Source organism: Butyrivibrio sp. M55 (genome assembly GCF_900116865.1).
Taxonomy (GTDB): Bacteria; Bacillota; Clostridia; order Lachnospirales; family Lachnospiraceae; genus Butyrivibrio.
Map to the genome: position 1 here is coordinate 1 of NZ_FPCD01000014.1, position 57671 is coordinate 57671.

Consider the following 57671-nt stretch of genomic DNA (forward strand, 5'->3'; position numbering starts at 1 on the left):
CGAATTATCTAATGCTTCGCATGGTACTTCAGCAAATGTAACTTCATTTTTCTGCAAAGATAACGCTGGCAAATTTACAGCTTTATCAAAAAGTTCTTTGCGGACTCGGCGCTGCCAGTAGTAGTAAGTTTTAACATTGATGCCATTTTCAATAAGCCACTTATTAGCAGATTGTCCTTGAGGACGGGCTTGGCATCTTTTGATAATCTCTGCCCAGTTTGCAAGTCTTACCTCGTGTGTAATGTTATCCATGTGGATCCTCCTTTAAAAAACTAGCTAGTTTTTTTAGTTTTTTAAAGTAAACCACGAAAAAGGAGTTTCAGGCTAGGCGGGTGATTTGACGTTTACTTTGATAGGAAATTCCTATCAAATAAAAAAGGACGACTCGATTATCTCGAGCCGTCCCTATTTATTTACATGTTATATTACGTACGATCTAAGATCAAAGTGCCTCGTGGCATGTACGTGCGATAACGTCGAGCTGCTGCTCCTTAGTAAGGTTGATGAACTTAACAGCATATCCTGATACACGGATAGTGAAGTTAGCATACTCAGGCTTCTCAGGATGCTCCATAGCATCGATGAGCTTCTCCTTACCAAATACGTTAACGTTAAGGTGGTGTGCACCCTGGTCAAAGTATCCGTCAAGAACGCTAACAAGCTTGTTTGATCTCTCCTCATCGTCGTGACCAAGAGCGTTAGGGTTCATTGTCTGTGTGTTAGAAATTCCGTCAAGAGCGTACTCATAAGGAATCTTAGCAACAGAGTTAAGTGAAGCAAGAAGTCCTGTCTTCTCAGCACCGTATGAAGGTGATGCTCCGGGTGCGAATGAAGCGAATGCAGGTCTTCCGTCAGGTGTAGCACCTGTAGCCTTACCATAAACAACGTTAGATGTGATTGTAAGGATAGATGTTGTAGGCTCAGAATCACGATATGTGTGGTGCTTCTCGATCTTCTTCATGAATGTCTTAAGGAGCCATACAGCGATCTCGTCTGCTCTCTCATCATCGTTACCGTATCTAGGGAAGTCTCCCTCTACCTTGTAATCAACAACAAGGCCTGACTCATCACGAACAGTTGTAACTTTAGCATACTTGATAGCTGAAAGTGAATCTACAACGTGTGAGAATCCAGCGATACCTGTAGCGAATGTACGTCTTACATCTGTATCGATAAGAGCCATCTCAGCTGCTTCGTAGTAGTACTTATCATGCATGTACTGGATAAGGTTGAGGATGTTTACATAGAGTCCTGCAAGCCAATCCATCATGATGTCATATTTGTGCATAACTTCATCATAATCAAGTACGTCAGCTGTGATAGGAGCCATCTCAGGACCTACCTGCATGTGCTTGCCGTCTTTTGTAAGGAACTTCTCATCCTTACCACCGTTGATAGCGTAAAGAAGGCACTTAGCAAGGTTAGCTCTTGCTCCGAAGAACTGCATCTCTTTACCTGTCTGTGTAGCAGATACGCAGCAGCAGATGCTGTAGTCATCGCCCCAGATAGGACGCATAACATCATCGTTCTCGTACTGGATTGAAGATGTTGTAACTGAAATCTTTGCAGCATACTTCTTGAATGTCTCAGGGAGCTTAGATGTGTAGAGCACTGTAAGGTTAGGCTCAGGTGAAGGTCCCATGTTCTCAAGAGTATGAAGGAAACGGAAGTCGTTCTTTGTAACCATGTGACGACCGTCCATTCCAAGTCCACCAACCTCAAGAGTAGCCCATACAGGGTCACCTGAGAAGAGGTTGTTGTATGAAGGAATACGAGCGAACTTAACCATTCTGAACTTCATTGTCATGTGGTCGATAAGTTCCTGTGCCTCTTTCTCTGTAAGAGTTCCTTCTTTAATATCTCTTTCAATATAAATATCAAGGAATGTTGAAACACGTCCAACTGACATTGCAGCACCGTTCTGAGTCTTGATAGCTGCAAGGTATCCGAAGTAAAGCCACTGAACAGCTTCCTTAGCGTTCTTAGCAGGAGCAGAAATGTCAAATCCGTAAACAGCTGCCATTTCCTTCATTCCCTTAAGAGCTCTAACCTGCTCAGAGATTTCTTCTCTCTGACGGATGATGTGGTCGAGCATTGTTCCGTCACCACAGTTGTTGTAATCATCCATCTTCTTCTTAATGAGGTAGTCGATACCGTAAAGAGCTACTCTTCTGTAGTCGCCTACGATACGTCCACGGCCGTATGTATCAGGAAGACCTGTTACGATGTGGCTGTGTCTTGCTGCTCTCATCTCAGGTGTGTAAGCATCAAATACTGCCTGGTTGTGAGTCTTGTGGTACTCTGTGAAGATCTTGTGGAACTTCTCATTTACCTTGTATCCGTATGTCTCAGCAGCTTCTTCAGCCATCTTGATTCCACCAAAAGGCATGAATGCTCTCTTAAGAGGCTTATCTGTCTGAAGACCAACAACCTGCTCGAGATCCTTCATAGACTCATCAATATATCCGGGGCCATATGCTGTAAGACTAGAAACAACTTCTGTCTCACACTCAAGAACGCCGCCCTTTTCACGTTCCTGTTTCTGGAGCTCCTGAAGCTTGCCCCAAAGCTTATCTGTAGCTTCTGTAGGGTCTGCCAAAAAGCTCTCATCTCCATCATAAGGTGTGTAGTTGTTCTGGATGAAATCTCTTACGTTAACGTCATCCAACCAGTGGGTTCCCTTAAACCCGCGCCATGCTTCGTTCATTTTACGTACTCCTCGTTAAAATATTATCATATGTATTGTCCGAGTTTGATGATATCACCTGTTACATATCCAAACATTGATTGTAATCAAGTTTTGAGATTTTCTTAAAATATTATTTAACTCCATCAAAAAAGACAGCTCCGTTGCGCAGCTGCCTTCTCATGATATTATTTCCCATTTAATATTTTCATTGCGTTTTCAACTCTCTCTTTTGAAGGAGATTTAACGCCGTCGAGCTTGTAAGGAATACCGAGTGTCTCGAACTTGTGCTGTCCCATTGAATGATAGGGAAGAACTTCAATCTTTTGCACATTGGAAAGAGTCTCTATAAACTCTCTTGTCCTCTTAAGGTACTCGTCATCATCGGTTATTCCGGGCACGAGCACGTGACGAATCCATATGGGCTTTGAAATCTCCGACAGATACTTGAATCCGTCGAATATATTGTCATTCGGAAGCCCTGTGAGCTCTATATGCTCATCCCTGTCGATGTGCTTAATATCAACAAGCAACAGATCCGTATACTTCATAAGTTCCTCAAACTTGGAAAAGAAAGGCTCCTCACGCGTAAAAGGCTGAAGTGCCGTATCTATGCATGTATTGATACCGCGCTCTTTTGCCTTCTTAAAGAGCTCGATCAAAAAGTCTATCTGAAGAAGTGGTTCTCCACCACTTACAGTAATTCCGCCTTCTGTTCCCCAATAGCTTCTGTATCTTTCCGCAAAGTCCAGAAGTTCATCGGGAGTCCGCATATCTTCCGAATTGGGATCCCAAGTATCAGCATTGTGGCAATACTTGCATCTTAATTTGCATCCCTTTAAAAACACGATAAATCTGATTCCGGGTCCGTCAACCGAACCGAATGTCTCTATTGAATGAATTGCACCTTTAACCATTGTTACTCCGTTTCATAAAGAATCTGTATAGATTACTGATAAATATATATTTCTCTTAATGCATCTCTGTCGAGCACCCTGATCTTGGCATGTCCGACTCTCTCAATAAGCCCGCTCTTTTCCATCTCCCTGAGTTTCCTACTTACTGTCTCCGTTCGAAGGTTTACACTCGCGGCGATGTCATCGAGTTTTAATACTATGTCATCGCCCACACTCCTGTCAACTCTGTACATCAAAAAGCCCGCCAGTCTTGCCATCGGGTCTTTTGTGGAAAGAAGCATGTTTCTCTCATTCGCATCGTGGAGTTTTTTGCTCAAAAGAATGATGATATTCATCGCAGCCGAAGGATCGTCCACAACTTTAATGAAATCATCCCTGTGTATCTGGCAAATAGAAGCATTTGTAAGGCAAACCGCAGAATAAGGATAAATACTGCCGTCCAAAAACATGCCTTCCCAAATGATATCATGATCTGCAAGAATCGTTATGATCTGCTCTCTTCCGAGAGAATCGTATCTGCAAAGCTTAACTCTTCCTTTTCGTATGATGCATATAGAATCAACGGGCTCGCCTTCTCTGAAAAGATAACTGTTCTTCTTGAGAGTTTCGTGAACAGAGTGCTCCATCAGGCTTACCTGCGCGTTTACGGGAAGTCCCTCGATAATGGGAACGCTCGCCGTGCAAAGTCCTCCGCACTCCTCGCAGATATTAAGTCCGATGATTCCCCTTTTTAACTCTTCTGCCTGGCTCTGCCCCTGATATATTCCTTTTTGTATCTCTTTCTTATCATTCATAAACAAATACCGGCTCTCATCACTCTTTTGACCATAAGTAGCAATACGCCTGCGTTCTTGCGGCAAAAGGCTGAGTCTTCAGTAGTTCTCTTACTTCTTTTTTGGTGTACCAGCCGGGTACTATCTCTTCCAATGTCGAACTGCTTTTTGAAAAAGTTCCCGCCGCCTTTCCGACGCAGCAAAGGTTCTTTTCATTTGAGAAACCGACTGCGCTGTAGCTCTCGCCGATCCACTCATCAATACTGACTATATCAAGTCCTGTTTCTTCCTTGAGTTCTCTTCTTGCGCTCTCCTCCGGCACTTCACCGGGATCGATAAGGCCTGCCGGGAAGTTGTATACCCATGCGCCCGGCGCAAGTCTGAATTCCTTGTTTATAAGTATCTTTTCCCCAGTCTCATCGTGCATGATAAGCACAACTGCGTCGATCTTGTTGTTGTGAATATCGTCATATCCCTTGAGATCGGGGTTTCTGCTGATTATCTCGTATGTCTTATCCTTATTATCAATAGTTTTGTAATGAAGGTCGTATCGGGTAATGAACTCGCCCTGCTCCTTTTTCTCTAAATACTGAAATTCCATAAATTATCACTCCTGCATTAAAACTTAACAGAAGGAAGCTGATACTTTCTCTCGTAGAAATCAACTGCCTGCTCAAAGCCTTCTCTTTTGTCCGCTTTGAGTGTTTCCAAATACTCGTGTGCATCGTACGCATCATCATGCACCTCGATAACGCCGACGGCGATGTTGCTGCAATGATCTGCGATACGCTCGTAATCTGTTCCGATATCGCTAAGATCAAAGCCCTGTTCAATGGTACACTTGCCCTTGCGAAGTCTTCTGACGTGACGTCTCTTTACCTCTTTCTGAATGCCGTCGATGGCTTCCTCAAGCGGCTCGATAGACTTTGCTATATCAACATCACGTGTTTCAAACGCTTTTATCGACATATCCACGATCTCTTTTACCGCGGATGCGAATATATCCATCTCGATCTGTCCCTTAGGTGTAAACTCTCTCTTATTCTCCGCCATGCCCTTTGCTTTCTGCATGATATTAAGGGCGTGATCGCTTATTCTCTCATAGTCCGTGATACAGTGAAGAAGCATAGTAAGCGTATGGCTGTCTTCAGGTGCCAGATGATGGTTATTTATCTTCATAAGATAAGTTCCGAGCTGATCCTCGTACTGGTCAACCTTGCGCTCAAGGTAATCAACCTCCTGCGCCTCTTCCTCTTTGTAGTCCGTGATAAGTGCAATTGCCTTATCAAGAGCATCCTTTGAAAAGTTCGCCATCTCAACCGCAGCGAGTCTTGCCTGCTCAAGCGCAAACGGCGGGTTCGCAAGGAAAAGAGGATCCAGAGTCCTGATACCCTCCTGCTCTTCCTGCTCTTTTTTCTCCTTCTCATCGATAGGAATAGAGCTGAGTGCAAGACTTACAAGTGCTCCCGAGAAAGGAAGCATAAGAGGAGTTGCAACAAGGTTAATAAGTGTATGTACACCGGGGATTCCCGCCCAGCCTACAGTTTTGTCCATAAATGAGAAATGCACCAGCATGTTCAATGTATAGAAAATTATCATGAACAGACCTGCTTTTATGAAGTTAAAATACAGGTGCATGAGTGCGGTTCTCTTACCGTTCTTGTTAGCACCAAACGAAGACAGGATCGCTGTGATACAGGTTCCCACTTCCGCACCGACTACAACGGGAATAGCGATACTGTAAGTTACAGAAATAGAATGAGCCAACGCCTGAAGCACACCGATGGTTCCGGCAGAGCTCTGGATAAGCATGGTAAAAAAGATTCCGACCATGAATCCGATAAAAGGATTACTGAAAGTCATCAAGAGTTTCTTGAATCCTTCGTTGTCCTTCAGCGGAGCAACCGCATCCGACATGCTGCTCATTCCAAACATCAAAACAGAAAATCCGAGAAGGATTGTTCCGATATTTTTCTTTTTCTCACTTTTTGAAAACATATATAGCCCGATACCTACAATGGCCAAAAAAGGAGTGAATGACCTGGGCTTAAGAAGTTCCAGCCACAAATAATCTGAACTTTCGATACTGTTGAGTGTAAGGATCCAAGCCGTAAATGTTGTACCAAGGTTAGCACCGAGAATAACGTTTACTGCCTGTTTAAGAGTTACAATTCCTGAATTAACAAGACCAACTACCATTACGGTAGATGCAGACGATGATTGAACGAGTGCGGTTACACCGACACCGAATAAATACGCGATTATAGGATGTTTGGTGACTTTGGCAAGTACGCTTTCAAGTCTTCCGCCGGCAGCCTTGGTAAGGCCTCCGCTCATAACGTTCATCCCATACAAAAACATTGCAAGGCCACCGATAAGCCCTGCTACCAAATTAAAACTTTCCAAAAATTCTTTCATTTCACCTCCATAGGCACTCTTCGTTAAGGGCTCTCTACCCTTCGTACCTATCCATTTTTTATCTCTATTGTTACAAATATATTGTATAGGATGCCGTCAAAAAAAGCCACAAATTAATTTAAGCTGTATCCCAGCCCGTTCAAGCAAACTTATACAAATCTCAGCATCAGGCGCACATATTCTCCATAAGTGGGTCCGCCGATCGGCTCGATCTTCTCGCCTACATACTCTCTTCCGTATATATCTTCCTCGACAGACACCGTATCAAAAACCTTAAATCCCAATTTCTTGCACAAATTAATGGAAATCTCATTCTCGGCTTTTACAAGTGTCTGAACCTTATCAAACAAAAGAATATCCCTGCCGTAGTCAAGAACCGCCTTGCACGCTTCATACGCATAGCCCTGTCTCTGGAACTCTTTTCCCACAAGAAATCCAAGTTCAATATCTTCAAACCCGTTTCTTACGGAATATCCGACTCTTCCTATAACCCTGTTATCCTTACGCCTTACAAGTGTCCATACGCCAAAGCCCATGAGGCCGTACACTTTATCTATATAGTCCTTCTGATATCTCTTTTCATCTTCGGGATTCTCAAAAAGACCTTCCATATATCTGGTCATCTCGGGATCTTTGTACAGTTTATAGAACTCGTCCACGTCATCAAGCGTCGTTTCCCTCACAAGGAGCCTTGAAGTCGTGAGCACTTCCCAGGGTTCCCCCGCATATCTCTGATAAGCCTTCACGAATGAATCCAAGTCGACTTCGTCAATGTCGGAAAAAATATATTTTACTCCCGGAAATTCTTCGTTCTTATTTAATGAATGCTCCACTCCGACCACGTAGAATCCAAGCTCCGTCGCTTTTACGGTATTCTCTTTCCTGTCGGCAACGACAAGCATTTCTTTATCAGTCTTATTATCTTTGAAAAAATCCTGTGCCCCGAGCACCTCAGCTTCGATACCGCATTGATTTATATATTCCTTTGCGGATTCTATGCTTTCAGTCACCTCGTTGTTTTTCAGATTTTCTTCATCTATTACAAACGCAACCTTCTTCAGCACAAACTTCTTCCTCCGAAAATAATTATAATACATATATGAATAAAACGCCCACATTACGATAAATGCGAGCGTTCATAATTTGTTTACAATTCATTAAAAGAATGGTTACTTCAAATCATCTTTTGGACATACCTGCTTGTTATTATAATATTGTCAGATGAGTTGAGACAGACAATACCAATTAAACTTTTTCATAATGTGCCGGGTAAGAGATACTTACCCGGCATCCTCCCTTTAAAAAAGGGCTTTTTTTAATTAATGAATTTTATTTCTTCTTGTTTCCGTGAAGAAACATCTCCATGTCAGCAACTGCCGACTCTTCATCGCTGCCTTCTGCGATAACGGTTACTTCTTCTCCTGTGTTCAGACTAAGTGTCATCATTCCCATAATGCTCTTTGCATTAACTTTCTTGGACTGAGCCTCAATATGAACGGTACTCTCGTACTTACTTGCGAGCTGAACAAGCTCAGCAACAGGTCTTGCCTCCAGTCCTCTGGGCAACTTAATCTCGATAGATTTTGTCAACATAATAATTCCCTCCTCATCTCAGCTTATCCGCAAGCTCGCTCAGTTTCCTAAGCCGATGATTAACTCCTGACTTACCTACAGGCGGATCAAGATACTTGCCCAATTCAAGAAGCGTCGCATCAGGGTGTTCAAGCCTGACCTCTGCCATCTCCCGCAAGCTCTCCTGCAAGCGATTAAAACCATAAAAGTCTCTGATATATGTAATGTCCTCTATTTGCTTAGTCGCGGCATTAACAGTCTTTGTTATATTGGCGACTTCACAATTGACTCTCCTGTTAATAGAATTTCTCATCTCTTTTACAATCCTGAGATTCTCCAGATTCATAAGACTGATCGGAGCTTCCATTATATTCAGAAGATCAACAATACCGGAGCCTTCCTTCACATATAAAACAAAATATTTCTTTCGTCTGACTATCCTTGCCTCAATATCAAAGCTCTCTATTATCTCCTGCAACCTAATTGCCTGATTCTCGTAGTCACAGACAAATTCCAAATGATATCCCTTGTTGGGGTCGCTTATGGAACCGATGCACAAGAAAGAATCGCGAATGAAGGCTCTCTTACAACATGATTTTCCTGTGATAAGCGGGCTCACTCCTTCCTCGAAAGGTCTGAGGTTCCCATCACCGTCAATCACTCTGATTGCCTTAAGACACGATTCAAGAAGTTCCCCTTCTCCCAGTACAGGCCTGTAAACACGCCCATTTACCTTGATATCGGGGGATTCTTCCAAAAAGCTAGTTCCTATATTAAATGCTTTTTTTATTAATGTAAAGAACTTTCTAATTACAGCCTCATTATCCGGCTGCAAATAAAGCATTATCGGCTTACCGTTTTTCAGCTCAACATAGCCCGTGCTGTTAACAATGGCTGCTATCTCCGCAAGCCTGCAATGCCTCGACGCACCAATGCGTTTTGCAAGTTCTTCTTTTACGTCGGATGAAAAAGACATATCTCACCTTGCCTGCTTTACATCTCTGTGTAAGAGCTTGATTCCAAACTTACCGTCTCCGGCTTTCAACCTGTTATACAGTTCATTGGCGATTGTTACACTTCTGTGCTGGCCACCGGTACATCCGATAGCAACAACAAGCTGATACTTACCTTCTTTAATATATCCGGGAATCAGAAATTCCAGCATATCCGTCAGCTTATCCAGGAACTGTCCGCATTCCGGAAAACTTTTTACATAGTCCTGAACCGGCTTGTCATTTCCCGTCTGATGTTTGAGATCATCTATATAAAAAGGGTTCGGCAGGAACCTAACATCAAACACAAGGTCTGCATCCGACGGAATTCCATACTTAAAGCCAAATGAAAGCACCGTCACCATAAGAGAATTGTACTCTTCGTTTCTTACAAATATGCGGTCAAGTTCTTCGCGGAGTTCTCTTGTAAGGAGCTTGGAAGAATCGATAACATAATCCGCTCTCTTTTTTACCTCAGTAAGAACCTCTCTCTCCTTGGCAATTCCATCCTCTATACGATTTCCGATATCATTGACATTCATCGGATGAACGCGTCTTGTCTCTTTGTATCTCTTTATAAGAACTTCGTCGCTTGCGTCCATATAAAGAACTTCGATGGGGAGGCCTCTTTCTTTCAGAGTGTCGATGATTCCGGCAACCTCTTCGAACTTCTGGCCGGCTCTTGCGTCAATTCCAAGTACGACTTTGCTGATCCCGTTATCCGGCACTGCGACAAGTTCAGCAAACTTCTCTATAAGAAATACAGGAAGATTGTCTACGCAATAAAAACCTGCATCCTCAAGCATATGTATAGCGGTCGATTTACCACCGCCGCTCATTCCCGTAACAACTACGAATCTCATGGTTTAATCCTTTCAAACTTTCCAAGCATAATAACTTCGGGCTCCAGCATCACTCCATAGGACTCGTATACCTTCTTCCTTACGTCATCAATTACTCTGTATATATCGGCCGAAGTTGCAGAATCTTTATTTATCACGAATCCGCAGTGCTTCTCCGATACACATGCACCGCCCACGGTGTAGCCCCTAAGTCCGGCATCCTGGATAAGTTTACCCGCAAAATTTCCTTCGGGTCTCTTAAATGTCGATCCGGCACTCGGATACTCAAGCGGCTGTTTGTCACGTCTTCTCTGCGCAAGATCGGACATCTTTTCTATAATTGCCTCCTTCTGTCCCTCAGCAAGTTCAATAAGCACGGACAGAACGATGTATTTTTTTCCTTTAATAAAGCTGGTCCTGTAACCAAATTCCATGTCATCGCCGGAAAGCGTCACAAGCTCACCCTCAGGTGATATGGCCTTGACTTCCTTTACAACCTGCTTCATCTCGCCGTCATAGGCGCCCGCATTCATGACCATTGCGCCGCCGATAGTTCCGGGAATTCCCGCAGCGAACTCAAAGCCCGTAAGCTCTCTGTCTCTTGCAAAAGAAGCTATTGCTGAATTGAGTGCTCCGGCCTCTGCCCTGATACTCGTGTCACTTTCTGCGGATACATCCGTAAAGTTCTTGAGCGAAACGACAGCTCCGTCATATCCTTCATCAGACACGAGAAGATTACTTCCGTTTCCAAGAATAAAATACTCTTCATCAGATTTTCTGAGCTGCTCCACAACCTTCAATAGCTGCTCAGTGTCTTTTGGGCTTATAAATAAGCTCGCAGGCCCACCTGTTCTAAACGTAGTGTGCCTGCTCATGTTTTCATTTAATATAATATTTTCTTCTGAGACAATTTCTCTCAGTACATTTACAAAATCGTTATTCAAAAAAATCTCCTTTTAATACAGAAGCATTCTTGCTGCGCCGAAGACTCCCGCATCATTTCCAAGCTTTGCAAGTGCAAACTGTGCTGTACTGCAACCGGAAAATACATATTTTTTAAATGAAGGCATCAAGAGGTCAAAGAGCATTTCTCCTGCTTTTGAAACTCCGCCGCCGATAACTATTATCTCAGGATTTACAACTGTAGCAACACTTGCGATTCCTTTTCCGAGGTAATATCCGTACTTCTCAGCACATTTAACGGCAACCTTGTCACCTTTCTTTGCTGCGTCGAATACGTCCTTGCACTCGAAATCTTTGCCGCGAAGAACGCTGTCTTCTGCCACCTCTGCAAGGATTCTTTTTGCAACTCTTACGGCTCCCGTAGCACTTCCGTACTGCTCAAAGCATCCGTGATTGCCGCATCCGCAGGCATCTGGCTCATCGTCAACAAGGTGAATGTGTCCGATCTCTCCGCCTGAGCCTGTAGCTCCGGTAAGAATCTTGCCTTCGTTTATGATTCCGCCGCCTACGCCTGTTCCGAGGGTAACAAGGAGCATGTTCTGATGTCCCTGTCCGCCGCCTCTCCACTGCTCTCCGAGAGCTGCAACGTTAGCGTCGTTTCCTGCTTTTACCTTAAATCCTGTGAGAGCTTCGAGCTCTTTTACCACATTGAGCTTGGACCATCCAAGGTTTACAGCCTGAAGACACATGCCATCTGCATCTACAGCACCGGGAACACCAAGTCCGATTCCGATAACATCCTCGGATGCAAGATTTTTCTCAGCGATCTTAGCCTTAACAGACTCTGCAACATCACTTAAAATGCTGCTGCCGTTGTTCTCTTTTCTGGTAGGGATCTCCCAAAGCTCGACTTTCTCGCCTTCCTCTGTAAGAAGTCCGATCTTAGCAGTTGTTCCTCCGATATCTACGCCAAATACATATTTTCCCATTACCTCTATTATTCTCCTTCTATATTATTCCTCTTCAATTATTCTTCGTCGTCATCATCGTCGTCCGAACGCCTTCTTGCAAGTGAGTTCTGAACCCTGTTGTAAAGCTCCTGCGCAGCGTTGTAACCCATCTGTTTCTGTCTGTGGTTAACTGCTGCCGACTCACAGATTACCGCAAGATTTCGGCCGGGTCTGATAGGAATCCTGTGACACACTATCTTATTTCCAAGGTACTCAGTGTACTCTTCCTCAAGTCCGAATCTGTCGTACTCTCTGTCCTTGTCCCACTCTTCAAGCTTGATAACAAGGTCGATAGTCTGTGTTTCTCTTACGCTGGATACACCGTAAAGTGTCTTAACGTCTATGATTCCGACACCTCTCATCTCGATGAAATGTCTTGTAATATCAGGCGACGTTCCGATAAGAGTCTCCTCACTTACACGCCTAAGTTCAACCGCATCATCCGACACAAGACGATGTCCTCTTTTGATAAGCTCGATCGCCGTCTCAGATTTACCGATTCCGCTCTCACCCGTTATCAAAACGCCTACGCCGTAAACATCAACAAGTACGCCGTGGATCGAAATGCAAGGAGCAAGTTTAACATTAAGCCACCTGATGATCTCTGCCATGAAAACAGAGGTGGACTTCTTGGTCATAAGGACCGGTACTTTCTCCTCAACCGCAATTTTCAAAAAGATAGGATCGGGAGCCAAGTCCCTGCAGAAAACAACTCCCGGTATATCAAAGGAAAGCAGTTCCCTGTACATCTTCTCTTTTTCCTTATCAGAAAAAGATTCCATGTATGTATATTCTACGAAACCTATAACCTGAAGTCTGGTTGCCTCGAAGTGTTCATAATACCCTGCAAGCTGCAACGCCGGCCTGTTAATATCAGGCTGAATAATGCGGATTTTCTTGATATCAAGCTCCGGTGTCAGGTTTGTGAGCTTCATTTTATCAATAATAGTTTTAAGACTTACGCTTGCCATCAATGCCTCCCCAACATAAGTATTTTCAGTTAATTACTAGGAAAAATGATACCATAGATGGGGGAAATTTTAAAGCGGTTGAAACAGTAGTCTGCATTAAGCAAAAAACTGCAACAACCGCCCTTTTAACACCTGATATCAAGTAGTTCCATAACACCGTTAAGCACAAGTTCCTCGGAATTGGCAGGTACGAAAATACAATCACCTTTGTAGATATTTATGTATTCTTTTCTACCATCTCCCGCGCAATAACTGATATTTCCGCAGCCGTCATAGCACAAAAGAACTCTAAAGGACAGCTCATCGGAACTGTATGTAACCTTCTGTCTTCTCTCAGTATTTATCAGCATCCTGTACACTTCAAAATACTTACATCTGCTGAGGAGCTCATTCGCAACTCCGGGTCTGTACTTAAGAACCCTCATTAACTGCCTCGGTTCATTTGAACTCGATAAATCCGCAACCTCAAGCCCCTTATCCACATGGAGCTCACGTTTATGACCGTCCTTATCCACCCGATCGTAATCATACAACCTGTATGTAAGATTGCTGTTTTCCTGTATCTCAGCAACAAGCGCACCTGCGCCTATAGCGTGTATCGTTCCCGCTTCGATAAAGAAAACATCATTCTTTTTAACAGGAACATATCGAAGATACTTCTCGAGCTTTCCCTTCTCTATAGCCCCTCTGATAACACCTTTGCTGCACTTGTGTTTTAAACCGTAGACCAGTTTGGATCCTTTATTGGCATCAAGAACATACCACATCTCCGACTTTCCGAGCTGGCCGTTCTCATACTCCCTTGCGTAATCATCGCTTGGATGAACCTGCACAGACAGATCCGCCTTCGCATCAATGAACTTTATGAGTATGGGAAGTTCTCCGAGTCCCTCGCAATGCTTTCCAAGAAATTCGGAATGCTCTTTTAAAACGTCGATAAGGAGTTTTCCGTCAAACTCACCGCCCGACACAACACTCGGTCCATCCGGATGCGTACTGCATTCCCATGTTTCCGCCAAGGGATCCATATCTATTTTTTTACCAAAATCATCGTTAAGCCTCTGACCGCCCCAGAGATAATCCTTTGCGGCAGGCTTCAACATAAAAGGAATATTCTTCATAATGTTATTATTCAAGAGCAAATTTCTGTTTGTCCTCTACAGTAATATCCTTACCGAGCTGTACCTCGATAAGCTTAAGTTCTGTATCCGCAAAAACCGTATGTCTGCATCCGGCGCTCATAGTAACAACGTCTCCGGCCTTAATATTCTGTTCCATACCGTCAACCACGCATCTACCCTCGCCCGACAGAACTACCCATACTTCATCTCTGTTCTTGTGACTGTGATAGTTCATGGAATGCCCCGGATTAAGCACTACCTTTATTGTCATCGCTTCAGATTCAACATCCATTACCTGATACTTTCCCCATGACTTCTCGGCAAACATAATCTGCTGATCAAACTTATCTACATAAGGCTTGATATAGCTGGACTGTTCCTTATCAGAAACAAGAATTCCTTCGGGAGACGCCGATACCACAACATCCTTAAGTCCCATGCAAAGTACCGGAACATCAAGGTCGTTCAATACATGAACATTCTCACACTTTTCGTTAAGAACGCCTTTTCCTATCACATTCTCATTCATAGCTTCTGTAAGAGTATTCCAGGTACCAAGATCCTTCCAGATTCCCGAATACTTCATAACTCCTATGCTGCTTTCCTTCTCAACAACAGCATAGTCGAAGCTTATCTTATTACTATCCTCATATCTGTCAAAAAAGTCCTGATAATCCTTAAATTCAATAAGCTCATGTGCCTTGTTAAGCACATATCCAAGCTTAAATGCAAAAACACCACCGTTCCAAAGAGCGCCCTTTTCAATATAGCTCGTAGCTGTAGCAACATCGGGTTTTTCCTTAAACTCAAGAACCTCGCTGACGTCAGCGGCTTCCTTAGGAATAATGTATCCGTATTTTTCACTTGGATAAGTAGGCTCTATTCCCATGAGATTAAGGTTATAATCTCCCTTTTCCGCCATATCTGACAGGTCGGAAAGAGCCCTGAAATAATCATCATCGACATAAGGATCGACAGGGCACACAACAACAGGCTCATCATCTCCCACGCCCTTAACATCATGAAGGAAACTGCACGCAAGCGCAATTGCAGGAAAAGTGTCTCTTCTGCAAGGCTCAATAGAAAGATCTACCGCCTCATCCAGCTGATTGTTGATAGCAGACGCCTGGCTCTTAGATGTAGCAATAGTAACCTTGGCATCTCCATCCACCTTCCTGATTCCTCTATACATACGCTGAAGCATGGATTCGTATCCACCATCCTCAGTCTTGAATATTCTAATAAACTGCTTACTTCTTACATCATTTGACAAAGGCCAAAGACGTTTTCCGGATCCACCGGATAATAAAATTATGTTCATAATTTAACCCTCTAACTTGCTTTCTTATCTCCAAACAAACTCTACTGTTTGAGGAATTTCATAATAACTCTTCATCCAAGATTCTATATAATTCATTGTATATGGCATAACACCCGAATAATCATCGTTCTTCAGCTTTTTTAGCTCAACCGACTGTATGTTCTTGCCCTCCTTTATTGCCCGCGAAGTCGCCTTCAAAGCGTTCCTGTCATATGTGCACTCGGAATAATTACTATAATAGCCCATTGTTACAGAACATACATTTACAACAGAGATAACTCCAAATACAGCAAGAGCAATTTTAACTATACTTCCATCATCAAAAGAATCCATAAGAATTGAAGTTGCAACATATCCCATAAGTATATAAAACGGTATACATGTTCTTGGTGCAACCACAGGCGATACTATTAGCATAGCTTGTGTCGCAAGCGCTCCAAGAAAAATATACAGGCATTCATATTTTTTGGTTTTAATCAAATAGAAAACTGTTTCCGCAACCAAGCAGATAACAAATATCCCTTCTAAAAACAGATTATCTATATGAACTCCGTAAAGAAACACAAATCCCAAAATACAATTTGCCAAAACAATCTTCTTATTTTTGAAAAGAACTTTTCCCAGAACACACAAAAGAATCACATACATAACTAAACGTGCTCCCGCATCATGAGTAAAGTTCCTCCAAAAAATCTTTGGAACATTGGTCAGTATTTTTTGGATAATAGAAAGATTATAGAAATCTAAATTATCTTCTGCTCTATTCCAATTTCCAGGCGCCGCTAAAAGAATCGTACTCCCAAGTAAACCGCAGAAATAAATCTTCATATTTTTCTTGTCTTTAATAAATGATTCTACGATTTTGCACATAGAATACAACATGACAAAAAATGCCACTTGTTCCTGAGAAAAACCTGCACAAAAAAGCAATATGCCTGCTACTATCCTATATCTTTTTTTATTTTCGTTCCTCAAAAAAAATACTGAGTAAAAGAAAGCCAAAAAAGGCCATATGTAAATAGCAGATGCCGTATACCAAAATACTCCGTCAGTAATTACCGAAGTACTTATGCTAAACCATGCAAAAATAACCACAAGCAATGCCGATAAATCATAATCTTGTCTTTTACAATTTTTATAAATAGCAATATTGATCAAAAAGAATACCGTTGCTTGAAAAATCTGAATAAAATTTTCTCCTATCCTTAATGCTATAATGTAGAAGAAAAAATAAAATACCCTTCCGCCCCAATTGAAATAATGCCATTTCAAAAAACAAAACAAATCTATGATATTCCAATGCATACCATGAGTATTATACTCATATCCGTATGTCAAACTTGCATATCCATAGTCATCATGATACAGAAAAACTGCCTGGTGCTGAGATATCAAAAAAACAAAAAACAAGATGGTTACTAAAAAAAATAATTTCTTATCTTTTAACTTCATTGTGCTTCCTTAATGCTAATTAAACGCCCAATACTTTTGAATAAAATAATTTAATGGAACTGTGATTAAAAGATTTATAATTGGAGCAATATAATCATCTAGCCCAATAAGATTACACCACAAATATAATAGTATTTCAGAAAGAATCAAACTGGTAAAAGCATAAGAAATATATGTTTTTACCAATGCTAATAAAATATTCCTCTGTTCTCCATCTTCCCTTTTAAATACCATTTTATTATTCCAATAAAAAGACCACGCCACACTCAATATAAACATAATAAACTGCGCAATATATAAGTCTATATTAGGAAATAAGCCTAAAGATCTCAATGTCTTTAGACTTACCACATAAATCAGGTACCCAATTACTGTATTCGTCCCTCCCACAATACCAAACTTTATAAATTGAAGAAAACCTTCCTTTTTCATTTTTATAGCCTCTATACACTCAAAAATTCAAATATACACTACACGCGTATAACACAAATACAATTATCCCACATTACATATTGTTATATATATCCCAAAAATCATCTATCAAATTTGTCATTTCCAAATAGTCATCATCCCACTTAGAATAATCAGTAACCCCTCGCTTATCTTCAAGAGAATAGTGCTTTACTAGATAGTCTCCAATATAAATTGATAATTTTTGCTGTCCCTCCCAATTCATATGCATACCATCTGAAAAATCTGTAGCAAAACTTATACCCATATCATCTACATATTTATTCAAATTAATAAATGAAAACCCTTTGTCTACACAATAATCTTCAAAAGCATTAAAATATGAAAACCAACTATCTTCATAAAATGAATAAGGCGCTTTTATAAATAAGCATTTACATTCATGTTCATTACATAATTCTTGTATCGCTTCAATCCAATATTTAGTTTTTTCCGGAAGCTCTGAAACAGGTATTTCTGTGGGAATTTGAGGTCGCTCACATTCATTCGCCGTCATATATATAAATGCCCCCTTCAAAATATTGTATTGATTTGGTATATATTGATAGTCATTTTGCGTTAGTTCTTTCCATCTATCATGATATGCAATAAGTGGGAACATCATTTCTAACCGTGCTGATTTAGTTCTATTCCAAATAGCTTTATATTTGTAAATATCATTTTTCATATGATCAAACGCAAAATGTGCGCGAGTATTGTCAATTTCATCCTGTTCCCCATTGCCCATTATATCAACAACAACCACTTTGGGTTTCTGCGTTTCAAACACTTGCTGCAAATAATAATATGAAGTGCCTAACTCTTGCTGATCACACGAAAAATCATAACTAGTAATTCCAAAACTGTTCCAAATGACATTGGGATTAATATTACAATGAATATTACTAGAACCTATAAACACTACATCAAGACTATTCTTTTCAAGTCCATAAAATCCATCCTGCTTTTCACATAGTTCATTTGGAGTAATTAGATAATTAACATTCGGTCCTACTGGTTGCTCCTTAATAGTAAATATCATTGTCAATCTCGAAATAACAATAACCAATCCAGTTAAAAAAACAAATATTTTGAAAAATAGTCTTCTACTCATAATTCTACATCCTAATACTTATAATATATGAAATTAGTAGCATCATATATCGCCCCATATTTGCCCATAATCATTAGTAAAACAATAACCAAATAATAAAACAGCCATCTTACAATAATGTTTTTTGACATAACATATCTATATATGCTAAATCCATGGTTTTTCTTATATTCTATTAAAAAAGCTAAGGAGACCGATACTATTATTACTCCCCAGTCTAAAATATCCATTCCAAAACTAACTAATGTACCATCTGTAAGAATCCACGGATTCCATCTAAACATTTGAAAAATGAATCTAATTGCATCACTAATAGAATCTGCCCTAAAAAAAATCCACGCAAAACTTACACATATAAAAGTGATTGCAGTACTAATACTTGCTGATAATTTTCTTCTAATATTCAAACTCTTTTCAATAACCTGATACACTCCATGAAGCGCCCCCCACATTATGTAAGTCAATCCCGCTCCATGCCATGCTCCACTAATCAAAAATGTAATTATAATATTGAAATACTGTCTAAACTTACCCTTTCGATTCCCCCCAAGTGGAATGTATATATAGTCCCTTAACCACGATGATAAAGAGATATGCCATTTTTTCCAAAATTCACTTACACTTGAAGAAAAGTAAGGTTGTTCAAAATTTCTGGATATTCTTATTCCCATTGCATAAGATGCACCATAAGCAATAAATGAATAGCCTGCAAAATCAAAATAAATCTGTAAAGAATACAACACCATAGTAATAAACAGTGTTAACCCATACTGCGAATCAATATTGCCATATACCGCATCAACAAACAAACCGATTCTGTCAGCTATAATCATTTTATAAAAATATCCGTATGCACAAATAAGTAAACCTTTTTTTACAGTTTCAAACTCAAAAGTTAGATTATTTATATTCTTAAATTGTTTTGCTAGTGCAGCATGCCTTTCTATGGGGCCTGCTATTATTTTAGTAAAAAAAGATAACCATAATGCAACATTTAAAAAATTATAATCCGAACAATCTCTATTTATATATATATCAACTAAATATGATATAGAAGAGAAAACATAATATGAAACTCCAATCATGGTAATTACATATAACGTTGTACCCGAAGTTTTTTCAAAAATCCCATTCACTAATCCAACATATTTACTATATATAAGAAGTGCGACTAGTGCTGCTACTGACATAAGCAGACACTGCTTTTTCTTTGTCGTTTTCTCCAATATAATTCCCGCAAAATATGTAAAACTTGTAACAAGCAACAAAGCTACTAAAGTCCCAAATCCTCCCAAGGAATAAGAAAAATAATAATCAACAATTAAAAGAAAAATCTTCTTGCTATAACTTGGTATCACATACCAAATGACAATCAAAGATAACAACATAATAACAAATTGAGGTGTGTTAAATAACATATCTATCCATTTCCTTTAATATGAAATCCAGAATCTCAAAGCAAACTAATAATTATTTATTGCGTCTATTACAAAATCCTGCTCTTCTTTTAACATTCCATTATAAAGTGGTAATGAAAGAACAGTTTTTGCATACTTTTCAGTAATTGGAAGTGCGCCTGCTTTTAATCCTAAATACTTATACGCTTCAGAAAGATGAGGTGGAATCGGATAATGAATAATCGTTCCAATATCTTTTTCATCCAAATATTTCATTAAATCATCTCTATGATCTGATCTAATTACAAATTGATGCCAGATGTGTGTTGCCCCTTCTCTCGTCTTTGGAAGCTCGATTTTATCATTATGAAGTTCGTTCAGATACCGCTCACAAATATTTTTTTTCTCTTCCGCAAGTTCATCTAAATACTTAAGTCTTATTCTCAAAAATCCAGCTTGAATTTCATCGAGTCTCGAATTGGTTCCAACAACCCTGTTATAATATCTCTTTTCGGATCCATAATTTCTAAATACTCTTACGTCATCCGCAATATTAGCATCATTTGTTGTAATTGCTCCTGCATCACCAAATGCACCTAAATTCTTAGACGGATAAAAAGAAAAACAACCAATATCTCCAAATGTACCAATTTGCTTTCCTTTAAATTTTGCCCCATGAGCTTGAGCGCAGTCCTCTACAAGACGTAAATTATGCTTTTTACATATCTCAACTATCTTATCCATATTGGAAGCTTGTCCATATAAATGAACAACCAACACAGCTTTTGTCTTATCTGTTATCTTTTCTTCTATCTTTGATGCATCTATATTAAAATACTGATCCGGCTCAACAAATACCGGAGTTGCACCATTTATTGTTATTCCCATAACACTTGCAATATATGTATTACCTTGAACGATTACTTCATCCCCTACTCCAATTCCAAGTACACGAAAAGCAATCCACAATGCATCCAAACCACTTGCAAGTCCAACACAATGCTCAGATCCAACATACTCAGCAAATTCTTTTTCAAAACTTTTTACTTCATTTCCTAAAATATACCAGCCTGAGCGAAGCACCTCTAATGCTTTATCTTCAAATTCTTTTTGATAAAGAAAAAAACCTCGATCTAATCTATTTGGTTGTATCCTGTCCACCTAACTTGTTCTCCTTATGTTATTTTCCATATTCTTAGCGTAATGTCAGTTTACTTACACTTTACATCTCGAATCACTTTTGCAGGACATCCCATAACCACTTTATTTGCTGGAATATCTTTAGTAACTACTGCGCCTGCACCTACAATAGCATTTTTCCCTACCGTCACATGAGGAAGTATATTGGCGGCTGCTCCAATAGTAACATCATCTTCTATTACTGCTCCATATACATGATCTGCGTTATATTCTTCCCTTCCCATTGTATTATCATTTGTTGTTGCAACAAGAACACTTATAAAAACATGATTCCCTATCTTCATATTTCCTGTAATGTGAGTATTATCCATAATCTTTGTATCATTGCCTATCTCAGTATTATAATTCACGCTAACATTCCTACTTATAATACAATTATTACCTACTTTACATTCTTCTCTAATCGAACAAAAATCACCGAGCAAATTGTTATGTCCAATTGTTGTTCCAGCATATAGAACTACCCCTGGGCACAATACACAATTCTCCCCCACAACCAATGTATCATATTCATTTTTTAATTGCCTTGATGTAATTCCTGGTGATGTAGGAAGTTTTCCTAATACGCAATGATCATAAATTTCTGTTCCTGCCTTTATAACTGTATTGGGATAAATAATTACATAATCATGTATAATAACCCCCTTTTCAATCACAACATTCTCATGAATTATTGCCGTGCTTGCAATTATTGCCTCTTTACTAATCGTACTCATTGTTCTTCTCCTTTAGGTGCTTTTACTACTGCATATCCATCAATTACAATATCATTATTTTGGTTTAATACTGTAGTTGCAAGTTTAAGCACATTTTTTTTTTCATTTATTATCTCTGACACTTTAACACATGCTGTAACTGTATCACCAATATAAACAGGTTTTAAAAACTTCATATCCTGTTCCATATATATAGTTCCATCACCAGGTAATTTCATTCCAATACAATTAGATATTAAACTCCCAACTAAAAAACCATGTGCTATCTGTCTTCCAAAAACACTTTTGCTTGCTTCAACACTATTAACATGTACAGGATTAAAATCCCCTGATATACCTGCAAACGAATATATATCTGATTCAGATATTGTTTTACTTACCTTTGCCATATCTCCAATGCTATATTTTATCATTTTCTCTCCTTTTCACTATAATCCATACAATTTCCTTCTTCTATTATGTACGGAGGTCTTTTCCGAGAAGCATCGAATGTTCTCCAAAGGTATTCTCCGAGAATTCCTAAAGTCATCATTATTACCCCAAAGCTAAACAAATTAAAAATAAATAATGTTGTCCACCCAGAAACTCCAATCATACCTACCAGCTTAGCAATTAGTACTACAAACGCCCATACCAAAGCTATACACAAAGATCCCCCCCCTATATATATAACAACTGTAATCGGCAAAGAAGTGAAACTAAAAAGAGTATCCATTACTAATCGTATTTTTTTCTTTAATGTCCACTTACTTGTACCTATTTCTCTTGCAAGCCTTCTATAGTACACTTTTCCAGTATTAAAACCACTCCATAGAATCTGTCCGGTTAACGCGCTGTTCTTTTCATCCAGATTTTCCAAAACAGTAATAACTTTTCTATCAATCAAATATACATCAAACCCTTGATCAGGCATTTCCGGAAGCGCTGTTTTCTGTACCATTTTATAATAAAAGTTTGCAAAAAAAGTTTGCCTCTGCGACTCATCTCTACCATCACGAACAGCTAAAACAACGTTTTTTCCATTTTTCCATTCTGCAACCATCTCAAGTATTAACTCTGTAGGCTCCTGCAAATCTGCAGCTTTTATTATCGCACAATCACCGGTGCAATTTGATATACCACATAATATTGCTGCGTGAGATCCGAAATTTCTGGATAAACTTATAATTTTAATATTTCCATCCATTTCAGCCAGTTCTTTCATAACTTCATAACTCTTATCTTTAGAGCCATCATTGACCATTACGATTTCATATTCATAGTCAATTTTATCTATAAATTTTTCTTTTATATCATCATAAAGCGGCCTAAGATTGTCCTCATTATAATATACCGGTATAACCAAAGACACTTTCATACTTTATTTGCTCCTTGCATCACCACAATTTATTATTTTTACAAATTCATCATAATCTCTGATATATTCTTCGGCATTATATTCTGTACTAGCCAAAACAAGCAAAACAGAATCTTCGCTAAAATCGTACATATCCTTCCATACCATTTGTGGAAGGTAAATTCCGGTATGAGGTCTATTTAATGAATATACAGCCTCATTTCCTTTTCCATCTTTTACTCTTACTTTACTTGTTCCTGCCACATTAATCAGTACAAACTGGCTTTCACGATTAGCATGCTGCCCTCTAATTACATCTTTATCAGAACCATAGATGTAAAAAATTCTTTTTATTTCGAAAGGTATATCTTTCATCCCTTCAACAACTACCATGTGACCTCTTTCGTCACCTTTTTGAGAAAATTCAAGCATCGAAGCCATCTGAATTAGATTCATTCCTGATTCCTCCTTTTTTGTGTGATATATATAGCGATAAATCCAAAACACCCGATGCATGATACTAATCCTCCAACTTTTAGTGAATCTGGAGAATATCTAAATTCTATAACATGATCACCCTTTGGGACAACAATTCCCTGTATCAAATTATCTACACAATATATATTTGTTCTTTTTCCATCAATATATGCTTTCCAGCCAGGATAATAACTTTCGGAAAGCGCAATCATTGCCTTTTCTGTTTCAATTTCAATTTGAGCAACTACATTATTATTCGTTTCTAAAATATTACTAACCTTTCCCTTCGCATTTCGAATTTCACCAATTCCACTATCGCTTTCAACATACGCATCCTTATCAAATCTAATGGACTCTTTATTATTTATTACATAATCTTTTGGATTATCAATCAAATAAGCATTATCAAATACAAAAACATGTCCTACTGCACCATCATTTTTGTATATTGAATAGTCACCATCATCATATACTTTTTTGTAATCAGTATTTTCTTTATCTAAAATTATGTTTTTCTCTACTCTCAAACCATTAATTATTACATTATTACCATCCTCAAAAACTAATTCAACATTAGATACACTGCGAGAACAAAATGTAAAATTATAATATCTTTCATCCGGCGTAATCTTCCCAAGAACAGTTTCTCTTCCATCGTCTGTGACAACTTTTATAATGCAGCCATCATTCTCGCCAACTGCATCTATAGAAATAGAAAAATATGAGCCAGAAATACTTTCTCCCAGAGAAATAGTCTCGCCATCACTTGGCCTACGTCCCATATATTCTTCATAAACGACACCTTTATTTTCATATCGCCCCAGTGGTTTTTGATTATCCTTTTTTACTAAATACTCAATATTCAAGAGTCTAATCAAACTCGGATTTGATGAAGCCATTAAAAGATCTGAATTCATCATCATACCATAATCTGTGTTAGCTATTTTTAACAACATTGGATTATTAAAAGTTATATATGATTGAACCATTGCTAAGCTTGATAAAACATTACCATTAGGCCTTAATGCCCAAGATGTTTTTGCCAACTCATCCCATGTATAAAAATCAACCAAATATCTAGTCCCACTATTTGCACTTTTTTTCAACATTTCATTAACATCTGATTCAAAAGTCTCTTCATATGTTCTTGCTTTTAACAGATATGGCACTCTCCACATGCACGTAGACTCATCTATATTAATTACATATACATCAATCACCTGAAATGCCACCACTAATATAGCAAGCAAAATGCCAATTTGCCTATTCTTTCCAAATTTTGTTTTTATAAACAATCCTATTGCCAAAATTAGTAGCAAGAACATTGATTTTATCCAAACATTATTATCAGAATAATAATCAATGATTTTGGAATCTGTAAAAGAACTCCATACTTTTGAAATAACATGCAAAACTATTGTTACAAAGAGAAGCCTAATCACTATCTGAAGTAATTTTTCCCATGAATCATTTAAAAAAATATCTTTTAAAGCTAAAATTGCAATTATCATCAATGGCACAACAAAAAATATCAACATTCTTGTTGTAGTCCTAAATGATCCAATTAACGGCAAATGATATATTATCTTACCTATAATTGTAAAATTACTGCAAGCACATGCAAATATAAGAGCAAAAGCTGAATATATCAATAAAAATATAATATCTCTATTTTTTCTCATATACGCAAGAGCATACATAATCAAACTTAACGGAATTATCCCCAAATATGTATCCGTAGGGAACTCATGACCACCACTTATCAAGCTCCCAAAATCCCCCGTTGCTTTAGGTGCCAACATATCCAATATCAGCAATAGATTTGCTGCTCCATCAGAAAAATACTCATATGTAATAGAATCCCTTCCTGAATATTTCATAATTTCATAAAGCGGCAAAATCTGAACCAAGCAAATAATAATATACATAAGTCCTAATTTTATTGCTGAACTACAGTAATATCGCATCGTTTTTTTATACTTAATATTCAAGTACAACATAAAAACAAAAATGAACATATCACTATAAAACGAAATTTGTGGAAATCCAGCCATAAACTGTAATCCCATAGCAAACGCCATAGAAATAAGATAATACAGCTTATCTTTTCTATAGAACTCTAATAAAAAGTGAAGAATCAATGGAATCCAAATAATGCAACACAAAATATTTATATGTTCGTATCTAATAACGACTAGATTACTAAAAGAAAACAAAAATGCCCCAAAGACACTCACAATCGCATTACACATTAAATCTTTGCATAAACAATACATAAAGCAATTAGCTAAAGAAATATGTAGAACATAAAAAAACTTAAATGAAAACCGCTGTGGTAACAACGCACATATCCAAGTGAGCGGATAAAAACATTTCTGCTGAATATCTCCTATATGAGATGTTCCCAATGCTATATACTTATTCCATAAAGGCAACTCCTTACCAAAGATTACTTGTCTAAAAAAAGCATGTGATATTTCATAGCCAATACCATCTCCGATATTTATATTTATATCTAAGAAAATGATAGGTGCAAATACAATAAATGGTATTATAAACAAAACAACTGTATAAATAATATCATTCTTATTCCTTGATATCATTTTCCTCAAATTGGTTGTATAAATTTTATTATCCAGCATTTTTTAATTCCTCGTTTAATATCCTAATGCTATCTATATGTTCTTGTTCTATGTCATCAGAATCATAAAGATGCCCTTCCTGAATAAAAGAGTACAAACACATATTATCAATTATCGTTGCTCCCTTTATAACACTTATCTCAAAATCAAATGAATCATTTGCAGGCAAACTCACACTATAAGTTCCTTTATCTGAAACACTTATGCTTTTGGATTCATTTCCCATTTTAATATTTATTTCTGCTTCACATTTCTCTAAAACATCAAATTCAAATATATAATCTTCTTTTGGAAAATGATTTCTAACAGGTGGAATCTCTTGCGCTATCCCGTCATTTTCCTGCAAATAGCACGCCCAAGTCCCAAATGCATCTTCTTTTTTCATACTTGGAGCCCCAATCAATTTCCAGCCCGCGTCTCCCCTTGCAAACTGTGAATTATAAAACATATTGTTCTTATAATCTCTATATGTCCAAATTCCATAACCTTTAGTATATTCTAATAATACGTCCGAAACATCTTCTAAATATTTTCCCACCTCATTTTCTTTTATCTGCGCATTATAAGAAAACTGCGGAGTATTATCCATAAATAGAAATTGCTCAACATATACAGGTTTTTCACTATTCTTATTCAATAGATTATTCAAAATATATTCAGTATGATTAAGCGCTTCATCAGAAGTTACCTTCTCACCTTTATTCTCAAAGCCCATAGGAATGCCATACATTGTTGCAGTATAATCGGACGTTTCGCATGTATATGTATCCGAATGATCATATAATTTGTTCTCTCCATCCTTATCTGTAATCAAATCAGCATCCATTCTTACTTCGAGAGAAATATTTGGAAAAACGCTTTGCGTTTCAAGTAGTAATTCATTGATATAACTATCATAAAAATTGTAAAACGCTTCCATCGCAGGTTCCGTTCTATTAGGCACTGGTACAGCCTCTACTGTCTCGTACCCACAAGCAAAACTATCATTATATTTATCTAATCCATAATTTTGCTCTATCCATTTTTGATAACCTATTTCATATGCATATTTAACACGCTTTTTTTCATCCTCAGCATCACAAATGGCTAAGCATCCCCAAAAATCTTCCCAAGTTAAAAATCCATCTTTGAAATTTGTATATTTTGACAATTCTTCATATACACTCTTACAATAATCCAACCATTTATCTTTTGTATCTGCTTTTCTCAAAATATCTAAATATCGCTCAGTTATATATTCATTTGAATCATTATAATAATCCCATGTATATCCAATTCTTGTATATACATCTAAATTGTTCTTATTTGCAGCCTCCATTATCTTATTCAAATTAGCAAACGCATAATCATTGTATTCAATGGAATCCATATTTGGTTGGAATTCTTTCCATGGAATGCAGATAATTATACTATTAAATCCATCATCAACTATCTGTTTAAAATCCTGATCAAGATTTTCCATTTCACTATTCCAGAAATTAATTGGCCACACATTACCATAATATGTTACTGATCTCACATATCCGTTTGTGCCAAAATCACTTGGGAACGAAGTATCCGGTTTAACAATCAACCAATCGCATACATCATCATTATTTTTGCCATTATTACATAAAATCTTAATTTGAGAAGCACTGTCATATTTTCCTAATTGATACTTTATATTATGCCATTTTGCTGAATTATCAATATCAAGCGTATCTTTCCCTAATACTTCTCCTGTTTCATTCATAAACCATACATCAATTCCAATTCCATCTGATTTATCTGAAACCCACGGATGAATCTTGACCTTTAGTGCAATCTCATCTTCTTTAATATTTTTTATGGTAAAACTTGTATTAGGCGTTAACAGTATACTTTCTCCACAAACCTCGTCATCTATTTTCCCTACGGTATATCCCCATGGATTGTCTTTAGTTTTATTTCTTTTATCAAAAACAATTTCATACTTATCCCAAACATTACCTGCTGATTCTACGCTACCTATCTTTACTTTTTTTATTACTGCAAAGTAAGCTGCCATTGCTACCAATGTGGTTATAACTATTATCGCGATATAAACCTTCTTTTTCATCTATTCCTCTTCACATATCATGAATACTATTTATCCAAAATAGTTTTCTTCAAGCATCATGCACAAGCTGTGATAAACAGGTAAATGAAGCTCCTGTATCATATAAGTCTCGCTTTCGGGAACTCTTATCGTTACATCCGCAAACTCTCTAAGCTTTCCGCCGTTATCTCCCGTTAATCCGATTACATTTATGTCCATGGCCTTTGCCACGACAACCGCATTCAGAATATTCTCACTGTTTCCGGAAGTTGAAATAGCCAGGAACGTATCACCTTTCCTTCCAAATCCCATGAGCTGCTGAGCAAATACGCCGTATCCGTCAACATCATTGATATACGCAGTTGATAACGCCTCATGTGCAACAAGCGGAATAGCCATAAGTGACTTCTCAAGATTCTTGGCAAGACCTTCTCCGCGAACAGGATCAATCTCAAGTATCCTCTTTGCCAAAGTATCCTCAATGGGACGTGCAATCTTAAAACGCTTCATCAGTTCTCCCGCAATATGCTCTGAATCCGCCGCAGATCCGCCGTTTCCTGCGATCATAAGTTTACCGTCGTTATCATAAGTACCTTCAAGGATATTGTATGCCTTTACGATATCTTCCCTGCAAACCTCCAACTTGGGATATCTCATCATCAAAGAATCCAAATGTCTTTCTACTCTTTGTTCCATTACTTCATTTATCTCCTTCAATCAAATATCTTTCCACAAATTCAAGAAGATTATTAACACATACATCGGCATTACAATCATTATTATCTGATATAATTGCTGTCTTGCAGCCGGCATTCTTACCGGCAAGTACATCATTGGCACCATCGCCAATCATCCATGAATTTTCAAGGTCTATATTAAAATCTTCTGTCGCTTTTAAAAGCATTCCCGGCTTGGGTTTTCTGCATTCACATTCAAACTTTAACTCAGGAATTTCTCCGTCAAATCCCTTATCAGGATGATGCGGGCAATAATACAACGCATCAATATACGCTCCCTTCTCACCAAGGAGCGTTTCCATCTTGTTATGGATTTCTTCAAGCTCGGAGTAGGTAACTTCTCCCCTTGCTATCACAGGCTGATTGGTAGCAACAATAGCAAGGTAGCCCGAATCGTTAATCTTATGTATAGCTTCTATTACACCCGGAAGAAGCTCAAACTCATCAATACTTCTCAAGAAACCGACATATTTGTTTATAGTTCCATCTCTATCAAGGAAAACTGCCTTTTGCTTATTCATCAGATTTCTGGCAGATACCTTTCCCGATATAAGATCATTTGTAACCTGCTCAAATCTCTCAGGCGTTCCCATATCTTTGACATACTCGGGACTGTCATATGCAGCTACTTTACCTGTATTTACAAGAGGCTTAATTACTTGCCTGTCCAGGTCGACTTTATATGTTTTACCATCAACTTCAGTTCCGATACTGTCTATATCAATATCTGTCATTCCAAAAATCTGAGAATTAACAATATGAAGTCCTGCATTAACCCTATTCTTGTACCACTTCGGCCTAGCATCTTCTTTAGTCAGCCAATTACGCACAATGCCATCTTCCGAGATAATAAGCCCACTGTCATAAGGGTGTGAGTTAGGATGCGTAAAAAGAGACACAAGTGCATGTTTTGACTTATGAAAATCAAGGAACCTGTGAAAATCAACATCAAACATCGAATCAGCATTTAGGAGCAAAAAGTCTTCATCCTCAGAGAACATTTCCTCTTGATACAACTTAAATAAAGCCCCTGCATTTCCCAATGGGCTGTCTTCGACAAAATATCTGATATTCACACCAAATTTACTGCCATCGCCAAAGTATTCCATTATCTTATCCGCCATATGAGACACAGTCAGAATAAGATCAGTAAATCCCTGATTCTTCAGGCATTCAATCTCATGCAATAATATAGGTTTACCCGCGATCATTATAAGCGGCTTGGGAATATCACTTGCCACAGATGCTATTCTGGTTCCTCTGCCACCTGCCATTATTATTGTCTTCATGCAGTAACGCTCCTGTCATTGGGAACAAATGCTTCAGGTGTATAATGAATAATCCTTGTTCCACCGTCTTCAAACTCAAAAGGAATATGCATAAGATTTCCAAGAGCTTCATTAACCTTATCCTGTTTATCCTTTTCAACGTAAAAGACAAAGAATCCACCGCCGCCTGCTCCAAGAAGTTTTCCTCCCAAAGCTCCGGCCTCTATTCCCTTTGTATAGATCTCATCAATATGATCCGTTGTAACGGCTGCTCCCGTGTTTCTCTTAAGCTTCCATGTATAATCAAGCAGTCTTCCAAACTCATTAAGGCTTACATCCTTATCTGTAAGAATCTTCTCCGCCTCATCAACAAGTCCAAGCATTTCCAACAATCTGCGCTCTTTTTCTTCCTTGTTTCCGCCTGAATTTGCCTTCTGAACCTCGGATGAGAATCTTGTGAATCCCGTAAAGAACATCATCAGATTTCCATTAAGTTCCTTTTTTCTTTCAGGAGAAATGATAATCGGATCAACCTCATATCCGTTACTTCCAAAGCTTATCTTATTAAGTCCGCCATATGCTGCAGCTATCTGATCCTGCCATCCTCCTGCTTCCTTACAGAGTACTCTCTCAAGATATATTGCATCGTTAGCAAGCTTCTTCTTATCAACATACTTTCCCTTAAGCGCATAGAAAGCATTAAGCATTCCGACAGCAAAAGAACTGCTTGTTCCAAGTCCCGATCTTGCAGGTAGATCAGCTTCATAAGTAAGCCTTATCTCCTGCATATCAAGCATATCCATAGCGTTTCGGATTGCAGGGTGTTCTATCTTATCAACAGAATCAACCCTTTCCATCCTGGAATAAGCAAGCTCTGTAGAATAGTCAAAAAAAGGTGGCAAATGTCTTACATTTACATAGCAATACTTATCAAAGGTAGTTGATATTATTGCGCCTCCATGCTCCTTAAAAAAATCCTCCATATCTGTGCCGCCACCGAAAAACGACATTCTAAACGGTGTTTTTGATATAACCATGTAGTATTTCCTTCCTTGATAGTTTGCAATATTTCTCTGAACAAACTCTTATACATTTAAATAGCTTGCTATCATTAGATATACTGATGCTCACCTTACACATCCATATCCAATCTCAAAATATCTTCTGCACTTTTAGGGGTTAAGTACTTTTCAATAAAAATTTTACCGGCATCTGACATTTCTCTAAGCACATCATAATTCTCATACAAATCACATATATAATCTGCCATTTCCTTGGCATCATCAACGACATGCATATTACCTACGCTGTCATCAAGCCCTTCTGCTCCGATAGATGTTGTTACAAGCGGGATCTGATAATATGCCGCTTCAACAACTTTGCCCTTTACACCTGCACCAAACCTAAGAGGCGCAATGTCTATACGACATGAATTATACATTTCTGCAAGTTCTTCATCAGAAAGAAAACCATCAACAATTATATTTTTACTTGCAAGAGCTTTAACTTCATCGGTGGCTTTACTTCCAACAATATGCCACTTGATATCGGGATATTTTTCTACAATTAGCGGCATAACCTCTTTACTAAACCATAACACACAGTCTACGTTGGGCGGATGACCAAAACCGCCTACATACATAAGATCCTGCCTTTGTGAAAAATCTTTTCTGACATTCTGAGGAATCGTATCATATATGAAAATGGGAATGCTCCTAATAGGCTTATTAGGAAATGCCTTCTGCATTATTTCCTGTTCATATTTTCCCACTACCTGACCAACATCAGCTTTAGTAAACAAATCGTACTCTATCTTCTTCCACTTCTCAGAAGACTCTAATTTATTACGGTCACCTGTCAGTTCATATTCTCTTTTTTCTCTCACATGATGAAGGTCGTGAGCATAGTATATTATTTTTGCATTGCTATATTCCTTAACAATATCAATATATTTTGATGCTATATGCGGCCTCTGAAGATATACGTAATCAAAATACTTAAGATTTTCTTTTAGAAATGCCTTCCAGGTCTTGCCATAATAGTTACCGTAAAGTACCTCTATTCCAAGCTTATTGAGCTCCGTTGTATATGGTTCATGCTTAAAAAAATTATCTCCGATAAACGTCACTTGGAATCCCATTTTCAGAAACATCTTGAGATACATATATGAGGTTTTGCATCCTGCGTCCTTATCATACATAGGAACATATTGATCAACCACTAGAATGTGCTTCTTAAATCTGCTTCGATCCTTTGCAATAAAAACATTCTCCGCATTATCAAAATTCTCTTTTTCAAGAACGTATTTCCATTTCTCATAGAATTTCTTACTATTGGCTACCTGATATGCCTTCTGCCCACAACTAAGATCTGTTCCGTTTGAAACACCTTCAAAGTGAACTACAACAGACAATGGCTGATATACTACTTTATAACCATGTTTTCTTACTTCAAAAGCAAGGTCTGAATCTTCACAGTATGCCGGAGCAAATTGCTCATCGAATCCGCCTATTTCTTCCCATAGACTTTTTCTGATCATAATTGCAGCACCTGAAATATAATCCACTTCTTTAACATAATTATACTCAGGATCCTCAGGATTCTTTTTATTCCCATAGTTCCATGCAGAACCATCTTTCCACAGAATTCCACCAGCCTCTTGAAGCCTTCCGTCAGCATATACAAGTTTAGAACCTACCATGCCTATTGTACTGTCACTCATAAGATCAACTAGCGGTCTAAGCCAATTCTTCTGCACCTGCGTATCATTATTTAAGAATAAAATATATTTTCCCTTTGCATACTTAGCAGCATTATTACAGTTCAACAGGAATCTCAAATTTTCTTTATTCCTCACAACTGTAATTCCGGATACAGCATCTTTAATATGCTCAGTCGCATCGGTAGAGCAATCATCAGCAATAATTATCTCATAAGCCACATCGCCACTATGCTTCTGAATAGCTTTCAAACAGTTATATGTATAACCAAATTGGTTATATACAGGAATCACTATCGACACTTCCGGAACATCATGCACTGCAAAATCCAACTTAGAGTATTTATCAATGGTTTTCCCTTTTCCATTTTTATCTACAGGAAATAAATCCAAAAAACTATTATCAATATTGCTTGATTGATGATCCGCATCCTGTTCAACACATTTATAGCGAAGATTAACCCCTTCCATGCCTTCGTTTTTAACCGAATTATAAAATGTTCTGATTCTTTTTGGATTAAGAGCAACAAAAATAAAACTTGGATGTCTTAAGCATCGGGCGATTACTTTTGCAAAAAATCTTCTCTTGCTATTTTCCGGCAAAAAAAAGTGACTGATTTTCCTTATTCCAAGCGCAATCTTATAAGAACGTGATGCCTTCTCTCTCTCATATGCTCTTTCAACTTCTAAAAGCTGCTCTATGTGTCCTTCTTTATTCTTAATTGTTTGCTTTAAAGCTGAGATCTCATCTAATCTATCCTCTAGCTCATTTGCGAGATCATCTTTATTGCTAATCAATTCAACAATCTGCTTCTTCATGCTAATAGAATGATTTGAAAGCCTATGATTATCATCTAATAATTCTTTTTCGGTTAAATCTGTCTTTTGATTCAGCCATTTTTCTAATTCAGCTATTCTATTTCGGTAAACTTCAATCTCTCCATCAAGTTTTACAATATGCTTATTCCTTGTGTCCTCTTCTTCCTGAAGTGTAAGTATTCTTTTCTGCTTCTGATCATATTCTTTATACTCGTTAAGGAAAACACTTCCATACTTTTCAGTTGGCAATTCGCCCTTTGAAGCAATCGCAATATAATATTTTCCATCTATCTCGTAGCTATCATTTTTCTTGTATTGTATACTGTCAGCTGTTGACTCACCAGAATCAATAACAGACATAACCTCAAAGAATTGATGATAAATCCTATAATTGGTAAAAAATTCGCTTATAAATGTTTCAAATTCTTCTTTGTAGAATTCATGAACATGATATTTATTATGATAATTTCTGTCATCAGAATAAACTTTTTTATTTGGCGTAGAAATAACAAGAATACCATTTGGTTTAAGCACTCTTTGAACTTGTTTCATAAACTGCCTTTGTAGTTCCTCAGGAATATGCTCCAGCGTTTCAAATGAAACAAATACATCCACACTTCCATCTTTCAAGCTTAATTCCGCAATGCTCTCCTGTAAAAATGAAATATTGGATTTAGCTCCATACTTTTTTCTTGCATGTGCTACTGCTTCTTCGCTTATATCAATACCGGTAACTTCTTTAGCATACTCTGATATGATATTTGTACCATATCCCTCACCGCATGCTGCATCTACAACCACTTTTCCTTTTACTAACGGTAATACAGAATAATATCTCTGATAATGCTCTATTTCCAACTCAGCATCATCTATACCCGGAATAAATCTTTCTCCTGTAAATTCCAAATCTTTATCTCCCTCGTGATTATTTCGAACAGTTTCGTTCTTTATTACCTTCGATACAATTACATTAGAATTATACTTGAAATATTTTTCTAAACAGTTTCTTTTATTCAAATACTCTTCGTATGAAGAATCACTATCAGTAATCTCATTCGGATTATAAAAATTATGCAAATATTCTATAGAACTGGAAAAACCTTTCCGATCAATGATATCGCATATATCATCTCCCCAATCCGTATATACAAGCACTCCATTATCTTTATTCTCCGGATTGGGATCTCCGTGATACACCTCTTTTTTTCCAATCCTTGTAACCGTCTTTTTACCTTCATGTAATGGGACCGTAAAAATATGTGCTCCACCTACATTAAGCACTCTGTTTATTTCTTCCAGAGCGCATTCATAATTCTCAACATGTTCGAATACATCTTCCGATATGATCAAATCAATTGAGTTTTCATCAAACGGCATATTTGTCAGATCAACTGACATGATGCCATCACAATACTCTCCACTAGGAACATCTTTAAAATACTCGCTGCAAATATAATTATCACTTTTTTTCAATGCATCATGTATTACTCCGGATGAACAAGTATTCAGAATTTTATACTTTGCTAGCTCTTCTTTCGACAATGACAACAGATTAGAATCACTATTTCCAAAATAATCAAGAATGCACTTTGCAACATCTGAATTTCTTAAAGACGCACCACAATGCGGACATCGAGCTTCTCTCAAAAGCACAGCGTCATCAGAAATTGAAAACTCACTATCACATCCACAAATGTAACATTTACTTCTAATAATTTTCATAATATTATTTGTTTTCCTCAATTTGATAAGCTTTTATTTTTCCCTTTTCCACATAAAAGAATCCCGGTATATCATATTCACGAGGTGGCACCTTAAAGCTAAGCGCATCATCAATCCAACACATCTGAACATGTGGTTCCTGATACCCACTTGCTATAGCCGGAGAAATTGTATACTCACCTTGATTTAACTCCGGAACTACTATAGAAAGATCATATCTAACAATCCCTTTTCCTTGAGGAAGTCTAACATTTAATGTTTCTGAATTTATGGAAAAAATAATATTACCTAATCTATCAAATACTTCCAGTCCAAGTATTGGTCTCTCTATAGGCTTCTTATACTCTATAACAAATACACACCTGATTTTTTGATTGGGCTCAATAATATCTACAACATTATCATCTTCATCTAATATTGCAGCCTTTATTATCATAGCGTTTCCATTGCCTTTATATCCGGAACTAGCAATTACATTTGGAATATTGCCTATCTGCACTTCACCAGAAGTTATTCCTATACTCTCTTTATCATCATCAAAACAAACGATTTCTTCTTTTTCATCCATCGCTAAATTAATAAGATATTCCTGATATTTCTGAAGTCCCTCAACCGTATCTCCGTCAAACATCTTTTCGCCGTGATTAAGCCATATTACTCTTTTACAGAAACGTGTAACGGCCGCAGTATCATGTGTAACAAGAATAACGGTCTTATCTTTCATAAGCTGATCCATAGCTCTATAGCACTTCTGTTGGAATCTTATATCTCCGACAGAGAGAGCTTCATCAACAATCAGAATATCCGGATTAGAAAAAATCTGTGTTGCAAACGCAAGTCGCACAAACATACCGCTAGAATAGCTCTTAACCGGCTGATTGATAAAGTCACCAATGTCCGCAAAATCTACTATCTTTTTAATATTCTCTTCTACTTGGCTCTGAGAAATCCCCATCAAAGTAGCATTAAGCTTGATATTCTCCATTCCTGTGTAATCGGGATTGAATCCTGCCCCCAACTCCAGCAATGCAGCTACCGTTCCCTTTGTTTCAAGCGTTCCGGAAGTCTGATTGAGAACATCCGTAAGAATCTTAAGAAGTGTAGATTTTCCGGCTCCGTTAGAACCGATTATTCCTATTTTTTCTCCCCTCTTTATCTCAAATGATACATTATTAAGTGCATAGAACTTCTTATGATAGCACTTTCTCAAGGGGTGAAATGCTTCCTTAAGTCTATCCATTTCAGAATTATACAGTTTGTATTCCTTTGTAATATTCTCTGCTCTTACAACAATATCTTCCATCTGTATTGCTCCATATAATTATAATAAATCCGAAAAATGCGCTCTTAAATTCTTGTATACCCTTGTTCCCATGGCAAGCATAACAAATGAAAAGAGCCAAAAATACGCCGTTTCTTTTATCGAGCGGTTCCAAAATCCCGCTCCCTCAATAAGGGCCGCTCTGTTTCCTTCCATAACATAGTACAGCGGATTAAACCTGAGTACCTTCATTACTTTTTCATTCATCGTAGTAGGGCTCCAGAATACAGGGGTCATCCAGAAACCAAGTTGCAAAAGGATGTTTACAAGCTGTGCCGCGTCCTTAAAGAAAACCGATACAGCTCCGACAAAGTATGCAAGTCCGATAAGTAATGCAAAAACACATACCGAATAATATAAAACACTTACCCATGCCACAGTCGGGATATATCCATATAAGATATACAGAAAGAACACGAATAAAAGCAGGAACAAATGAATACAAAATGATGAAAGCAGTTTAATAATAGGAAGAAGCCATATCTTAAACTTCATCTTCTTAACCAAATATGAGTATTCATAAAAAACATTGGTGGTCGACAGTAAGCCATCATTAAAGAAGGTCCACGGTATATAAGCCGCAACAAACCACAATATAAATGGTACATCATCAACCGGAGGATTTCTCATTCCCGTGAAGACAAACCAGAACACCACTACTGTAACCAGCGGCTGAACGAATGCCCACACAAGACCAAGCGCAGATCCCGAATATCTTGATTTCAAATCATTTTTGACAAGGCTAAGGAGTAGCCTTATATCTTCCATTGAAAACTTCATCTTACTGTATAAACACTCCTTTTTGATTTTAAATAAATACATAGCGCACATCTTTTATTACAAAATTACAAGTTATCTTGCCAATTCAATCAGCCACTTCGCAAATTCTTCACCGGTTTTTTGGTAATTGAATTTTTCATCCATAAGTTTGCAAGCATTATCGGCAATATCTCCGGCCAACCGCTCATCCTCAAAAAGTCTCTTTATAGCGCTTGCATACTCTTCTTTATCCTTGCAATGCAGGTAATGTTTGCCATCTTCTGCCGGAATTCCTTCTATTCCAACATCATTGGTACATACCGGTATTCCTGCTGCCATACAGGTCAGTACTTTAATCTTGATTCCCGCTCCGAGGACAAGTGGTGCAACCAAGCACAAGCTTGATGACAGATAAGGTTCTATGTCTTTAACAAATCCGGTCACATGAATTGTATCAGTGGCCTTACTCTTGAGTTCCTCAGACGGATTGCCTCCAAGTATAACAAGTTCAATCCCTAGATTCCTTACAAGAGGATACACCTCATCAATAAGCCATTTCGCGGGTTCACTGTTTTCAGGACGTGACATATCTCCAAAGAAGAGAATGTTCTTTTTGGGATTTGAAGTTCTCTGAACTTCTATCCTGTCATAATATGATGCCCACATTTTTATATTCGGACGAATATTCAGCTTTCTAAGTATTGCCCTGTCTTTTTCATTATTGAGAATCACAAGATCACACGCGTTTAGTGCCCCACATTCGGTTTTAGTAATGTTATTATATCGCATTTTTGTGACAGCCTTGTGTATCCTACCCTTTGCATTTTCATATTTACGAAGGAACGCCTGAATACTGACATCTTCTTCTATTCCAACAACCTTTGAATTGCTGTATACCTTTTTTATATCATTTACAAAAACTATTACCTGGGTCCACTCAAGTATGATGATATCAGGTACATAACCACCTTTTTTTAGCTTCTTTAATTGTCTTAAAATGCATAATTTCAGGTAACTTGTGGTAATATTGCCATTTTTGTCAAGCGGACATTTTAACGAATACAGATCATAACAGTTTCTGGCTATCTTTTTAATTCCATGGTCGTGATAAAAGCCTATGTAGCATTGAATCTTTTTGTCCAGAGTAAAATGCTTATATTCCGCGGGCTTGGAAAAGCCTATGAATCTCACATCAAAAGCGCTTTTATCGCACAGCGAATTAATATAGTAATTAAGCACCTTCCCTCCTGCATGATCAACCTTATCATACGGCAGGAAAGGAGCAATCCATAACACCTTCATAAACTACTTCCTTATCCTGTTATTTTCTTATAAACCAAATAATTAAATATACCGATTTTATAAAAGACATACAACAGCATAATCTGCATAGTATTTGCATGCAGACATTCTTTACAATACCATAATCTGCTCTGAAATGCTAATTTAAAGCGTTTTTTAACAGAATCTATGCTTTTATTTATGCTTACAGAATGCATATGATCATACGAGCAGCTATTTATCAAATAATTGGTAAATCCTTCGTTCTTGAGCTTATATGCCAGAATATTTTCTTCATAATAAAGAAATGTATGTTCATCAAAGCCGCCTAATTGAATAAAATTATCAGTTTTAAAGGCAAACATTGATCCGGGCAGAACATCCACCTTGCAAATTTCCTCTTTAAGTTCTTCGCATTTATATTCCAGCGGATCTCCAAAGATTTTTTTTATTATATATGAATCCTGAATTAGGCAATCCCTAAAACGAGGAAGTTTCCACGCTATCGGAAGTTCTATGGATGAAAGGCAGTTCATTCTGCATCCCACAACACCGGCATCAGGTAATATATTCAAACATTCAAGTAACGAATCAACTACTGTCTCGTCAAAAAACACATCCGGATTGGATATTATAATAAACTCAGGGGCATAATTCTCAGAAAGATACTTTACTCCAAAATTATTTCCCGAAGCATAACCTCTGTTTTCTTCAGTCTGTACGACTTCTACATTATCTCTTTCTAACTCTTTCAACTTAGAATAAGAATTATCTGAAGAGCAATTGTCTACTACTACAATTTTATCTATCTTCTTATAATCTTTTATATTATTCAAAAATGTGATAGTTGATTCCGCATCATTATAATTTAATACAACCAGCCCCAATTTCATAAGCACATTCCCACTTACTAAAAGTTTTTCCCAAGCAAAGTGAAACCTTACTTGGGAAAAACAAATCTTATAAATTTTATACCTTCAAATATACTTCTCTAAGCTTGTCTGCACTCTTCTTCCACGAATATTTTAAAACAATCGCTTCGTCCACACCAAAATGAGTTTCAAATAATTTCTTTATTGCTTCCGCAATTTCATCTTCGTTCATAGGATCAAAGTATATAACGTTGTCTCCGAGAACTTCTCTCATTACAGGGATATCCGAAACAGCTACGGGTGTTCCACAGCAAAGCGCCTCAAGAGGCGGAATTCCAAATCCTTCGAATATCGAAGGATACACACATCCTGCCGCTTCCCCGAGTAGTGCAACAAGTTCATCGTTCTCAACGTAATCTGTGAGAAGGACATTATCCTTGTAGTTTGAAACGCACTGCTCAATCTCATCGTACATCCAGGCTTTTTTGCCAACCAGTACCAATTTGCAGTCTTTATTATTCTCATCTATATATTTGCCAAAAGCTCTGACCAGCCTCGGGATGTTTTTCCTTGGCTGAAGATTGCTCACGCAGATAATATATTTACTATCACCGATATTGAACTTATCTCTTACTTTCGCTCTAAGTTCATCATTTTCCGGAAGTTTGTAGAATTCAGAGCCTACCGCATTGGGTATGACTTCTATCTTGGATTCCGGAACGTTATATGTACTGCTTATGTCCTGTTTGGAAAAATTAGAAACAGTAACAACCGCATCTGCGCGTCTTGCAGCATGCGGAACAAGCAGTTTATCTTTTATATACTCAGTTTTGGTAAATACGTTGTTTATATGCTCAAATGAAAGATCGTGTATCGTAACTACCGTCTTGCAAGGGCTAAACAGCGGCAGATAGTACTGCGTATGCAATACATCAATCTTATATTCTTTGCAAAGTTTTCTAAGTTCAATGCAGTTTCTATATATGGAATTGTTACTCTTGAAAAAAACAACACGAAATCTGTCCATATACTCGGACGCGTCAACGCCGTTTCGAACAAATAAATAATATTCATCCTCAGGATCGGGCATCAGTTCTGCAAGAATGCCTCTATAAAAGCTTTCGTTGCCACCCGAACGATCTCCAAGCATATGAGCATCTATTCCAATTCTCATATTAAACAGCCTCTCTGTTCAATTTATTTATGCTTTATTATGCGAGAAATTCCTTCTCATATTTATCTGATATACTTTCCCACGTATATTCATCCGATATACGGTTCTTAGCGAGATTACTAAACTCTGCCCTGCGATCTTGCTGCATCTTGTCATTGGCATTGATTACATCGGACAAATTTCTTCCGTCCTTGTCCCAGTATATTGCGGCATCTTCCGCAACTTCATGGTTATAGCTTACATCAAGAACAAAATTTACATCAGTTGATGCAAGTGCCTCAAGCAGGCTCGGATTGGTTCCTCCAACCTCATGGCCGTGAATATAGGCATATGCATTCTCTCTTATCTTCTTAAGGAGCTGTTTATCATAAACCGAATCAGCAACAGTCACCCTGCCGCTGTCAAGGAAATGTAATCTGTCATCAAATTCCTGTAAAAGCTTATCATTCTCTGTTGTGATTATTATAAGTTTCTTATCTGAAGAGCTCTTAAGGAATTCTTTTATAATAATATCAAAGTTATTCTCTTTTACAAATCGGCCGACTACCAGATAATACTCAAATGGCTTGGTCTCCTGCTCTGCAAGCCATTCCGTGAACTTAAAGTCGTCATCTGCATATGTGGACCTTGCCAGATCTGCGCCGTAAGCGATAAATGTCGTACTCGGATTATATGCAGAATATTCCTTATTAATATACTTTTCTATCTCTTTGCTGTCACAAATAATCCTGTCAGCATGCTTGATCATAAGTCGCTCTGACAGTTTCCAGTACATCCTTACGGGAGCGCTCCACTTTCTTCTCTCCCAGTCATGACCGTCGGGATTGATATAGAGCCTTCCGCCAAGCTTTTCTATCTTTTTCTTGTAGTGCCTAATCACAATTCCAATCCTGCACGCCATTATGAAAAAGATTGGTTTATCAATGGCAGGTCTCTCTTCACAATATCTTATTGCTCTTGCAAGTGCCTTGATATCATAAACAACCGCCTTGGCAGGTCCTATCTCGGGAACTTTGACGTTATAGCACTTTGCTCCGTTATACTGGTATCTTGAATCTTCTCTTGCAATGGTAGCAACATGATATCTTATCTTGTCACTTTTCCTACAAAGAGTAAGGTTCTCGACAAATGTCTCAAACCCACCGTATTTTGCAGGTATACCTTTGCATCCGATGCAAAAAACCTGTCGTTTATCAGTATGATATTGTTCTTTAATTTTTCTTCTTCCCATATGAGTCATACGCTATCGTTATATAATCAACAATCTTTTATATGATAGTATATATGTCGCAATATATCAACAAATATATCTTATCAAAATTACAAAACCACAGCATTTTGCGGCATTTTAAAAGCTTCGGGCACGCCCGAAGCCTTTTTTATCATCAATAATATCTATTTTATGCACCAATAATCTTATTGTATCTCTCCGAAACCTTACCCCAATCAAGAATCTCGAAGAATGCCTTAATATAATCGGGTCTCAAATTCTTATACTTAAGGTAATATGCATGCTCCCATACATCAAGCGCAACAATGGGAATAAGTCCCTTGCCCTCGCTTATAGGGTTGTCCTGGTTAGGTGAAGCAGAAACGGAAAGTTTTCCGTTCTTATCGGTTGAAAGCCATGCCCAGCCTGAGCCGAACTGTCCTGCTGCCGCTTTTGAAAGCTGCTCTTTAAGCGCATCGAGGCTACCGAAAGTCTTGTCGATTTCCTCTGCAAGTTTTCCTGAAGGAGCTTTTGCGGGGCTTGGCGAGAACATCTCGAAATAAAGGTTATGGTTGTAATAACCGCCGCCATGATTTCTGAGGCCTTTTCTCAAAGTTTCATCCGAAACTTTATCAAGTGATGCAAGGAGTTCCTCCGCACTGAGATTACTCATGCCTGCTTTTTCCGCAAGTTCATTGAAAGTCTTGGTATAAGTAGCGTGGTGCTTGCCGTGATGAGTTTCAACAGTAAGCTGATCGATGTGAGGTTCAAGAGCATTTGTAGCATAAGGTAATTTAATCTGTTCGTACATGGTGGTTCTCCTTTCTGCATCTGCACATATTAAGTTAATGTTCGCAAGTATATCAGTGATCTACAGCTTCGGGAAGTCTTCTTCTGATCTCGTCAACAGACATCCACTCTGTGTTGTTTCCTGAGCTGTAGTAGAAACCGTCCGCAACTTTCTTTCCTGAAAGGTCGGGTACCTGTCTCTCGTTAAATACAACCTGAGGATATACGATGAAGTGTTTATCGTATTCATAAGTGAAAGGTGCATCCTCTGTTGTAACCATTATCTCATCAAGCTTCTCACCGGGTCTGATTCCGACTTCCACAGTCTTGATTCCGGGGCACATAGCCTCAGCAAGATCTTTTACATTAAATGAAGGAATCTTACTGATGAATGTCTCGCCGCCCTTAGCCTCTGCAAGTGCCTTGAGAACAAGCTCAACACCCTCGGGAAGGCTGATCCAGAAACGTGTCATTCTGTAGTCCGTGATAGGAAGCTCCTTTTCTCCCTTTGCGATAAGCTCTTTGAAGAAAGGAATGATAGAACCTCTGCTTCCTGCAACGTTACCATATCTTACGATTGAGAAGTTGACATCCTTAGCTCCCGAATATGCATTTGCTGCGATAAAGAGCTTATCTGATACCATCTTGGTCGCACCGTAGAGATTTACGGGGTTAACAGCCTTGTCTGTAGAAAGAGCCACAACTCTTTTTACACCTGTATTAAGTGCCGCATTTATAACGCTCTGCGCGCCGGCGATATTTGTCTTGATAGCTTCATCAGGGTTATACTCACAAGCGGGAACCTGCTTAAGAGCTGCCGCATGGATAACATAATCAACGTTCTCGCATGCTCTCTCGAATCTGGCTCCATCCCTGATATCACCGATGAAGAATCTCATCTTGTCGGCGTTCTCTTTGTACACACGCTCGTTCGCCATTGTGAACTGCTTGTACTCATCACGTGAGTAGATGATAATCTTCTTGGGATTGTAATTTTCAAGAAGGTACTGTGTGAAGCAGTGTCCAAAAGAACCTGTTCCTCCGGTAACCAATATCGTCTTATTATCTAATATAGAACTTTTCATAAACATCTCCGTTTATCACTGTTTTTTATAATTATAGATATCAAAATTTCTTTTAACATCTACCTCATTTTAATTCATTATATAAAAGCTTGTCCACATTTTTACGTTACTTTCTTATGCGGACATTTTCGTTATTATTTTTTATACCCCTCAACAACTTTTTTAACCGCGGTAATAACATCATCCACGTCGCTGTCAGTCATAAGAGGATAAAGAGGTATGCTCATCATTCCGTTGTAGAGCTTTTCAGCCTCAGGGCAAAGACCTTTCTTGTACCCTTTCTTCTCATAGAACGGGAAGTAATATACAGGCACGTAGTGAACCTGCGGCTGAACATTCTCTGCAGAAAGAGCATCAAAGAACTCTCTTCTTGTGCACTTAAGCTTGTTAAGATCAAGCTGTATCACATACAGGTGCCTTGTCGTATCAGACTCAGGAATCTCCTTCTGTACGATTATCTCAGGCACATCCTTAAATGCTTCATTGTACTTATTTACTATCTCTTTTCTTCTGTCCGAGAATTTCTGCAATTTATCAAGCTGGCTTATCAAAAGAGCCGACTGAATATCAGTAAGTCTGTAGTTAAAGCCAAGCTCCTGCATCTCGTAGTACCAAGCGCCGTCAGATTCATGCACAAGGTCATCCGGATTTCTTACGATTCCGTGCTGCGATGCAAGCCTAAGTTTCTTATATAATTCAGGGTCATTTGTTGTAATTGCTCCGCCCTCGCCCGATGTTACAGTCTTAACGGGATGGAAGCTAAAGCAGGTCATATCGCCTATAGAGCCTACAGGCTGTCCATTATACTTTGTTCCGATTGCATGAGCCGCATCTGTTATAAGAATAAGTCCGTGCTTGTCGCAGATTTTCTGAATTCTGTCATACTCGACAGACTGTCCCGTATAAGCAACCGCAACCACTGCCTTAGTCTTATCAGTTATATGAGCCTCTATGCTGTCGGGGTCTATGTTATATGTCTCGGGATCGATATCTGCAAACACAGGTGTTGCGCCCACATAAACCGCGCAGTTTGCAGAAGCCGCAAATGTGATGGGTGATGTTATTACTTCATCTCCTTCACCAAGTCCTGCCGCAAGGCACGCACAGTGAAGTGCCGCTGTTCCGTTACTTACCGCCACCGCATATTTTGCTTTCGTAACTTCGCAGAGTTTTTTCTCAAGTGCCGCAACGCGCGGACCGCATGTTATCAGGTCATCTGTAAGCGCTTCAGCCACAGCCTTCACATCATCTTCATCTATCCACTGTTTTCCGTAATATAATTTTTCTTTTCTTACCGGAGTTCCTCCGTTTATCGCAAGTTTCTCCATTATGTTCCTTCTTTCTGAAATTACACTTTAACCCTATTATAATACCATGTTTTGCACAAAAGAAAACAGACGAAAAACCGTAGCTTCCCGTCTGCGATCAATTATCTGTTATACTTGTTACTTCGCCTTAATATCAGAGGTCGAAACATCCGTTGTCACTTCCGTTTACAACGAAATATCCCATCTTCTCTTCGGGCTTAACGTAAATGTTGAGGTCCTTAATGTCTTTTTTTCCATAGGCTTTCTTAGCCTTTGAAACAAGCTGATCATCGGTAATCGTCAGATCTGAGTACTGAATTTCTACCTTAGTTTTGATACTTGTAGCCGCCATTTTATTCCCTCCCTCAATATAAAAGTGTTCTTAATTACGTTTATTTTACACCCTATATAACAAAAAGAAAATACGAAAGGCTACATACTTTTACATAATATGGCACATACAATCGCGATGAGCGCCAATATTGCCCCAAATATCCTCATCCATTTATAAGTCTCGGGCTCATCCTCACTGTTCTTATTGAGCTCGCCGTGAGTAAAAACGATAACGCCGGCGATAAAGGTAAGCGCCGCAAAAACCGCAAATAGCTTGTTCATTACAACCTCCGGAAGATTTATTTATTATTCGCAAGATGCTCCGCAATCTTTTCTTTTATGATCTTTTCAACCATGGCCGCAATCTCGTGACTGCGCATGTCCTTGTATTCGTCATAATAGATTGGATCAAGGTAATAGACATATGTTGTGACAGGCCCGACGTGATCGCTGTTGTACACTTTATACGAATCAACAAGCGCCACGGGCACAATCGGAACTTTCGCCATCAGTGCAACCTTAAAACTTCCCGCTTTGAAAGTCTCCACAACATTGCCGTTGTTTTCCTTATATCCGCCTTCCGGAAAAAGAATGAACTTCCTGCCCTGCTTAAGTTCTTCCGCCATCTCGTTAAAAACAGTTATTGTATGCCTCGGATCGTTAAGCTCAATCGTCTTACCTTCAACGAGCCTTAGAAACTCCGAGACCAATATCAGATGCGATCTCTTTTCATCCATCACAAATGAAATCGGCCTCTTATGAGTATTAAAAATTCCAAGTACGTCGTACTTACCCTGATGATTCGGATAGAGCATGTACCCGCCTTCTTTCGGCAGGTTCTCGTATCCGTAAGCAATAGTCTTGTACCCCGATGACTTATTCGACCAAGTGACCATCTCGTTCGCAAGAGCATATCGCTCTTCCGCAGAATGTCTCTCGATATGCCTAAGCCATATATTTGACTTAATAAGATAAAAAATAATTCTGTGAATATTGATTATGATTGTGTGATAAAAATTCCGCATCAGTGTGTTTTCTTTTCCTGTTAATTTTTAAAACGAGATCTTTTACCAAATTCCATGAATTACTGCACTGTATCTTATATCATGATACTTATTCTATCACATAATCTTATTTTTCAACCTTACTTTTTACTTTAATCAAATATACCGCTCCTCCGCTAACAGACAACGCTGCCACAGCAGCAAGAGCATAAGCAAAGAATGATAAGCTGTTTTTAGCCGCATTCTTTTTATGAGGATTCTCTTTTTTCTGACCGAGGATATCTTCTGTCTCGACAGGAACTTCCTTGGTTGATACGAGGACTCCTCCGATTGCGAGAGTCTCCTTGTTGCCTGCGTAGTCCTGCGCAATAACGGTAACGGACTGTCTCTCCTCCGACTCATTAAGAGTGATGGTCTCTACGCCGCCGACTCCTTCAAGTTCTTCGCCGGTGCATGACTTAACGATCTGGCCGTCCTTGTAGATGGTGAGATTCTCAACACCCATGTTGTCTGTTACGTCAACGTTGAAGTCAAGCGAATCCTGCTTGTAAACGCCGCCCTCTTCAAGTCCTGCGGTAACAATTCCGGGAGCCGTCATATCAACCGCGAAGGTAATCTCGGCATCTCTCGACTTGTTATCCTGGATGTTTGTCGCTTTGTCCTTACTGTAAACCGTTACGGAGTAAATTCCGTCCGTTCCAAAGTTCTTTTTACCAATTGTGTAAGTATATGTCTTCCATGAAGTATCGCTTCCCTGGCGGCTTACGGAATAGTCCTTGCCGTTTACGAGCTCTCTGATACTTCCGTCGCGGCTTATCGAAACATCTTTCTGCGTGAGCTCATCGATGTTGATCTCAGTTATCGTGATGTCTTTGGGCTGGTTAATGTAATATTTCTCATTGAACTTTCTGGCCACATCGCCGACAACAAATACCGAACCGTGACGGTTAACGGAAAAGACAAGTTCGTCCTTGGTCTGATTTCCCGCCATATCGCAAACTGTCGCCTCGAGCACGTACAGATCGTCCATGCTCTTGTCATGCGCAAAATCGCTGTATGAAACTGCAAAGCCGTTCTCTATCTGCTTTACGCTGCTTCCGACATTTACAGGTCCGTTGTTTGCGCCCTTCAAAGTAACCTTGGAAGCCTGAATGTCAATATACTTATCGCCATAAACCACAGTAGGTGCAACCTCGCCGTTGTTTGCCGAGAAGTTCTCAACTCCTGAGAAGTTAACTTCGGGAGCTGTCTTATCAATAATGAATATATCCGACATGTACTCGGTTGCCGTGTTACCCGCAAGGTCTTTACACTTAATGATATATCCGTATGTTCCGTCTTCGCTGAATGAAATCTGCGAAACGTTCCTGTCATCCGAAGATGAAAATCCATTGAATGCCGGCATTGTGCCCAAGTCACTCACAGGCTGAGGTGCCAGTTCAACAAGTTTGTCGTCAAAAGACATCTCTTTGATATTTACATTTGCGATTCGTGTATCCTTGTAATACTTGCCGTTTCCGGGAGTTAAGCTGTTATATGAAACATTTATCTCAGGCGCGGTGCGGTCAATTACGAACTCTGCCTCAGAAACCTCATTTGAGCTGTTTCCCGCCTTATCCTTACAGTTAAACTTGAGCGTATACTTTCCGTCCTGCTCAAAGCTTACCGTGCGTGTATATACATTAACTGCAGTGTTTGCCCAGCTACTTGCTGATGCTTTTCCAACCTGCTCATCAATTGCAAGCTTCGCTTCATCTTCGTTAAAAGAAAAATCTGTAACCGTGATGGTTGCTGTTCTTGCCTTGTCATAATATTTATCATTATGAGGATCGTTCTCGTCAAACGTAAGTGTAACTTCAGGAACCGTAGTATCTACCCCAAACTTGTTTCCTTCAGCGCTGTCATGGTTCTTTGACATATCATACGCTTCAACCGAAACCTGGTAGAAACCGTCGCCGTCAGTTGTAAATGTTATGACATGCTCATCGTCGCCAAGGTCTCCGCTCCAGTTATTAAGCGGCTCAACACCAACTTCTCCGCCTGCCACATCAATTTTTTTCACACGGACAAAAGAACTTGTTTTATCAAGCCATTTGTCATCTACCTTTACAGTAATCTGAACGTTTGAAGGATAGTACTTGTTTCCGTCTGCCGAAGGAGCTTCTTTATCATATGTAATCTCAATCTTGGGGGCCACCTTATCAACAACTATCTCTGTACTTGTCTCAGAACTTGTCTGTCCGAGTGTATCGCTTGCAGTTGTCTCAATCTTGTATGCACCGTCGTTTTCGAGAAGGAAATTGTATATGCGCTTGCTAAGTTCAACGCTGTCTTTTTCATTGTAGGAAGGAACTATATACTTAACCGATCCGTCTTCGTTTCTGAACTTAATTGAATCAACGTCAAGATCGATATCTTCGATAGTTACTTTACCGCGAGCGCTGCTTCCAAAGTAAAGTCTGTTTTCATCCTGCGCAACCTGACCGTCAATATCATAAACGATAGTAGGTGCTGTTCTGTCTATAATAAATCTTGTCTGCCCTAACTCTTTGATGCCCTCAGCATGATCTGCAACATTATCTACAAAGTCGCATATGCTGAGCACCTGAACATTATAATCGTCTATGTTAAGTTCGCCTGTTGATTTTATCTTTTCCTCGAACACATAATACTCATCTGTACTCTTAGAAGCGTTAATGTCACTGATTGTCTTGGTTACTTCCTTTTTTTCACCGTCATAATTAACTTCGTAAGTTATGCCCTTAAAGCCGCTGACTCTCTTAGCATCCGTTGCACCGTCGCAGTTCCTCGGAACCTTAATAAGAACTGTTATATCGCTGTTAGCCGCAAACCATCCGCGCATGAAATCACGGAAAAATTTGCCAAATGAAGTGAGGTTGATCTCGTTCTCATCACCGTCAATAACAATCTCCGCTGAAGGAGCTGTGTTGTCGATTCTTACAGTCTTCGTGGCAACGTGTTTGTATATGTCTATGTCATTACCGTTTTCGTCTTTCTCGCTGTCGCCGTAAAAATGGCAGCTTACTTCATAAATCTTTTCGCCTTCTTCTACAGGTATATTAACTGTTGCGCTGAAAGCGTGCTTTCCGTCTGAGTTTTTATCATTTGAAAAACTGCGATGTATCTGAGATTCATTGACAGGAATTTCAGACGTATTTCCGCTCTCGTCTGTTTTCTTTATCTTTACCGACTCTATCTCTCTGACTGTTTTCTTCTCAGTTATATTCTCAGTCTTAATCGTCATTCCAAATGTAGTTCCGTTAAACTGCTGCCACTCTCCTTCTTTATCGATAGTGCTAACAGATAAGTTGCTCTCCTCGTTTGCAGGGTAATAGCACATTGTAGGGAGAGAATCAAAGAGATCTGACATTGCATCATCATCATTATTATTAGGAATGGATGCTTCGTTGCCCCACTGATCTTTTGCGATTACTTTTTTGATTGAATAATTGCCAGCTTCACTTGGTGACCAGGTATAGATGTCGTTATCATTCTCGCTCTTAGTCATTTGGTGCTTAGCACCTTTAGAATCAACCGCAAACACCTCGTTTTCGTCAACGTCTGACTTTTCATCCGTTACCTTTACTGTAAATACCAGCTCAGCGCCATCTGATGAAGCTATAACACTTTTTCCGTCGCTTCCTTCATATTGAACCGCTTGAACTGCATTTTCTCTAATGTTTACAGAAGGAGCCTCAATGGAAGGGCCTTCGGCGTCGATCTTTGTTACTGTGGCTGAGAATGTGTAATCTCTACTAAGTTCTGCCTGTTCATTGCTTACGCCATTACTTTCGCCATTATCATCTGTGCTGTTTCCGTCATTATCATTATTACCTGTGCCGTTTACATCATTACCGTTGCTGTTGTTATCATCGTTATTATTTTCGTCATTATTATTGGTGTCGTTTTCATCACCATTGGTGTTATCGTTATTGTTTTCGTCATTATCTTCGCTATCATCACCAAAACTAATACCTTCGTATGAACATGTGATAGTTTTTTCTTCAGTATTTATAGTGCCGCCTGAAACATCATCCAGCTTGTAATTGTCGGCAAGTGTATAATTAAAAACAATTTCTCTTGACTGACTTTTTTCTGACACGTCAAAAGAATATGTGTAACCATCGATTTTTTGACCATCTAAATAGAGTATAAAGTCACCCTCGGCTCCATTCTCTATGTTAAATGATATGTTCACTTTGCATTTTTTTTCTATGGAAGTTGACTTAGATTTTTTGCCACTCGAACCATTCTGATTAGGCACTCCATTTTTGGCTTTTGCCAAAAAATCAAGTGAAGAAGGAGCATCAGTACCAACACCAGTCATAGATGTCAGAATATTTCGAGCTACACCTTTGGTTTTTGCTCCGTCCTGACTTCCTAAAACTTTTGGTTCTTCATTGTCCGCCCCTACAACTTCTTTACCATTCTGTTCTGTTAAACCGGTAGCGCCTCCCCCATTCTGCTTTGGTAAATCGTCGGCATCATCAACCTTTGGTTCTGAAGGGCCGTCCAATTTTTCACCTTCCTGCTCTGGTTGGTTGCTAGAACCTGACTTGTCTTGTCCTGTTCCGGGCTCACTATTCTGCTCAACAACTAATCCAGTGCGCCCCCCTCCATCAACTAATTCAGGACCATTTTTAGTACTTACTGGTTCTGTTTCTATATTTTGTTTTTCCTCTGTGGGATTTGCAGACATTTCGAGTTCATCTGCATAAGACGTGATTGTGGCATAATTGCCGAATAAAAGAACTGGTACCATCATAACCGGAAGCACTTTTTTCGCAATAGCCTTGACTTTGGTGTACATCATACTTCTCCTCCAAGATATTTCCAGACTTTAAATGCTTTTCCCCAAAAGCATGCGGGCTTTTTCGCCCAGCACCGTTAATAGTACCGCAGTTCCGCGCTATTGACAATATATTTTCATACGAAAAAACAAATGTGAAATTATTTTTTCCAAACAAAAAAGCAGTCGTTAAACTGCTTTTTTGTTTGTTATTTATTTTGTTATTTTATTTCTTCATCCTAATAAGCCAGATTGCTCCGCCGCCGACTGACAATGTTGCGATTGCTGCAATTGCAAATACAAAGTATGACATGCTGTTTGCAGGGCTGGGTACATTTCCGGGCTTCGGTCCGGGCTCGGGATCCAAAGCAGTCTTATTATCATCAATTACTTCCTGCTTAGTTGTTACGAGTATTCCGCCAATTGCCATTGTTTCCTTATTACCTGCAAGATCCTCGGCAATAACTGTGATCTCCTGTACCTTATCGGCTTCCTTAAGTGTAAGGCTTCTTACTCCGCCTTTTTCCTCAAGCTCTTCTCCTGTGCAAGAATCAATTTCTTCTCCGTTATTGCAGATAGAAAGCTTTGATACGCCCATGTTATCTGTTACGTTGACGTTGAAGTCCAGTGATTCCTGTTTGTATACTCCGCCTTGTTCAATTCCTGCGGCAACAATTCCGGGTGCGGTCATATCAATTGCAAATGATACTTCTGCATCTCTTGATTTGTTATCCTGTACGTTTGTAGCTTTATCTTTACTATATACGGTTAATGCATAAACACCGTCTTCATTGAAGTTGTTCTTGGAAATTGTGTATGTGTATGTCTTCCAAGATGTTTCATTTCCCTGCTGCTTAACTGAGAAATCTTTTCCCTTTCTGAGGTCCTTGATATCTCCGTCGCGGCTTATTGAAACGTTCTTCTGTGTGAGCTCATCGATGTTGATCTCTGTGATCGTGATATCCTTGGGCTCATTTATGTAGTACTTCTCGTTGAACTTCTTTGCAACATCACCGATTACGAATACCGAACCGTGACGGTTAACTGAGAACACAAGCTTGTCCTTGGTCTCGTTTCCTGCCTTGTCGCGAACTGTTGCTTCAAGTACATACAGGTCATCCATCTTCTTATCATGTGAGAAGTCGCTGTATGAAACTGAGAAGCCGTTCTCAATAGGCTTAATTGCACATTCTACGTTTACTCCACCGTTGTTTGCACCCTTAAGAGCAACCTTAGAAGCATCTATATCAATGTACTTATCTCCATAAACTACCGAAGGTGCTACTACACCGTTGTTCGCTGAGTAGTTCTCAACTCCTGAGAATGTTACTTCAGGTGCTGTCTTGTCGATAATGAATACATCAGATGTGAATTCTTTTGATGTATTACCTGCAAGGTCTGTGCACTTGATAACGTAGCCGTATGTTCCATCCTCACTGAATGAGATATGTGAAACGTTGTTGAAGTTGTTTGAAGCAAATCCTGCAAGTGCCGGTACCGATGAAACATCAGGAATTGACTGAGGTGTAACTTCAACGAGCTTGTCTGCAAAAGACATTTCCTTAATGTCTACGTTTGCAACTCTTGTATCCTTGTAGAACTTCTCGTTTCCAACAGCTATTTTGTTGTATGTAACATTTATTTCAGGTGATGTGCGGTCAATTACGAATTCTTTTTCATAAACATTCTTTGACTCATTTCCTGCTCTGTCTTTGCAAAGGAAATTGAAGCTGTAGAATCCGTCTTCCGCAAACTTAATTGTACGTGTGTATGTGTTAAGGCCTGTGTTTGCCCATCCGTCTACTTCTGCACCGCCAACCTTCTGGTCGATATCAAGTGTTTCTCCCTCGTTGTAGAAAGAGAAGTCTGTAACTGTGAGAGTAGCTGTTCTGGGCTTGTTGTAGTACTTGTCATTCTGAGGATCGTTCTCATCAAATGTAAGTGTTACCTCAGGTACTGTAGTATCTACGCCAAACTTGTTTCCTTCTGCGCTTTCGTGGTTCTCGGACATATCATATGCTTCAACTGAGATCTGATACATTCCGTCGCCGTCAGTTGTAAATGTGATCTGATGGCTCTCATCTCCAAGGTCTCCGCTCCAGTCATTAAGAGGTGCATGACCTACTTCTGCGCCTGAAACATCAAGCTTTTTGATGTATACAAATGACTTAGTCTCATCAAGCCACTTTTCATCTACCTTTACGGTTACCTGCACGTTCTGTGCATAGTACTTGCTTCCGTCTGCCGAAGGAGCTTCTTTATCATAAGAAATCTCAATCTTGGGAGCTGTTGTATCAACAACCATCTCATTACTGAGCGCTGTATTTTCCTGATCGAGTGTATCCTTGGCATATGTCTCGATCTTGTATGTTCCGTCGCCTTCAAGTCTGAAATCGTAAACAGCCTTATGCTTTCCGTCGCTCTCTTTTTCATTATAAGAAGGAATAGCATACTTGAAGTTTTCTCCGGAACCTTCTGTAAACTTGATAGAATCAATATCAAGATCCATATCTTCGATTGTTACAGTACCGCGAGCATTGCCACCAAAGTACATTCTGTTCTCGTCCTGTGCAACCATTCCGTCAACATCGTAAACAATGGTAGGTGCAGACTTATCGATAACGAATGAACCTGTTCCGCCTTCAACGTGATCTGCCACGTTTCCTGCATAGTCTCTGATGCTTACTACTTCTACATCGTATTTGCACTCTGACAATCCGCCGTATGAGCGAACTCTTTCTTCAAATACATAATATTCTTTATCGCTCTTGCCGCTTGCGTCGTTAATTGTCTTTTCTCTTCTCTGACCGTTTACGTTATAAACAATTCCATAGAATCCACTGGTCTTCTTATCTTTTGTCTCGCCATCGCAGTTCTTTGGAACCTTGATAAGGACATTTATATCTTTGTTTGAAGCGAACCATCCGAATCTGTCATACAGACGAAGGAATCTCTCAAAAGGTGTGAGCTTCTCTTCTTCACCGTCTACTTTGATTTCTGCAGAAGGTGCTGTGTTATCGATTCTTACTGTCTTCTTCGCAATTGTCTTTGCCTCTTTGTCTCCGTAGAAAAGACATTTTACTTCATATTCTTTTTCGCCTTCTTTTACAGGAAGCGGAATATTTGCTCTGAATGTATATCTTCCGCCATAGTTGCTTCTTGAGATATCTACCTTTGTTGATACATCGGATACTGTGATCTCCTGAACCTCACGGTTGGATATACCTGTTACTTCAAGCATGAAGTTTGATTCATTATGTGCTGCAAGTGAATACCAGTCTTCAGTCTTTGTATTTACTCTGAAATCCTTCTCTTCATCTGAAGCATAGTAGCAGATAAGAGGAATATCTCCCACTCCGCTCTCTGACTTATTTCCAAGCTTATCCTTAGCAATTACCTTTACAATCTTGTAATTTCCGTAATTTGAAGGAGACCATGAATATGAACCGTCATCTCCTGACATTTCACGCTGTGTGCCATATGAATCTACGGCATAAACCTTATCAACGCCCGATCCCTCGTCAGTAACTTTTACTGTGAAAGCAGGCTTTGACTTGTCTGAACCTGCAACTACCGCTTCTCCGTTGCTCCCTGTGTAATCTGCATCTCCCTTTGCTCCGGGCTCTGAGATTGCAGGAGCGTCTTTATCTGTCACATCAACTTTACCTGTGAACTTGAACTTATTCTCACCGTCCTTCAGGTCTTCCAATTTGCATGTGATGGTATGTTCCTTTGCATCTACAGTGAACTCGTCACCAGAAACAAAATACAGTTCATAAAAACTTGCAATAGAATAGCTGAAAACAACCTCAGCAGAGTCCTCTTCCGCCTTAACATCGAAAGAATATGATCTGCCTATGTCGTTTTTATCTTCAGCAGAGATCTTCAATCCGCTATTGCCTTTGTTCTGTATATCGAAATTTATTGTAACCTTTTTATCTTTTTTCTTAACAGGCTTTTTGTCTGTATCTTCCTTGTTTTCAGTCTCTTCAGGTGTGGTCTCCTGCTTGTTCTCAAGTACGTCGTCTACGTTCTTTACAGGTTCTACCACATCCGGTGTGCTTTCATCAGACTTAGAGCTATCTTCCTTCTTATCGCTTTTCTTGTCGCTCTCGTCCGACTCTTTGCTCTTATCAGTCTTGGAGTCAGTTGTCTCTGTGGTTTTCTTGTCTTCTGAAGCCTTAGTCTCTGTAGCTTTCTCTTCTTTAGACTTATCTTCTTTTGCCTTTTCTTCCTTAGATTTGTCCTCTTTGGCTTTTTCCTCTTTGGAGTTATCTTCTTTGGCTTTTTCTTCAGCAGCTTTCTCTTCTTTAGCCTTATCTTCCTTGGCTTTTTCCTCAGCAGCTTTCTCTTCCTTAGCCTTATCTTCCTTGCTTGTTTCCTCCGAAGCCTTATCCTCAGACTTCTTCTCTTCAGTAGCCTTCTCCTCCACTGCCTTCTCCTGAGCAGTTACTTCCTCAGCATAAGCCGTGATTGTGGCATAGTTTCCGAACAAAAGAATCGGTATCAACATTACCGGAAGCATTCTTTTCGCCATAGACCTTAATTTGACCTTCTTCATACTTTCCTCCAAGCTATCCCAGACTTTTCTCATGCTTTTCCCTAAGCATTTGTAATCAAGCTGTTAATGAATTGTTATTGAATGTTAATTCAGCTTCGCTAATATTACATCTTTTTTTTGATAATAGCAATAGATTTTCTGCTAAAAATATCGAAAATCGCATTAAATTTTTCAATTAAAAAAAGTGGCCTTTTTAGCCACTTTTTAAGTATGTATTCTTTCGGATAAATTAATCGGATATTCTATTTATTCCCGCTTAAAAACTCCTTAATTTTTACCGCAACATTTGCAGGAATCCCCGGAACTTCAGAAATTTCCTCAGCTGAAGCATTTCTTATGTCTTCTATGGACTTAAAATGCTTCATCAGCGCCTTCCTTCTCGACGGACCAATTCCCGGGATGTCATCAAGCGAGCTTTTAACCTGCGCTTTACTGCGCAGCGACCTGTGATACTCGATAGCAAATCTATGCGCCTCATCCTGTATCCTTGTGATAAGTTTGAAGCCCTCCGATCTGGTATCTATCGGAAGCTCGACATTGTTATAATAAAGCCCTCTGGTTCTGTGATTGTCATCCTTCACCATTCCGCACACAGGGATGTTGATTCCAAGTTCATCGAGAACTTTCAGACAGATATTGACCTGTCCTCTTCCTCCGTCCATCAGTATCAGGTCGGGGAACTTGGTAAAGCTTCCGTATCTTGCATCAATCTCCCTTACTTCGAGATCTTTCTTTTCTTCGATTCCATGAAGAAGCCTTCTTGTCAGCACTTCGTGCATGCACGCATAGTCATCGGGACCTGAAACCGATTGAATCCTAAACTTCCTGTAGTCGCTCTTCTTGGGCTTTCCCTTTTCGTAAACTACCATGGAACCTACATTTGCAAAGCCGCTTATATTGGAAATGTCATACGCCTCCATTCGGCTGATATCCTTAAGTCCAAGGAGCTTTTCTATCTCTTTTACAGCGCCGATGGTTCTACCCTCTTCGCGTTTTATCCTCTCTTTATCCTTGGACAAAATAAGCCTTGCGTTCTGAGCCGCAAGTTCCATGAGTTTTTCTTTTTGTCCTCTTTCGGGAACGGTTATGTAGACTCTGCTACTTTTCCTCTCACTGAGCCACTCCTGGATTATCTCCATATCCTCAATGGGTTCAGGAAGCACCAATTCTCTGGGAATAAAAGGTGTTCCCGCATAAAACTGCTTCACGAAATTGAGAAGGATTTCTTTTTCCGGATTTTCTGACACATGAGTCATATAGAAGTGTTCTCTTCCGATCAGTCTTCCGTCCCTTACGAAAAAGACCTGTACCACCGCATCGTTCTCGTCTGAAGCTATAGCGATTATGTCTTTGTCTTCCATTGACGAGTCTGTCATTTTTTGTTTCTGGGCAACGACTCTGACACTCGAAAGAAGATCTCTGTATTTTGCAGCGGATTCAAAATCAAGTTCTTCCGAAGCATCATTCATCTTCTGCTCAAGCTCTTTTATAATAAGCCCGTAGTTTCCGTTTAAAAATTCAAGCGCCTTGTCAA

At 39.0% G+C, this 57671-nt stretch carries 44 protein-coding genes and 1 pseudogene (1 of these 45 running past the window's edge); all 45 read right to left on the reverse strand.

The window, feature by feature from the left end; translation table 11 throughout:
- Positions 1 to 252 (reverse strand): annotated as a pseudogene (locus BM398_RS13095) (IS66 family insertion sequence element accessory protein TnpB); the annotation flags it as partial.
- Positions 253 to 442: 190 nt separating this feature from the next.
- Positions 443 to 2707: a formate C-acetyltransferase gene (gene pflB / locus BM398_RS13100; RefSeq protein WP_027209404.1), complete on the reverse strand. Its 2265-nt coding sequence runs from the start codon at positions 2705 to 2707 to the stop codon at positions 443 to 445.
- A 167-nt stretch (positions 2708 to 2874) separates the two neighbouring features.
- Positions 2875 to 3603: a pyruvate formate-lyase-activating protein gene (gene pflA / locus BM398_RS13105; protein ID WP_092338120.1), complete on the reverse strand. Its 729-nt coding sequence runs from the start codon at positions 3601 to 3603 to the stop codon at positions 2875 to 2877.
- A 32-nt stretch (positions 3604 to 3635) separates the two neighbouring features.
- Positions 3636 to 4397, reverse strand: a complete 762-nt coding sequence (locus BM398_RS13110; protein ID WP_092338122.1) for a Crp/Fnr family transcriptional regulator — start codon at positions 4395 to 4397, stop codon at positions 3636 to 3638.
- 19 nt (positions 4398 to 4416) lie between these two features.
- On the reverse strand, positions 4417 to 4977 hold the full coding sequence (locus BM398_RS13115; protein WP_092338124.1) for an NUDIX hydrolase: 561 nt from the start codon (positions 4975 to 4977) through the stop codon (positions 4417 to 4419).
- 17 nt (positions 4978 to 4994) lie between these two features.
- Positions 4995 to 6794 carry a Na/Pi cotransporter family protein gene (locus BM398_RS13120; protein ID WP_092338126.1) on the reverse strand — a complete coding sequence of 600 codons (1800 nt, stop codon included), beginning with the start codon at positions 6792 to 6794 and terminating at the stop codon, positions 4995 to 4997.
- A gap of 149 nt (positions 6795 to 6943) precedes the next feature.
- Positions 6944 to 7858 carry a GNAT family N-acetyltransferase gene (locus BM398_RS13125; RefSeq protein WP_175531948.1) on the reverse strand — a complete coding sequence of 305 codons (915 nt, stop codon included), beginning with the start codon at positions 7856 to 7858 and terminating at the stop codon, positions 6944 to 6946.
- 265 nt (positions 7859 to 8123) lie between these two features.
- Positions 8124 to 8387, reverse strand: coding sequence for an HPr family phosphocarrier protein (locus BM398_RS13130; RefSeq protein ID WP_026513510.1), 264 nt, complete (start codon positions 8385 to 8387; stop codon positions 8124 to 8126).
- A gap of 13 nt (positions 8388 to 8400) precedes the next feature.
- Entirely contained in the window at positions 8401 to 9342 is a 942-nt protein-coding gene (whiA, locus tag BM398_RS13135) for a DNA-binding protein WhiA (RefSeq protein WP_092338130.1), read from the reverse strand.
- A gap of 3 nt (positions 9343 to 9345) precedes the next feature.
- Positions 9346 to 10221 carry an RNase adapter RapZ gene (gene rapZ, locus BM398_RS13140; protein WP_092338132.1) on the reverse strand — a complete coding sequence of 292 codons (876 nt, stop codon included), beginning with the start codon at positions 10219 to 10221 and terminating at the stop codon, positions 9346 to 9348.
- A complete protein-coding gene (gene murB / locus BM398_RS13145) occupies positions 10218 to 11144 on the reverse strand; it encodes a UDP-N-acetylmuramate dehydrogenase (protein WP_092338134.1) in 927 nt (308 codons plus the stop codon). The genes rapZ and murB overlap by 4 nt, the downstream gene beginning before the upstream one ends.
- 12 nt (positions 11145 to 11156) lie before the next feature.
- Entirely contained in the window at positions 11157 to 12092 is a 936-nt protein-coding gene (locus BM398_RS13150; protein WP_092338136.1) for an ROK family glucokinase, read from the reverse strand.
- A 38-nt stretch (positions 12093 to 12130) separates the two neighbouring features.
- Positions 12131 to 13084, reverse strand: coding sequence for an HPr(Ser) kinase/phosphatase (hprK, locus tag BM398_RS13155; RefSeq protein ID WP_026656181.1), 954 nt, complete (start codon positions 13082 to 13084; stop codon positions 12131 to 12133).
- 125 nt (positions 13085 to 13209) lie between these two features.
- On the reverse strand, positions 13210 to 14220 hold the full coding sequence (locus BM398_RS13160; RefSeq protein WP_242949819.1) for a type I phosphomannose isomerase catalytic subunit: 1011 nt from the start codon (positions 14218 to 14220) through the stop codon (positions 13210 to 13212).
- A complete protein-coding gene (locus BM398_RS13165; RefSeq protein WP_092338138.1) occupies positions 14213 to 15526 on the reverse strand; it encodes a sugar phosphate nucleotidyltransferase in 1314 nt (437 codons plus the stop codon). Before BM398_RS13165 ends, BM398_RS13160 begins: the two co-directional genes overlap by 8 nt.
- 24 nt (positions 15527 to 15550) lie before the next feature.
- Positions 15551 to 16978: a DUF6056 family protein gene (locus tag BM398_RS13170; protein WP_092338140.1), complete on the reverse strand. Its 1428-nt coding sequence runs from the start codon at positions 16976 to 16978 to the stop codon at positions 15551 to 15553.
- A 15-nt stretch (positions 16979 to 16993) separates the two neighbouring features.
- Complete coding sequence (locus BM398_RS13175; RefSeq protein WP_092338142.1) at positions 16994 to 17410, reverse strand: GtrA family protein; 417 nt, start codon at positions 17408 to 17410, stop codon at positions 16994 to 16996.
- A 73-nt stretch (positions 17411 to 17483) separates the two neighbouring features.
- The gene (locus BM398_RS13180; RefSeq protein ID WP_092338144.1) at positions 17484 to 18542 is read right to left on the reverse strand and encodes a hypothetical protein; all 1059 of its coding nucleotides are present in this window, start codon (positions 18540 to 18542) and stop codon (positions 17484 to 17486) included.
- An 11-nt stretch (positions 18543 to 18553) separates the two neighbouring features.
- A complete protein-coding gene (locus BM398_RS13185; protein WP_092338146.1) occupies positions 18554 to 19960 on the reverse strand; it encodes an MBOAT family O-acyltransferase in 1407 nt (468 codons plus the stop codon).
- Between the two features lie 45 nt (positions 19961 to 20005).
- Positions 20006 to 21100: a DegT/DnrJ/EryC1/StrS family aminotransferase gene (locus tag BM398_RS13190; protein WP_092338148.1), complete on the reverse strand. Its 1095-nt coding sequence runs from the start codon at positions 21098 to 21100 to the stop codon at positions 20006 to 20008.
- A gap of 50 nt (positions 21101 to 21150) precedes the next feature.
- Positions 21151 to 21855, reverse strand: coding sequence for an acyltransferase (locus BM398_RS13195; protein ID WP_092338150.1), 705 nt, complete (start codon positions 21853 to 21855; stop codon positions 21151 to 21153).
- Positions 21852 to 22268, reverse strand: a complete 417-nt coding sequence (locus BM398_RS13200) for a MaoC family dehydratase (protein ID WP_092338152.1) — start codon at positions 22266 to 22268, stop codon at positions 21852 to 21854. The genes BM398_RS13195 and BM398_RS13200 overlap by 4 nt, the downstream gene beginning before the upstream one ends.
- Entirely contained in the window at positions 22265 to 23212 is a 948-nt protein-coding gene (locus tag BM398_RS13205; RefSeq protein WP_092338154.1) for a glycosyltransferase family 2 protein, read from the reverse strand. The genes BM398_RS13200 and BM398_RS13205 overlap by 4 nt, the downstream gene beginning before the upstream one ends.
- A gap of 3 nt (positions 23213 to 23215) precedes the next feature.
- On the reverse strand, positions 23216 to 23647 hold the full coding sequence (locus tag BM398_RS13210; protein ID WP_092338156.1) for a sugar 3,4-ketoisomerase: 432 nt from the start codon (positions 23645 to 23647) through the stop codon (positions 23216 to 23218).
- Positions 23644 to 26310, reverse strand: coding sequence for a YfhO family protein (locus tag BM398_RS13215; RefSeq protein WP_092338158.1), 2667 nt, complete (start codon positions 26308 to 26310; stop codon positions 23644 to 23646). The genes BM398_RS13210 and BM398_RS13215 overlap by 4 nt, the downstream gene beginning before the upstream one ends.
- Positions 26300 to 28387 carry a hypothetical protein gene (locus tag BM398_RS13220; protein ID WP_092338160.1) on the reverse strand — a complete coding sequence of 696 codons (2088 nt, stop codon included), beginning with the start codon at positions 28385 to 28387 and terminating at the stop codon, positions 26300 to 26302. The genes BM398_RS13215 and BM398_RS13220 overlap by 11 nt, the downstream gene beginning before the upstream one ends.
- Positions 28388 to 28417: 30 nt before the next feature.
- Positions 28418 to 29062: a D-sedoheptulose-7-phosphate isomerase gene (locus tag BM398_RS13225; protein WP_092338162.1), complete on the reverse strand. Its 645-nt coding sequence runs from the start codon at positions 29060 to 29062 to the stop codon at positions 28418 to 28420.
- Positions 29063 to 29066: 4 nt separating this feature from the next.
- Positions 29067 to 30392 (reverse strand): HAD-IIIA family hydrolase, encoded by a 1326-nt coding sequence (locus tag BM398_RS13230; RefSeq protein ID WP_092338164.1) that lies wholly within the window; start codon positions 30390 to 30392, stop codon positions 29067 to 29069.
- The gene (locus tag BM398_RS13235) at positions 30389 to 31408 is read right to left on the reverse strand and encodes a GHMP family kinase ATP-binding protein (protein WP_092338166.1); all 1020 of its coding nucleotides are present in this window, start codon (positions 31406 to 31408) and stop codon (positions 30389 to 30391) included. Before BM398_RS13235 ends, BM398_RS13230 begins: the two co-directional genes overlap by 4 nt.
- A gap of 95 nt (positions 31409 to 31503) precedes the next feature.
- Complete coding sequence (locus BM398_RS13240) at positions 31504 to 35631, reverse strand: methyltransferase domain-containing protein (protein WP_092338168.1); 4128 nt, start codon at positions 35629 to 35631, stop codon at positions 31504 to 31506.
- 4 nt (positions 35632 to 35635) lie between these two features.
- Positions 35636 to 36934: an ABC transporter ATP-binding protein gene (locus BM398_RS13245; RefSeq protein ID WP_092338170.1), complete on the reverse strand. Its 1299-nt coding sequence runs from the start codon at positions 36932 to 36934 to the stop codon at positions 35636 to 35638.
- Positions 36935 to 36952: 18 nt separating this feature from the next.
- Positions 36953 to 37732 carry an ABC transporter permease gene (locus BM398_RS13250; RefSeq protein ID WP_175531950.1) on the reverse strand — a complete coding sequence of 260 codons (780 nt, stop codon included), beginning with the start codon at positions 37730 to 37732 and terminating at the stop codon, positions 36953 to 36955.
- Positions 37733 to 37804: 72 nt separating this feature from the next.
- A complete protein-coding gene (locus tag BM398_RS13255) occupies positions 37805 to 39013 on the reverse strand; it encodes a glycosyltransferase (protein ID WP_092338174.1) in 1209 nt (402 codons plus the stop codon).
- Positions 39014 to 39024: 11 nt separating this feature from the next.
- Positions 39025 to 39885: a glycosyltransferase family 2 protein gene (locus BM398_RS13260; RefSeq protein WP_092338176.1), complete on the reverse strand. Its 861-nt coding sequence runs from the start codon at positions 39883 to 39885 to the stop codon at positions 39025 to 39027.
- Positions 39886 to 39961: 76 nt separating this feature from the next.
- Positions 39962 to 41038, reverse strand: a complete 1077-nt coding sequence (locus tag BM398_RS13265; RefSeq protein WP_092338178.1) for a glycosyltransferase family 4 protein — start codon at positions 41036 to 41038, stop codon at positions 39962 to 39964.
- A 37-nt stretch (positions 41039 to 41075) separates the two neighbouring features.
- A complete protein-coding gene (gene cps2T, locus BM398_RS13270) occupies positions 41076 to 42269 on the reverse strand; it encodes a beta 1-4 rhamnosyltransferase Cps2T (RefSeq protein WP_092338180.1) in 1194 nt (397 codons plus the stop codon).
- A gap of 169 nt (positions 42270 to 42438) precedes the next feature.
- The gene (locus BM398_RS13275) at positions 42439 to 43059 is read right to left on the reverse strand and encodes a superoxide dismutase (protein WP_092338182.1); all 621 of its coding nucleotides are present in this window, start codon (positions 43057 to 43059) and stop codon (positions 42439 to 42441) included.
- A gap of 52 nt (positions 43060 to 43111) precedes the next feature.
- Positions 43112 to 44122, reverse strand: coding sequence for a UDP-N-acetylglucosamine 4,6-dehydratase (inverting) (gene pseB / locus BM398_RS13280; protein WP_330370387.1), 1011 nt, complete (start codon positions 44120 to 44122; stop codon positions 43112 to 43114).
- Positions 44123 to 44256: 134 nt separating this feature from the next.
- Positions 44257 to 45450 (reverse strand): UDP-4-amino-4,6-dideoxy-N-acetyl-beta-L-altrosamine transaminase, encoded by a 1194-nt coding sequence (gene pseC, locus BM398_RS13285; RefSeq protein ID WP_092338184.1) that lies wholly within the window; start codon positions 45448 to 45450, stop codon positions 44257 to 44259.
- Positions 45451 to 45583: 133 nt separating this feature from the next.
- A complete protein-coding gene (locus BM398_RS13290) occupies positions 45584 to 45781 on the reverse strand; it encodes a DUF6465 family protein (protein ID WP_026655872.1) in 198 nt (65 codons plus the stop codon).
- Positions 45782 to 45861: 80 nt separating this feature from the next.
- The gene (locus tag BM398_RS13295; protein WP_026655873.1) at positions 45862 to 46044 is read right to left on the reverse strand and encodes a hypothetical protein; all 183 of its coding nucleotides are present in this window, start codon (positions 46042 to 46044) and stop codon (positions 45862 to 45864) included.
- A 17-nt stretch (positions 46045 to 46061) separates the two neighbouring features.
- Positions 46062 to 46787 carry a lysophospholipid acyltransferase family protein gene (locus BM398_RS13300; RefSeq protein ID WP_092338186.1) on the reverse strand — a complete coding sequence of 242 codons (726 nt, stop codon included), beginning with the start codon at positions 46785 to 46787 and terminating at the stop codon, positions 46062 to 46064.
- Positions 46788 to 46893: 106 nt separating this feature from the next.
- Positions 46894 to 51600: a hypothetical protein gene (locus BM398_RS13305; protein WP_092338188.1), complete on the reverse strand. Its 4707-nt coding sequence runs from the start codon at positions 51598 to 51600 to the stop codon at positions 46894 to 46896.
- 202 nt (positions 51601 to 51802) lie between these two features.
- The gene (locus BM398_RS13310; protein WP_092338190.1) at positions 51803 to 56137 is read right to left on the reverse strand and encodes an Ig-like domain-containing protein; all 4335 of its coding nucleotides are present in this window, start codon (positions 56135 to 56137) and stop codon (positions 51803 to 51805) included.
- Positions 56138 to 56379: 242 nt separating this feature from the next.
- Positions 56380 to 57671, reverse strand: partial view of an excinuclease ABC subunit UvrC gene (uvrC, locus tag BM398_RS13315; RefSeq protein WP_092338192.1) — the 3' portion only. The gene runs 580 nt beyond the window's last position; only the last 1292 of its 1872 coding nucleotides appear in the window; the start codon falls outside the window, past its right edge — the gene reads right to left on this strand; the stop codon is at positions 56380 to 56382.

Coding starts and splice junctions, on each gene's coding strand:
- pflB (WP_027209404.1), bottom strand. CDS start 2,707: ATGAACGAAGCATGGCGCGGGTTTAAGGGAACCCACTGGTTGGATGAC.
- pflA (WP_092338120.1), bottom strand. CDS start 3,603: ATGGTTAAAGGTGCAATTCATTCAATAGAGACATTCGGTTCGGTTGAC.
- BM398_RS13110 (WP_092338122.1), bottom strand. CDS start 4,397: ATGAATGATAAGAAAGAGATACAAAAAGGAATATATCAGGGGCAGAGC.
- BM398_RS13115 (WP_092338124.1), bottom strand. CDS start 4,977: ATGGAATTTCAGTATTTAGAGAAAAAGGAGCAGGGCGAGTTCATTACC.
- BM398_RS13120 (WP_092338126.1), bottom strand. CDS start 6,794: ATGAAAGAATTTTTGGAAAGTTTTAATTTGGTAGCAGGGCTTATCGGT.
- BM398_RS13130 (WP_026513510.1), bottom strand. CDS start 8,387: ATGTTGACAAAATCTATCGAGATTAAGTTGCCCAGAGGACTGGAGGCA.
- whiA (WP_092338130.1), bottom strand. CDS start 9,342: ATGTCTTTTTCATCCGACGTAAAAGAAGAACTTGCAAAACGCATTGGT.
- rapZ (WP_092338132.1), bottom strand. CDS start 10,221: ATGAGATTCGTAGTTGTTACGGGAATGAGCGGCGGTGGTAAATCGACC.
- BM398_RS13150 (WP_092338136.1), bottom strand. CDS start 12,092: ATGGGAAAATATGTATTTGGCGTAGATATCGGAGGAACAACTGCTAAG.
- hprK (WP_026656181.1), bottom strand. CDS start 13,084: ATGGCAAGCGTAAGTCTTAAAACTATTATTGATAAAATGAAGCTCACA.
- BM398_RS13165 (WP_092338138.1), bottom strand. CDS start 15,526: ATGAACATAATTTTATTATCCGGTGGATCCGGAAAACGTCTTTGGCCT.
- BM398_RS13170 (WP_092338140.1), bottom strand. CDS start 16,978: ATGAAGTTAAAAGATAAGAAATTATTTTTTTTAGTAACCATCTTGTTT.
- BM398_RS13175 (WP_092338142.1), bottom strand. CDS start 17,410: ATGAAAAAGGAAGGTTTTCTTCAATTTATAAAGTTTGGTATTGTGGGA.
- BM398_RS13180 (WP_092338144.1), bottom strand. CDS start 18,542: ATGAGTAGAAGACTATTTTTCAAAATATTTGTTTTTTTAACTGGATTG.
- BM398_RS13185 (WP_092338146.1), bottom strand. CDS start 19,960: ATGTTATTTAACACACCTCAATTTGTTATTATGTTGTTATCTTTGATT.
- BM398_RS13195 (WP_092338150.1), bottom strand. CDS start 21,855: ATGAGTACGATTAGTAAAGAGGCAATAATTGCAAGCACGGCAATAATT.
- BM398_RS13200 (WP_092338152.1), bottom strand. CDS start 22,268: ATGATAAAATATAGCATTGGAGATATGGCAAAGGTAAGTAAAACAATA.
- BM398_RS13205 (WP_092338154.1), bottom strand. CDS start 23,212: ATGAAAGTGTCTTTGGTTATACCGGTATATTATAATGAGGACAATCTT.
- BM398_RS13210 (WP_092338156.1), bottom strand. CDS start 23,647: ATGAATCTAATTCAGATGGCTTCGATGCTTGAATTTTCTCAAAAAGGT.
- BM398_RS13215 (WP_092338158.1), bottom strand. CDS start 26,310: ATGCTGGATAATAAAATTTATACAACCAATTTGAGGAAAATGATATCA.
- BM398_RS13220 (WP_092338160.1), bottom strand. CDS start 28,387: ATGAAAAAGAAGGTTTATATCGCGATAATAGTTATAACCACATTGGTA.
- BM398_RS13225 (WP_092338162.1), bottom strand. CDS start 29,062: ATGGAACAAAGAGTAGAAAGACATTTGGATTCTTTGATGATGAGATAT.
- BM398_RS13230 (WP_092338164.1), bottom strand. CDS start 30,392: ATGAAGACAATAATAATGGCAGGTGGCAGAGGAACCAGAATAGCATCT.
- BM398_RS13235 (WP_092338166.1), bottom strand. CDS start 31,408: ATGGTTATATCAAAAACACCGTTTAGAATGTCGTTTTTCGGTGGCGGC.
- BM398_RS13240 (WP_092338168.1), bottom strand. CDS start 35,631: ATGAAAATTATTAGAAGTAAATGTTACATTTGTGGATGTGATAGTGAG.
- BM398_RS13245 (WP_092338170.1), bottom strand. CDS start 36,934: ATGGAAGATATTGTTGTAAGAGCAGAGAATATTACAAAGGAATACAAA.
- BM398_RS13250 (WP_175531950.1), bottom strand. CDS start 37,732: ATGAAGTTTTCAATGGAAGATATAAGGCTACTCCTTAGCCTTGTCAAA.
- BM398_RS13255 (WP_092338174.1), bottom strand. CDS start 39,013: ATGAAGGTGTTATGGATTGCTCCTTTCCTGCCGTATGATAAGGTTGAT.
- BM398_RS13260 (WP_092338176.1), bottom strand. CDS start 39,885: ATGAAATTGGGGCTGGTTGTATTAAATTATAATGATGCGGAATCAACT.
- BM398_RS13265 (WP_092338178.1), bottom strand. CDS start 41,038: ATGAGAATTGGAATAGATGCTCATATGCTTGGAGATCGTTCGGGTGGC.
- cps2T (WP_092338180.1), bottom strand. CDS start 42,269: ATGGGAAGAAGAAAAATTAAAGAACAATATCATACTGATAAACGACAG.
- BM398_RS13275 (WP_092338182.1), bottom strand. CDS start 43,059: ATGTACGAACAGATTAAATTACCTTATGCTACAAATGCTCTTGAACCT.
- pseB (WP_330370387.1), bottom strand. CDS start 44,122: ATGAAAAGTTCTATATTAGATAATAAGACGATATTGGTTACCGGAGGA.
- pseC (WP_092338184.1), bottom strand. CDS start 45,450: ATGGAGAAACTTGCGATAAACGGAGGAACTCCGGTAAGAAAAGAAAAA.
- BM398_RS13290 (WP_026655872.1), bottom strand. CDS start 45,781: ATGGCGGCTACAAGTATCAAAACTAAGGTAGAAATTCAGTACTCAGAT.
- BM398_RS13295 (WP_026655873.1), bottom strand. CDS start 46,044: ATGAACAAGCTATTTGCGGTTTTTGCGGCGCTTACCTTTATCGCCGGC.
- BM398_RS13300 (WP_092338186.1), bottom strand. CDS start 46,787: ATGCGGAATTTTTATCACACAATCATAATCAATATTCACAGAATTATT.
- BM398_RS13305 (WP_092338188.1), bottom strand. CDS start 51,600: ATGATGTACACCAAAGTCAAGGCTATTGCGAAAAAAGTGCTTCCGGTT.
- BM398_RS13310 (WP_092338190.1), bottom strand. CDS start 56,137: ATGAAGAAGGTCAAATTAAGGTCTATGGCGAAAAGAATGCTTCCGGTA.